This is a genomic window from Anaerovibrio sp. (assembly GCF_045637405.1).
GTDB lineage: Bacteria > Bacillota > Negativicutes > Selenomonadales > Selenomonadaceae > Anaerovibrio.
Genome location: NZ_JAZTZI010000165.1, coordinates 1 through 57671 on the forward strand (window position 1 = coordinate 1; position 57671 = coordinate 57671).

The 57671-nt window shown below is 42.9% G+C and carries 56 protein-coding genes, 5 tRNA genes, 2 pseudogenes and 1 other annotated feature (1 of these 64 running past the window's edge); of the genes and pseudogenes, 6 read left to right on the top strand and 57 right to left on the bottom strand.

The annotated features are described in order from the left end of the window. The 50 genes and pseudogenes from rplL to ACKI5G_RS11810 all read right to left on the bottom strand — a co-directional run. Window positions 1-198: pseudogene (gene rplL, locus ACKI5G_RS11565) on the bottom strand (50S ribosomal protein L7/L12); the annotation flags it as partial. Between the two features lie 60 nt (window positions 199-258). Then, complete coding sequence (gene rplJ, locus ACKI5G_RS11570) at window positions 259-807, bottom strand: 50S ribosomal protein L10 (RefSeq protein ID WP_407400520.1); 549 nt, start codon at window positions 805-807, stop codon at window positions 259-261. A 22-nt stretch (window positions 808-829) separates the two neighbouring features. Next, window positions 830-968, bottom strand: a sequence feature (ribosomal protein L10 leader region). 16 nt (window positions 969-984) lie between these two features. Then, window positions 985-1668 (bottom strand): 50S ribosomal protein L1, encoded by a 684-nt coding sequence (gene rplA, locus ACKI5G_RS11575; RefSeq protein ID WP_027398042.1) that lies wholly within the window; start codon window positions 1666-1668, stop codon window positions 985-987. Between the two features lie 61 nt (window positions 1669-1729). Beyond that, window positions 1730-2155 (bottom strand): 50S ribosomal protein L11, encoded by a 426-nt coding sequence (gene rplK, locus ACKI5G_RS11580; protein WP_027398041.1) that lies wholly within the window; start codon window positions 2153-2155, stop codon window positions 1730-1732. A 26-nt stretch (window positions 2156-2181) separates the two neighbouring features. Continuing rightward, a complete protein-coding gene (nusG, locus tag ACKI5G_RS11585; RefSeq protein ID WP_027398040.1) occupies window positions 2182-2730 on the bottom strand; it encodes a transcription termination/antitermination protein NusG in 549 nt (182 codons plus the stop codon). Window positions 2731-2764: 34 nt separating this feature from the next. After that, window positions 2765-2935, bottom strand: coding sequence for a preprotein translocase subunit SecE (gene secE / locus ACKI5G_RS11590; protein ID WP_071997220.1), 171 nt, complete (start codon window positions 2933-2935; stop codon window positions 2765-2767). A 102-nt stretch (window positions 2936-3037) separates the two neighbouring features. Further along, window positions 3038-3187 (bottom strand): 50S ribosomal protein L33, encoded by a 150-nt coding sequence (rpmG, locus tag ACKI5G_RS11595; protein ID WP_027398039.1) that lies wholly within the window; start codon window positions 3185-3187, stop codon window positions 3038-3040. Window positions 3188-3359: 172 nt separating this feature from the next. Continuing rightward, window positions 3360-3436, bottom strand: a tRNA-Met gene (locus ACKI5G_RS11600). A gap of 7 nt (window positions 3437-3443) precedes the next feature. After that, window positions 3444-3519, bottom strand: a tRNA-Thr gene (locus ACKI5G_RS11605). 12 nt (window positions 3520-3531) lie between these two features. After that, a tRNA-Met gene (locus tag ACKI5G_RS11610) sits at window positions 3532-3607 on the bottom strand. A gap of 19 nt (window positions 3608-3626) precedes the next feature. Continuing rightward, window positions 3627-3711 (bottom strand) — tRNA-Tyr (locus ACKI5G_RS11615). Window positions 3712-3840: 129 nt separating this feature from the next. Continuing rightward, window positions 3841-5133 carry a DEAD/DEAH box helicase gene (locus tag ACKI5G_RS11620; protein WP_407400524.1) on the bottom strand — a complete coding sequence of 431 codons (1293 nt, stop codon included), beginning with the start codon at window positions 5131-5133 and terminating at the stop codon, window positions 3841-3843. A 62-nt stretch (window positions 5134-5195) separates the two neighbouring features. Continuing rightward, window positions 5196-6818, bottom strand: a complete 1623-nt coding sequence (locus ACKI5G_RS11625) for an ABC-F family ATP-binding cassette domain-containing protein (RefSeq protein WP_276838067.1) — start codon at window positions 6816-6818, stop codon at window positions 5196-5198. Between the two features lie 49 nt (window positions 6819-6867). Continuing rightward, window positions 6868-7620, bottom strand: coding sequence for a glucosaminidase domain-containing protein (locus ACKI5G_RS11630; RefSeq protein WP_407400618.1), 753 nt, complete (start codon window positions 7618-7620; stop codon window positions 6868-6870). Window positions 7621-7691: 71 nt separating this feature from the next. Continuing rightward, on the bottom strand, window positions 7692-8861 hold the full coding sequence (locus tag ACKI5G_RS11635) for a hypothetical protein (protein WP_407400526.1): 1170 nt from the start codon (window positions 8859-8861) through the stop codon (window positions 7692-7694). Window positions 8862-8941: 80 nt separating this feature from the next. Beyond that, window positions 8942-9961 (bottom strand): YbhN family protein, encoded by a 1020-nt coding sequence (locus ACKI5G_RS11640; RefSeq protein WP_407400528.1) that lies wholly within the window; start codon window positions 9959-9961, stop codon window positions 8942-8944. 68 nt (window positions 9962-10029) lie between these two features. Further along, entirely contained in the window at window positions 10030-10818 is a 789-nt protein-coding gene (gene folE2 / locus ACKI5G_RS11645; RefSeq protein ID WP_407400530.1) for a GTP cyclohydrolase FolE2, read from the bottom strand. An 11-nt stretch (window positions 10819-10829) separates the two neighbouring features. Further along, window positions 10830-11513, bottom strand: coding sequence for a 7-cyano-7-deazaguanine synthase QueC (gene queC / locus ACKI5G_RS11650; protein ID WP_407400532.1), 684 nt, complete (start codon window positions 11511-11513; stop codon window positions 10830-10832). A gap of 15 nt (window positions 11514-11528) precedes the next feature. Then, window positions 11529-12179, bottom strand: coding sequence for a ribulose-phosphate 3-epimerase (rpe, locus tag ACKI5G_RS11655; protein WP_407400534.1), 651 nt, complete (start codon window positions 12177-12179; stop codon window positions 11529-11531). Further along, window positions 12179-13075, bottom strand: coding sequence for a ribosome small subunit-dependent GTPase A (gene rsgA / locus ACKI5G_RS11660; RefSeq protein WP_407400536.1), 897 nt, complete (start codon window positions 13073-13075; stop codon window positions 12179-12181). Before rsgA ends, rpe begins: the two co-directional genes overlap by 1 nt. 28 nt (window positions 13076-13103) lie before the next feature. Next, on the bottom strand, window positions 13104-14906 hold the full coding sequence (pknB, locus tag ACKI5G_RS11665; RefSeq protein WP_407400538.1) for a Stk1 family PASTA domain-containing Ser/Thr kinase: 1803 nt from the start codon (window positions 14904-14906) through the stop codon (window positions 13104-13106). A gap of 11 nt (window positions 14907-14917) precedes the next feature. Continuing rightward, window positions 14918-16315, bottom strand: a complete 1398-nt coding sequence (locus tag ACKI5G_RS11670) for a peptidoglycan D,D-transpeptidase FtsI family protein (protein WP_407400540.1) — start codon at window positions 16313-16315, stop codon at window positions 14918-14920. Further along, on the bottom strand, window positions 16305-17564 hold the full coding sequence (locus tag ACKI5G_RS11675) for an FtsW/RodA/SpoVE family cell cycle protein (protein ID WP_407400542.1): 1260 nt from the start codon (window positions 17562-17564) through the stop codon (window positions 16305-16307). Before ACKI5G_RS11675 ends, ACKI5G_RS11670 begins: the two co-directional genes overlap by 11 nt. Next, window positions 17554-18276, bottom strand: a complete 723-nt coding sequence (locus ACKI5G_RS11680; protein ID WP_407400544.1) for a Stp1/IreP family PP2C-type Ser/Thr phosphatase — start codon at window positions 18274-18276, stop codon at window positions 17554-17556. Before ACKI5G_RS11680 ends, ACKI5G_RS11675 begins: the two co-directional genes overlap by 11 nt. Further along, window positions 18273-18728 (bottom strand): FHA domain-containing protein, encoded by a 456-nt coding sequence (locus tag ACKI5G_RS11685; RefSeq protein ID WP_407400546.1) that lies wholly within the window; start codon window positions 18726-18728, stop codon window positions 18273-18275. Before ACKI5G_RS11685 ends, ACKI5G_RS11680 begins: the two co-directional genes overlap by 4 nt. Window position 18729: 1 nt before the next feature. Continuing rightward, window positions 18730-19485 carry an FhaA domain-containing protein gene (locus tag ACKI5G_RS11690; RefSeq protein WP_407400548.1) on the bottom strand — a complete coding sequence of 252 codons (756 nt, stop codon included), beginning with the start codon at window positions 19483-19485 and terminating at the stop codon, window positions 18730-18732. 212 nt (window positions 19486-19697) lie between these two features. Further along, entirely contained in the window at window positions 19698-20738 is a 1041-nt protein-coding gene (rlmN, locus tag ACKI5G_RS11695) for a 23S rRNA (adenine(2503)-C(2))-methyltransferase RlmN (RefSeq protein WP_407400550.1), read from the bottom strand. Window positions 20739-20744: 6 nt separating this feature from the next. Further along, window positions 20745-22073, bottom strand: coding sequence for a 16S rRNA (cytosine(967)-C(5))-methyltransferase RsmB (gene rsmB, locus ACKI5G_RS11700; protein ID WP_407400552.1), 1329 nt, complete (start codon window positions 22071-22073; stop codon window positions 20745-20747). Continuing rightward, window positions 22074-22874, bottom strand: a complete 801-nt coding sequence (locus ACKI5G_RS11705; RefSeq protein ID WP_407400554.1) for a DUF116 domain-containing protein — start codon at window positions 22872-22874, stop codon at window positions 22074-22076. Between the two features lie 24 nt (window positions 22875-22898). Next, a complete protein-coding gene (fmt, locus tag ACKI5G_RS11710) occupies window positions 22899-23831 on the bottom strand; it encodes a methionyl-tRNA formyltransferase (protein WP_407400556.1) in 933 nt (310 codons plus the stop codon). After that, window positions 23828-24295, bottom strand: coding sequence for a peptide deformylase (def, locus tag ACKI5G_RS11715; RefSeq protein WP_407400558.1), 468 nt, complete (start codon window positions 24293-24295; stop codon window positions 23828-23830). Before def ends, fmt begins: the two co-directional genes overlap by 4 nt. A gap of 181 nt (window positions 24296-24476) precedes the next feature. Further along, a complete protein-coding gene (gene nifJ, locus ACKI5G_RS11720) occupies window positions 24477-27998 on the bottom strand; it encodes a pyruvate:ferredoxin (flavodoxin) oxidoreductase (protein ID WP_407400560.1) in 3522 nt (1173 codons plus the stop codon). Between the two features lie 316 nt (window positions 27999-28314). Beyond that, window positions 28315-28391 (bottom strand) — tRNA-Pro (locus ACKI5G_RS11725). 83 nt (window positions 28392-28474) lie between these two features. Then, entirely contained in the window at window positions 28475-29875 is a 1401-nt protein-coding gene (locus tag ACKI5G_RS11730) for an alanine/glycine:cation symporter family protein (RefSeq protein ID WP_407400562.1), read from the bottom strand. A 45-nt stretch (window positions 29876-29920) separates the two neighbouring features. Continuing rightward, window positions 29921-31405 (bottom strand): sodium/pantothenate symporter, encoded by a 1485-nt coding sequence (panF, locus tag ACKI5G_RS11735; protein ID WP_407400564.1) that lies wholly within the window; start codon window positions 31403-31405, stop codon window positions 29921-29923. After that, window positions 31402-31674 carry a YhdT family protein gene (locus tag ACKI5G_RS11740; protein ID WP_407400566.1) on the bottom strand — a complete coding sequence of 91 codons (273 nt, stop codon included), beginning with the start codon at window positions 31672-31674 and terminating at the stop codon, window positions 31402-31404. Before ACKI5G_RS11740 ends, panF begins: the two co-directional genes overlap by 4 nt. 80 nt (window positions 31675-31754) lie before the next feature. Then, on the bottom strand, window positions 31755-34604 hold the full coding sequence (locus ACKI5G_RS11745; protein ID WP_407400568.1) for an AAA family ATPase: 2850 nt from the start codon (window positions 34602-34604) through the stop codon (window positions 31755-31757). A 41-nt stretch (window positions 34605-34645) separates the two neighbouring features. Continuing rightward, complete coding sequence (gene preA / locus ACKI5G_RS11750; protein ID WP_407400570.1) at window positions 34646-36142, bottom strand: NAD-dependent dihydropyrimidine dehydrogenase subunit PreA; 1497 nt, start codon at window positions 36140-36142, stop codon at window positions 34646-34648. An 11-nt stretch (window positions 36143-36153) separates the two neighbouring features. Then, the gene (locus ACKI5G_RS11755) at window positions 36154-37404 is read right to left on the bottom strand and encodes a L,D-transpeptidase (RefSeq protein ID WP_407400572.1); all 1251 of its coding nucleotides are present in this window, start codon (window positions 37402-37404) and stop codon (window positions 36154-36156) included. A 148-nt stretch (window positions 37405-37552) separates the two neighbouring features. After that, window positions 37553-39268, bottom strand: a complete 1716-nt coding sequence (locus ACKI5G_RS11760; RefSeq protein WP_407400574.1) for a methyl-accepting chemotaxis protein — start codon at window positions 39266-39268, stop codon at window positions 37553-37555. Between the two features lie 247 nt (window positions 39269-39515). Beyond that, entirely contained in the window at window positions 39516-41489 is a 1974-nt protein-coding gene (locus ACKI5G_RS11765; RefSeq protein WP_407400576.1) for a methyl-accepting chemotaxis protein, read from the bottom strand. A gap of 551 nt (window positions 41490-42040) precedes the next feature. Then, window positions 42041-42586 (bottom strand): XRE family transcriptional regulator, encoded by a 546-nt coding sequence (locus tag ACKI5G_RS11770; protein WP_407400578.1) that lies wholly within the window; start codon window positions 42584-42586, stop codon window positions 42041-42043. 10 nt (window positions 42587-42596) lie between these two features. Further along, the gene (locus tag ACKI5G_RS11775; protein WP_407400580.1) at window positions 42597-43001 is read right to left on the bottom strand and encodes a YkvA family protein; all 405 of its coding nucleotides are present in this window, start codon (window positions 42999-43001) and stop codon (window positions 42597-42599) included. Between the two features lie 111 nt (window positions 43002-43112). After that, window positions 43113-43811, bottom strand: a complete 699-nt coding sequence (locus ACKI5G_RS11780; RefSeq protein ID WP_407400582.1) for a hypothetical protein — start codon at window positions 43809-43811, stop codon at window positions 43113-43115. Between the two features lie 330 nt (window positions 43812-44141). After that, on the bottom strand, window positions 44142-44345 hold the full coding sequence (locus ACKI5G_RS11785) for a hypothetical protein (protein ID WP_407400584.1): 204 nt from the start codon (window positions 44343-44345) through the stop codon (window positions 44142-44144). A 129-nt stretch (window positions 44346-44474) separates the two neighbouring features. Further along, on the bottom strand, window positions 44475-46214 hold the full coding sequence (locus ACKI5G_RS11790; protein ID WP_407400586.1) for a GTPase: 1740 nt from the start codon (window positions 46212-46214) through the stop codon (window positions 44475-44477). A 29-nt stretch (window positions 46215-46243) separates the two neighbouring features. Further along, complete coding sequence (locus ACKI5G_RS11795) at window positions 46244-48037, bottom strand: hypothetical protein (protein ID WP_407400588.1); 1794 nt, start codon at window positions 48035-48037, stop codon at window positions 46244-46246. A gap of 12 nt (window positions 48038-48049) precedes the next feature. Further along, complete coding sequence (locus ACKI5G_RS11800) at window positions 48050-49993, bottom strand: GTPase (RefSeq protein WP_407400590.1); 1944 nt, start codon at window positions 49991-49993, stop codon at window positions 48050-48052. A 182-nt stretch (window positions 49994-50175) separates the two neighbouring features. Then, complete coding sequence (locus ACKI5G_RS11805) at window positions 50176-50445, bottom strand: helix-turn-helix domain-containing protein (protein ID WP_407400592.1); 270 nt, start codon at window positions 50443-50445, stop codon at window positions 50176-50178. A 556-nt stretch (window positions 50446-51001) separates the two neighbouring features. After that, a complete protein-coding gene (locus ACKI5G_RS11810; protein ID WP_407400594.1) occupies window positions 51002-51154 on the bottom strand; it encodes a hypothetical protein in 153 nt (50 codons plus the stop codon). 183 nt (window positions 51155-51337) lie between these two features. Between ACKI5G_RS11810 and ACKI5G_RS11815 the strand changes: the two genes are divergently transcribed. The 5 genes from ACKI5G_RS11815 (at window position 51338) to ACKI5G_RS11835 (ending at window position 52908) form a co-directional block, all read left to right on the top strand. After that, window positions 51338-51583 carry a type II toxin-antitoxin system RelE/ParE family toxin gene (locus tag ACKI5G_RS11815; protein ID WP_407400596.1) on the top strand — a complete coding sequence of 82 codons (246 nt, stop codon included), beginning with the start codon at window positions 51338-51340 and terminating at the stop codon, window positions 51581-51583. Between the two features lie 28 nt (window positions 51584-51611). Then, window positions 51612-51731 (top strand): hypothetical protein, encoded by a 120-nt coding sequence (locus ACKI5G_RS11820; protein ID WP_407400620.1) that lies wholly within the window; start codon window positions 51612-51614, stop codon window positions 51729-51731. Beyond that, complete coding sequence (locus ACKI5G_RS11825; RefSeq protein ID WP_407400598.1) at window positions 51697-51981, top strand: helix-turn-helix domain-containing protein; 285 nt, start codon at window positions 51697-51699, stop codon at window positions 51979-51981. The genes ACKI5G_RS11820 and ACKI5G_RS11825 overlap by 35 nt, the downstream gene beginning before the upstream one ends. A gap of 388 nt (window positions 51982-52369) precedes the next feature. Continuing rightward, window positions 52370-52642, top strand: a complete 273-nt coding sequence (locus ACKI5G_RS11830) for a type II toxin-antitoxin system RelB/DinJ family antitoxin (RefSeq protein ID WP_407400600.1) — start codon at window positions 52370-52372, stop codon at window positions 52640-52642. Beyond that, entirely contained in the window at window positions 52639-52908 is a 270-nt protein-coding gene (locus ACKI5G_RS11835) for a type II toxin-antitoxin system YafQ family toxin (RefSeq protein ID WP_407400602.1), read from the top strand. Before ACKI5G_RS11830 ends, ACKI5G_RS11835 begins: the two co-directional genes overlap by 4 nt. A 361-nt stretch (window positions 52909-53269) precedes the next feature. Here the strand turns inward: ACKI5G_RS11835 and ACKI5G_RS11840 are convergent, their stop codons facing one another. After that, entirely contained in the window at window positions 53270-54283 is a 1014-nt protein-coding gene (locus ACKI5G_RS11840) for a Fic family protein (protein WP_407400604.1), read from the bottom strand. Between the two features lie 234 nt (window positions 54284-54517). Here ACKI5G_RS11840 and ACKI5G_RS11845 point away from each other — a divergent pair. Continuing rightward, window positions 54518-54637: pseudogene (locus ACKI5G_RS11845) on the top strand (type II toxin-antitoxin system YafQ family toxin); the annotation flags it as partial. 299 nt (window positions 54638-54936) lie between these two features. Here ACKI5G_RS11845 and ACKI5G_RS11850 read toward each other — a convergent pair. The 6 genes from ACKI5G_RS11850 to ACKI5G_RS11875 all read right to left on the bottom strand — a co-directional run. Beyond that, on the bottom strand, window positions 54937-55413 hold the full coding sequence (locus ACKI5G_RS11850) for an NADAR family protein (RefSeq protein WP_407400606.1): 477 nt from the start codon (window positions 55411-55413) through the stop codon (window positions 54937-54939). Continuing rightward, window positions 55413-55829 (bottom strand): hypothetical protein, encoded by a 417-nt coding sequence (locus ACKI5G_RS11855; RefSeq protein WP_407400608.1) that lies wholly within the window; start codon window positions 55827-55829, stop codon window positions 55413-55415. Before ACKI5G_RS11855 ends, ACKI5G_RS11850 begins: the two co-directional genes overlap by 1 nt. A gap of 5 nt (window positions 55830-55834) precedes the next feature. Then, window positions 55835-56488 (bottom strand): DUF3990 domain-containing protein, encoded by a 654-nt coding sequence (locus ACKI5G_RS11860; protein WP_407400610.1) that lies wholly within the window; start codon window positions 56486-56488, stop codon window positions 55835-55837. A 184-nt stretch (window positions 56489-56672) separates the two neighbouring features. Continuing rightward, window positions 56673-56978, bottom strand: a complete 306-nt coding sequence (locus ACKI5G_RS11865) for a tyrosine-type recombinase/integrase (RefSeq protein WP_407400622.1) — start codon at window positions 56976-56978, stop codon at window positions 56673-56675. A 70-nt stretch (window positions 56979-57048) separates the two neighbouring features. Then, window positions 57049-57360, bottom strand: coding sequence for a hypothetical protein (locus ACKI5G_RS11870; protein WP_407400612.1), 312 nt, complete (start codon window positions 57358-57360; stop codon window positions 57049-57051). 268 nt (window positions 57361-57628) lie between these two features. Beyond that, on the bottom strand, window positions 57629-57671 hold the 3' end of the coding sequence (locus tag ACKI5G_RS11875; RefSeq protein WP_407400614.1) for a hypothetical protein. It continues 143 nt past the right edge of the window; only the last 43 of its 186 coding nucleotides appear in the window; its start codon lies off the right edge, out of view; it ends in the stop codon at window positions 57629-57631.

Consider the following 57671-nt stretch of genomic DNA (forward strand, 5'->3'; position numbering starts at 1 on the left):
AGCGCCAGCATCCTTCAGGATTACGTCAAACTCGGACTTCTCGCCACCAGCAGCGCCACCCTCAGCAGGAGCAGCAGCAGCTACAGCTACAGGAGCAGCAGCGGATACGCCGAACTTCTCCTCAGCAGCCTTTACGAGCTCGGAAAGCTCGAGAACAGTCAAGTTACCAATTGCCTCTAAAATTTCTTCGTTAGTCATTTTTATTTCCTCCAATTTTAACATTAATTTCTTTTTTAAATATTTTAAGCAGCGGTCAGATTAAGCGGATGCCTGCTCTTCCTTCTGCTTGCGAATAGCGTCAAGCACATTGACGATGCTGCGAACCATGTTGCCCATGATACCAACAGTGTTGGAAACTGGAGCCTGCATGCTGCCCAGCAGCTTGCCGATGAGGACCTCTCTGGAAGGCAGAGAAGCGATAGCCTTAACTTCGTCAGCACTTACTACCTTACCCTCAACGATACCACCCTTGACTACGAGCTTTTCCTCTTCAGCCAGGTTGTTCTTCTTAATGAACTCGCTGATAACCTTTGCAGGAGCAACTGCATCGTCAGCAGAATATGCCATAGCAGTAGTACCCTCGAGGAATGGAATCATATCATCGAGACCTGCCTCCTTGGCAGCAATACGAGTCATTGTGTTTTTGATTACATGGTAGGTAACACCAGCCTTACGGAGTTCTACACGCAGTGCAGTATCCTGAGCAACAGTCAGTCCCTTGTAAGAAGTGATGACAGCACCCTTGGAACTAGTGAGAATTTCTTTTAAGTTAGCAACAATTGCCTTCTTCTGTTCTGTAACAGCCATGAATACACCTCCTTTTTTATAATATAAAGAGCAAAAACGGCCTCCGGCTGATTTACCGGAAGCCGCATATTCATGCGTAAGCATCCGGCCTCGGCAGGCGTCTCCTTTAAATGAAGCCGAAGCTCCATACCTGCTGTCTACAGCCATAGACTATTTTATTATACAGCCCACAAAAAATCAAGCATGTACTACTGGAACACCAGGGCCCATGGTGGAGCTAATGGTGACAGAGCGGATATACTGACCCTTTGCAGCAGCCGGTTTTACTCTAATTAATGTATCCATCAAAGCATTGAGGTTCTCAACGAGCTTATTTGCATCGAAGGAAGCCTTGCCGATAGGGCAATGAACATTACCAGCCTTATCAGTACGGTATTCAACCTTACCAGCCTTGATTTCGCTGATTGCCTTGCCAAGATCCATAGTTACAGTACCGAGTTTAGGGTTTGGCATCAAGCCTCTAGGACCGAGGATTTTACCAAGACGACCAACAGTACCCATCATATCAGGAGTAGCTACAGCGACATCAAAGTCAGTCCAGCCACCCTGGATCTTAGTTACGATTTCGTCGGAGCCAACAAAGTCTGCACCTGCAGCCTCTGCCTCTTCAACCTTTGCGCCCTTAGCAAATACTAATACGCGCTTGGACTTACCAGTACCATGTGGCAGCACGATTGCGCCACGAACCTGCTGATCTGCATACTTAGGATCAACGCCTAAGCGTACATGAAGCTCAATAGTCTCGTCGAACTTTGCAGTTGCAGTCTTCTTTACGAGATCAACAGCTTCCTCAACAGTGTAAACCTTACCAGTCTCAAGAAGCTTTACAGCGTCCTGATACTTCTTACCTGCTTTTGCCATTTCAAAATTTCTCCCTTCGTGGTAATAACGGATTTTCCTCCCACGAGCACGAAATCAGTCATTAGTCAACGATTTCGATACCCATGCTGCGAGCGGTACCCTCGATCATACGAGTAGCAGCTTCAATGCTTGCAGCATTCAAATCTGCCATCTTGGACTCAGCAATCTCCTGAGCCTTTGCGCGAGGCAGCTTTGCAACCTTGTTCTTGTTTGGTTCACCAGAAGCCTTTGCCAGACCTGCAGCCTTCTTCAGAAGTACAGCAGCTGGAGGAGTCTTAGTGATAAAGGTAAAGGATCTATCCTCAAATACAGTAATCTCTACTGGAATGATAAGACCAGCCTGCTTGGCAGTTCTCTCGTTAAATTCCTTAACGAAAGCCATGATGTTAACACCAGCCTGACCAAGAGCAGGACCTACTGGAGGAGCCGGAGTAGCCTTAGCAGCCTCAACCTGCAACTTTACCATCTTTGCAACTTTCTTTGCCATCTTATATACACCTCCTTAAAAGGAAATCAGCTTTTTTCTACCTGATCAAAGTCAAGTTCAACAGGAGTCTCACGGCCAAACATGTCGATAAGAGCCTTAACCTTGCCCTTCTCGTTGTCCACGGAAACAACCTTTGCTGCGTAATTTTCAAATGAACCGGATTTGATTTTAATGACTTCGCCAACTTCAACATCAATATTGACAATAACCTTGGCTTCGCCCATTCCCATCTTGCTGAGGATGTTTTCCATCTCAGCCTCACCGATAGGTGTAGGATCTGTACCGGAACCAACAAATCCAGTAACGCCATCAGTATTTCTTACGTCGAACCATGTCTTTTCGTTGACAATCATCTCGACAAATACATAACCAGGGAAAAGCTTTCTCTTGATTACTTTTTCGACGCCGTTCTTCTTTTCGATCTCATCCTTTACAGGAACAAGCACATTGAAGATTTTGTCTTCCAATCCCAGGGAACTAACTTTTCTCTCAAGATTGGACTTAACCTTATTTTCGTATCCAGAATAGGTATGTACAGCATACCAATGTCTTTCAAGCTTCTTTTCAGATTCCATACACTTGGATGCCCAGCATCCCTACCCTCCAGTCTTAACGTAAAATCAGATTAAACAACCTTGTAAAGAACGTATCGCATATCCAAATCAGAGAGCATACAATGAAAACCGTTATGGATACCACAACAGTATATCTGCCCAGCTCCTCCTTAGTGGACCAGGATACCTTTTTCATTTCAGCCGAAACTTCACGCAAAAACTGCATAGGGTTAAAACCTGAAGACTTCGTCTGAACTGCTGACGCTTTCTCGTTCGTCAATGCATTCACATCCTGTCTAATATTGCAACCCTTACACTCTACTGCTAATTATTTGGTTTCCTTGTGCAGTGTGTGCTTCTTGCAGAACTTGCAATACTTGTTGAATTCGATTCTATCTGGATCGTTCTTCTTGTTTTTGTTGGTCTGATAGTTGCGACTCTTGCACTCAGTGCAGGCCAACGTAACCGCATTGCGCATCGTATGCACTCCTTACTATTGAAAATTATGTACACTTAACAAAATGTCACTAACATAATTTATCATAATATATTCTTAGTGTCAACAGACAAGCTTATTAAAATAAAAATGAAGGACATTTCATTTATGGCATAAATAAAACCCCTTTGGCTAAGGGGCTAAATTTAGTAGTTGGTGGCTGCGAAGAGATTTGAACTCCTGACACTCCGGGTATGAACCGAATGCTCTAGCCAACTGAGCTACGCAGCCATATATATGGAGCTGATAACCAGATTTGAACTGGTGACCTCATCCTTACCAAGGATGCGCTCTACCGACTGAGCTATATCAGCATACCAAGCTTTTGGTTGCGGGAAGAGGACTTGAACCTCTGACCTTCGGGTTATGAGCCCGACGAGCTACCGACTGCTCCATCCCGCGATATTCTGAAGATATAAAATGGTGGGCAGGGATGGATTCGAACCATCGTAGCCTACGGCGACGGATTTACAGTCCGTTCCCTTTAACCACTCGGGCACCTACCCAGTATCTTCACTTGGTGGCGGTTATCACTGAGATACACGCTTATCAGTGCGTCTTTTGTGTTTCCCGCTGACAGGTATATATACTATCATCTTATTTTGAGTTTGTAAAGCACTTTTTTAAAATTTTTATTATTTTTTTCTTTTTGCCCTGTCACGAAGTCTGCGAGACCTGTCATTACGGCCTTTGTGCCCACTTCCCTTTCTGTTGGCATACTTACTTTTTGCCTGTTTTGCCTGCTTTTTTTCCGTCTGCTGTTTTTTCAGTGCAAGCTCCTTTTCCCGTTTTTCTCTCTTTATGCGGGATGCTAAGCTTCTGCTGGAAATATCCTTGGTAATGTGATTTTTGATGCCGGCCTCGATTTTTCTCAGCATATTATACTGGCGGGCATTTACAAAGGTAATAGCTACGCCCTGCTGTCCTGCACGTCCCGTACGACCAATACGATGGATATAGCTTTCCGTATCCTGAGGAATATCGTAATTAAATACGTGAGTTACTCCCTCAATATCTAGGCCCCTGGCAGCTATATCAGTGGTAACCAAAATCTGGAGCTTGGCCTGACGGAATTTCTTCAACACGTTGGTACGCTGAAGCTGGCTAAGCTCACCATGCAATTCATCTGCCAAATAGCCCCGCTTGGCCAAGGTCATGGCCACCTGGGACACACGGGTGCGGGTAGAACAGAATACCATGGCCAAATATGGCTGCTCCTCATTAATAAGCTCACATAGCTTGTCCATTTTGGATGTTTCCATGGTATCCACCACACGCTGTTTAATGGTGTCCAATGTAATATGCTCTGCCTTTATCTCAATATGCTGAACCTGAACCATATAGCGATGGGCCAAAGATTTAATACGGTCCGGCATAGTGGCAGAAAACAGCATAATCTGTCTGTCCTTGGCCATGGTGGAAAGTATTGTTTCCACGTCCTCAATGAAGCCGCGGCGAAGCATTTCATCTGCTTCGTCAAGAACGATTTTATTTGTGGTGGAAAAATTCAGTGTGCGACGGCGAAGATGATCCAGGATTCTCCCCGGAGTACCGATAATAACATGGGGATCACGGCCCAGCTTATGCTTTTGGCGCTCAATATCCTGACCGCCGTAAATCGCCAGGGAACGTACACCAGTGGCCTTATCCAAAATTGCCGCCACCTTGGAAATCTGAATAGTAAGCTCACGGGTAGGGGTGATAATCAAGGTCTGTACATTATCCGCCTGGGTCTTAATCTTGTCATATAAAGGTAACAAAAAGGCCAAGGTCTTTCCAGTACCGGTCTGGGCCTGAACAATAGTGTCACGTCCATTTCTGAGAGCCGGAATGGCCTGCTCCTGAACAGGAGTAGCCTCTCTTATACCAATTTTCTTTAAAGCATCACAGAGGGGCTGTGACACACTTAATTCTTCAAATAATTTCATGATAATCCCTCATATACATATATGCAGATAGCTCCCCCAAATTGGGGGAGCCAATACAACGCTTATTTATTTTCGTACTGTGCAGCCAGACGCTTCTGGAGCTCCTCATCGGCAAGGAAGTCATCGTAAGTAGTAAACTTATCAAATACACCGCCTGGAGTGAGCTCTATAATACGATCAGCTATAGTCTGTACAAACTCATGGTCATGGGATGTAAAGAGCAAGGTTCCCTTAAAGGCAATAAGGCCATCATTAAGGGCAGTGATGGATTCCAGATCAAGATGGTTGGTAGGCTCATCCATCAAAAGAACGTTGGCACCACTGAGCATCATCTTTGACAGCATGCAACGAACCTTCTCACCACCGGAGATAACGGAGGCCTTCTTCAGGCTTTCCTCACCGCTAAAGAGCATACGGCCCAGGAAGCCACGAACAAAGGATTCATCCGGATCCTTGGAATACTGACGAAGCCAGTCGGTCAAGCTCAGTTCGCACCCCTCAAAATACTGGGTGTTATCATTTGGCAAATATGCCTGAGTGGTAGTCACACCCCACTTAAAGGTACCCTCATCCGGTTCCATTTCACCCATGAGAATCTGGAACAATGCAGTCTTGCCGGCACTGTTAGGACCAGTAAATGCTACCTTGTCCCCCTTCTTCAAGGTAAAGCTTACGTTATCAAGAACCTTCTCACCCTCAATGGTCTTGGAAATTCCCTCCACGATAAGGAGCTGGTCCCCGGCCTCGCGGTCAGGAGTGAAGGCAATATATGGATAACGGCGGGAGGATGGCTTAATGTCATCAAGGGTAATCTTCTCCAGTAATTTCTTACGGGAAGTAGCCTGCTTGGATTTGGAAGCGTTAGCTGCAAACCGGGCGATAAATGTCTGGAGCTCCTTAATCTTTTCTTCCTTCTTCTTGTTGGCATCCTTGGCCATCTGCAAAGCCAACTGGCTGGAATGATACCAGAAATCATAGTTACCAACATAAAGCTGAATCTTGCCAAAGTCCACATCTGCAATATGTGTACATACCTGATTCAGGAAATGACGGTCATGGGATACTACAATAACAGTATTTTCAAAATCTGCCAAAAAGTCCTCCAACCACTTGATGGACTCCAAATCCAAATGGTTGGTCGGCTCGTCAAGAAGAAGGATATCAGGATTGCCAAAAAGGGCCTGGGCCAGAAGTACGCGTACCTTCAAATCAGGGTCCATCTCGGACATCATCTTATTATGATGCTCCTCATGGATGCCAAGTCCGTTTAACAGCTTTGCCGCATCAGCCTCTGCATCCCAGCCGTTAAGCTCGGCGAATTCTGCTTCCAGTTCACCGGCACGAATACCATCTTCATCGGAGAAATCAGGCTTAGCATAAATTGCATCCTTTTCTTCCATAATATCTACCAGATGCTGGTTACCCATAATAACTGTACGGATAACATCATACTGATCAAAGGCAAAATGGTCCTGCTTCAGTACTGACATGCGCTCACCAGGAGTAATATCTATGGAACCCTTGGTAGGCTCAATATCGCCGGAAAGCAACTTAAGAAAGGTGGATTTACCGGCGCCGTTGGCACCGATAACGCCATAGCAGTTTCCCGGAGTAAACTTAATGGAAACATCCTTAAAGAGCACGCGCTTACCGAACTGGAGTGTAACACCACTTGTTGAAATCATTGTAAAAAAATCCTCTCTATACTGTTTTAAAAATTACTATATATATTAATCATGAATTTAAGATTGCATGATAATAATCTAAAATACTTTGGCCATAACCAACTCCTGGTACGGCCCAGCGACCATTAAGGTCCTGCCACTGATTAAGGGTATTGTCACCATAAACGCCCCTTACCAGAGAATAACGAGGATCCACCACTGGAGTAGCCGGATTCTTGGTGGAAACATAGGCCAGCAGATGCTGGATATGGGCCCTTACCCCCACCCGTGGGGACTCGAAGAAGGCCCCCTTTACTGTGGCACTGGTGGTTCCAAGACCGCAATAATTATTCTGGGCCGGTATAACCGTACCACCATAGCTGAAAAAGCCCGTTTCCTTTAATGCCTGGGCAAAGGCAATATCAGGACGTATACCCTCCCGGGAAGCCTCCTCATAATAAAAGTTTACCAGTTCCTCCGGAGTGGTATTAAGAAGCGGATTTGGATTGTTCTTCAAAAGGTATCTTACGCACTGCTCCTGAGTTGCCACAGGGCTGCCCATAATATTCATCTCGTTGGATGAGGTTGGCAACACTACCTCTGGCTGCTCCACAGGTGTAGGATGAAGTATCTCCTCTATTCTTTCTGCAAAGCTCTTTTTCTTCTCAGATGAACTGCTCTTGTCAGTAACTACCTTGGTTTTACCATTATTATATGATCTTTCAGTAGAAACTGTAGTTTTTTTAACAGGCTCTGCATTATTATCAGCAACAGTCTTCGCTTCTGTTGCACTACCGCAGCTTAACACTGCCAGCACACCCATGGCACATAAAAAACGGGCACAATTACCTTTAAAAAACACCCCAAAGACCTCCCAATTCCTTTTTAAAGCTCTCATTTTATTTTTCTAAAGCCATTTACTACCTTTAGAATACAGTACAGAATAAGCCCAAAGCATATTCCTGCTGTAAGGCTCCCCCAAAGAGGAACCAGCATCAGAGTAAAAACTCCTGCCAAGATTGATATATTATCATTAATTGGTAAAAATTTCAAATCTGACAGCAAATAGCAGCCTGCCCCAATTACAGAGGCGGCAAAAATGACCGGATAATCCTTCAGCTCCATCATCATAGGACCACAAAACAGTAACAATATCAACAGTATTACTGTAGCCCTCGAGATTTTTCCGGGATTATCACTGCCATAACCACCGGCAACAGACGCCTCAGCCACACTCATGGCGCCCCCTGATAACAGACCTCCCAATAGAGAGCCAAAGCCATTTATTCTCAGCAACTTCTCCTCAGCTTTCAGCATTGTCTTAGCTACAGCCAGACCATCAAAGAGCAAAACGAGGAAAACTACTGCCACCGAAGCTAACAGTTCAAAAAATCTGTCAAAATTAATCTGAAACGCCGTATCTATAAAGCCCTCTGGCACAGAAAAGATATATGCAGGTACTTCAACATAGCCATTTATATATGCCATTACCAGTGCCACCAATAAACCTACTGCCAATCCCTGTGATTTTTTTCTGCTCAAAAAAACCATTACTGCCAAAAAACTTACAATAGTAATTATAACCAAAGGATCGTTTAAGCTTCCCATAGCTGTTACTTGAAATGGATCTCCAATAACCAGACGTCCCATTACAAGTCCTCTGTAAATAAGCAGGATTCCCAACGAAGCAGGAATTGCTGTTTCCAAATATTGGGGCAAAATTGATATCAGCTTACGATGAAGATGAGCATAAACCAAAAATAATATAAGTACCCCAGCAAAAAATGGCACTGTCATGGCTTCCTGCCACGTATAGCCCTGGCATATAACCAAATCATAGCATAAAACACTGTTAATCACTATTCCGGGAGCCACCGCCACTGCAATCTTATAGTATGCAGCCACCACAGTTCCCAGAATTGAACTAAGCACCACTGCCGTATAAGCTCCGTTAAATGGCACACCGGCCCTCTGCCACATCATGGTGACCACCATGATATTTACCAATATCATGGCAAAATTTACGATGCCTGCAATTATTTCTTTAGATACATATTTCTCCATACACTTCACATCGCATAGCACCCATTAACATCATATAAATAAATCAGTCTATAACAAACATGGCTATAGACTGATATACATTACTTATCCATTACTTTGATGGAATTTGGATCATCCTCATCCAAATCCTTGTCCAGCACGTGCTTGCCAAATACTGTAATGGTATAATACAGCCCCACAAAAAATGGCAAATATTCTGCAATAAAACGCCATGATAGAGCAAGAATACCTACTGTACCAGATGGTACGCTTTCACTGAAGAGGTATACAAAACCACCCTCCGCAATACCGGAACCTCCCGGAGTAGGAGAAAAATACAGCAATATGTTCAAAAACATCATGCGCCCCATTACCGTAAGCCAATCCACAGTAACGCCCAAGCCCAGCATAAGAAAAGGGACCACCATGTAAATAAATATCAGGCTTAAACCAGATTCAAAGAAAACCCGGATCATGGATTTAGGCGATGATGCCAGCAAAATTATGGCAGACTTGCTATCTCTGTACATATCCACAAATTTTCTGCTCCACTTTTTGGATAGCTTTCTGGCAATTTTCACTGCTAAATAATCAAATGCATTTTTGCGAATACCATAGGCTGCCACCAACATTAAAATTGTTACAGTACCGGCAACATAAACCATTACCGCATTGGAAACACCCGGCAATATTCCCTCATCGTGAAGGAATATAAATGGCAAGCAGCAGGCCAGAAAAAAAATTGACACCACCGTACGGACCAATGCCAATACAGCGGCCTTTCCACCAGGAACTCCTGCCCTACGCAGAAACATCACCTGTGCTATGGCACCGGCAGCAGCTCCAGGGCCCAGCATGGCCAGAAAATAGTTACCAAAAACCACTTGCACAGCCTGTTTCAAGGTAATATTTTCCCCGGATATTTTTACCATGTGCATTAATCTGGTTCCATCCAATACAAGACCGATGGCCATGGCCAATATTGCCAAGCCAACGGACCAGGGCTGGAACATATATAAATTGGTAATGGTATTAATGTCCACCGTAAAATAAATTACGGCACTGGATATTACCAAAACCAATAGGAATAAGCCTAGTATACGCCCATAAACCTTATTCATTCAGCAACTCCTTAAAAAGAAATCAGCACTATTATACCATTTGCTTTATTTCGTGCCAAATTCTACCTCTATTCCACAAACTCCTCATGACTGGCATAAGCGCTGTGGTTGTGAATGCTTTCAAAATTATCGCAGTCCAGAGCGAACCATTTGATGCCTTCAAGCTGACGAAGGGCAATCACGCCATCTCTTAAAATATCCTCAACAAATTTTGGATTATCGTAGGCCTTTTCCGTTACAAATTTCTCATCCTCACGCTTTAGCAGAGGATAGACCTGACATGATCCCTGCTGCTCCATAAGGGCTACCAAATCCTCAATGAGAATACATTCATGCTCATCATCGAAGGAAACCCTTACATCCATAATACCACGCTGATTATGGGCTCCGTATTCAGAAATTTCCTTGCTGCAAGGGCAAAGAGAAGTATATGGAACCTTCACTCCCAAAGTAAACTGCAAGGGCTGTTCTCTTTTCATAACACCATCAAAGAAGCAGTCCACATCCAAAACTGATTTTCTCTTGCTAACCGGCGCAAAGCGATCCACAAAATATTTAAACTCAATGTGAATAGCCGCTGTTTCCGCCTGTAATTTATCCATGGCCTCTTTCAAAATATCAGCCATTTCCACCTCTGCAATAGGCAGGCGGGTCCATTTGTTCAGAATCTCCTGGAATCGGCTCATGTGGGTACCCTTATATTCCATTGGCAGAGAAACGGTAAAGCTAATATTTGCCAAAACCTGCTGATAATCCCCCTCCTTTGTTTTTATCAAAAGAGGAAGATGTGCATCCCTGATACCCACCTTCTGAATGGCAATACCGCGGGTATCTGTACTATTTTGTACGTCCTTCATAAATACACCTATTACATATTCTCATATTCAACGGGGTCAACTACACCGGCCTCTTCAAACCCACGAAGTCTCAGCTTACAGCTGTCGCAGACACCACAGGCCTTCTCGCCGCCTTTGTAACAGCTATGGGTAAACTGCAATGGGGCCCCCAGCTTACTTCCCAGCTGAACTATTTCCTTCTTGGAAAGATCCTGCAAAGGAGTTTCTATCTTAATATTACGTCCATCGGCAGTCCCGGCTTTAGTAGCCAGATTAGAAGTCTTTTGGAAGCTGGCAATAAATTCCGGGCGGCAGTCCGGATAGCCGGAATAATCCACTGCATTCACACCGATATATACATGGTCTGCACCAATAACCTCAGCATAAGCCATGGCATAGCTGAGAAAAATCAAATTACGGGCAGGTACATAAGTGACCGGTATATCATTTGCCCCATGCTGAAAGTCCCCGTCCGGAACCTCAATTTTACTGTCTGTAAGGGCAGAACCTCCGATTTCCTCCATATTAGTTTCTATAATAAGGTGCTTTTTCACGCCGTAGAATTTGGCAACCTTCTTGGCACCCTCCAATTCAATGTTATGTCTCTGATGGTAATTGAAGCTGATGGGATAAACCTCCATGCCCTTTGATTTGGCCACTGCCATACATACGGTAGAATCAAGACCACCAGAAAGTAAAACAACTGCTTTTTCCATTAACAAACGCCCTCCTTACCCGACGCAATGCAGCTTACGAATAGCCTCAGTTATATCCTGTGCCTTATATACCGCTGAACCAGCCACCAATACATCGGCCCCGGCCTCCGCCAGTGCCTTGCAGTTGTCCACGGTAACACCACCGTCCACCTCGATCTCGGCCTTGCTTCCAGCCTTGACTAGCATCGCCTTTAAGCGGGCAATTTTATCCAATGAATTAGGAATAAACCTCTGTCCACCATAGCCTGGATTTACGGACATAATAACAATCATATCAAGATCAGCCAACAGCTCCTCCACCATTGAAAGAGGAGTCCCCGGATTAAGGCATATACCAGCCTTACAGCCAGCAGCCTTAATGGCCTGTAATACTCTATGAGGATGTTTTGCGGCCTCCACATGGAAGGTTATAATATCCGCCCCTGCTTTGGCAAAGGACTCAATCTGAGTATCCGGATACTCTACCATGAGATGTACATCAAATACAGCATCAGTCACAGGGCGAATAGCCTTCACAATCAAGGCACCCAAGGTAATCTCCGGTACGAAGGTACCATCCATAACATCTATATGTACATAATCAGCACCTGCTGTAATAACCTTTTCAACCTCCTGAGCCAAATTGGCAAAATCAGCAGATAAAATTGATGGCGCAACTTTAGTCATCAATATGCCTTCTTTCTCTCTAAAATACTTTGCAATATATTCAAATACGCATCATAACGCTCCTGACTGATAATTCCCTCTGCCAGGGCATTTTTTATACCGCAGTCAGGCTCATGGCTATGGGTACATGTATTATAATAGCACTTTTCTATTAATGGTCTGAACTCCGGGAAATAACCAGCCAAAAGACTTTTGTCAAGATGCTCCATCTCAGCCGCACTAAAGCCCGGAGTATCCACTACGATACCGCCGCTGGCAACTGGCAACAGACAGGCCGCTCTGGTGGTGTGCTTACCCCGCTTTATTTTTTCAGAGATAACCCCAGTAGCAAGGGACAAATTGCTGTCAATAGCATTGAGGAGAGAGGACTTTCCCACCCCTGAAGGTCCTGCAAAGGCAGTAACCTTCCCCTTCAGCAAGCTCCTGATTTCCTCGATTCCCTGCTTTTCATGAGCTGACGCAAAAATAACTTTGTAACCGGCAGCCACATAAGGCTTAACGAACTCCTCAGCAGAAACAGGCAATAAATCAGTTTTATTAAGACAAATTACAATTTCCGGAATATCCGACCACTCTGCCAGCACCAAAAAACGGTTTAACAGCAGCGAATTAATATCCGGCTCCTTAACCGCAAAGGTTATGATCACCTGATCAATATTGGCAACAGAAGGCCTATGGAGAAGCGTTTTTCTGGGCAGCCTTTTTTCAATAACGCCGGTACCATCATCCAAAAGCTCGTACTCCACCATATCACCGGTCACCACGGAGCCCTTTATTCTTTTTATCCTGCCACGAAGACGACAGGACAAAAGCTCTTGATTCTGAGTAAGCTCCCTGCCATCTTCAAGCACATAATAAAATCCGTTATATGTTTTTATAACCTGACCTGTTGGCATTTATATATCCTTTACAATTTAAATATAACTACGGTTTTACAACTTCTTCCGGAGATGTTTTCTGAGTTTTCTTCTCCGGATCTGTTGGCTTGGTTGTAGTTGGGGCGGCCTGTCCGCTGGAAACAATAATATTTACAGCACCGCCTTCCTTTACCTCGGAGCCTGCTGCCGGTGACTGGCCAATAACAGTGCCCCTTGACTGGGAACTTGACTTTTCCGTAACAGTGCCAAGCTTCAGCTTATTTGCTGCCAGATTGGATTTTACACTGTCCACAGACATACCAGTATAATCCGGAATGGTCACTCCAGTCTTCTTAGGCCCCTTGCTGACAGTAAAGTCTACGGACTGGCCCTTGGTAACCTTGGAACCATTAACAGGGTCCTGCTTCAAAACCGTTCCTGCCGGTTCATCGGATTCTTCCTCATAGACCGCACCGATTTTCAGTCCCATCTTGTTTAGCTTGGCTTCCGCATTGGACCTTGACATGCCCTTCAAATCTGGCATAGTAAGCTCCTCACCGCCCTTGCTAATGGTAATCGTAACCTGGCGCTGCTCCTTTACCATCATCCCTGCCTCAGGATACTGGGACACCACCTGTCCTGCCGGAACATTGGCATCATAAGTCTCTGCTACCTTAACCCGCAGATTCTTTTCCTCCAGCATCTCACGGGCAATCTCCACCTGACGTCCTACCACATCTGGAACTTCCACCTCTACGGAGCTCCAGAAATTTCCAAAGGACAGGAAGGACCCTGCAAAGAATCCTAATACCAAAATCAAGACCAAGCCAAAAATAAACTTTTTGGACTTAAGCATTTTCTTGAAGGAACCCTCATCCTCCTCACCATCATCCTCGTACTCCCCATCATAATCGTAATCATAATCATGAGAGCTGTACTGCTGAGGCTGATTCTGCTGAAGCATATCAGGGGTAACACGAGGAATAACCTGGGTTGCAAAAGGATCATTTGATGGCTGCGGTGCATTCACAACTACCCCAGTGGATTTGCCCTGAATCATGGACAGTGCCTGCTCCAGATCCATGTACATATCTGTGCTGGTAGGCCGCAGCATAGGATCCTTGTTCATTGCCTTCTGTACAATGGCCTCTAAAACTGCCGGTACAGATGGTTTAATCTGACGAATAGGTACCGGCTCCTCCTGCAAATGCTTCAATGCAATGCTGACAGAGGTTTCGCCGTTGTATGGCAATGTGCCGGTAAGCATCTCATACAGCACCACGCCAAGAGAATATACATCTGACTTAGTAGTAATAGCGGTGCCCTTTGCCTGTTCAGGAGAAAAATAATGGACAGAGCCCATAACATTTCCTCCATAGGTCATCGTAGATGAAGAAACTGCTCTGGCAATACCAAAATCTGTAACCTTGATGTGACCATCACCCATAATCAAAATATTATGGGGTTTAATGTCACAATGTACCAAATCATTCTTATGGGCAGCCTCAAGAGCACACGCCAATTCCTTGGCTATGCGGGCAGCTTCCTCAGGCTCCAGACATCCCTTTTCCTGAATATATTCCTTAAGGGTCTTGCCAGCCACATATTCCATAACAATAAAATGACTGCCTTCATCTTCCCCCACATCATATATATTAACGATATTCTGATGGGTCAGCTTGGCTGCACCCTTGGCCTCACGATGGAATTTCTCTATAAATTCGGCATCATTAGCAAACTGCGCATGAAGGATTTTTACAGCAACAGCACGATCCAACAGCTTATCATGAGCTCTGTATACATCAGCCATGCCGCCGCCACCGATATGTTCCTGAATTTCATATCGTCTTGCTAAAACGCGTTCTATCATGCCATATCCTCCTACCTGTCTTTCAAAGCTGTAATTATCTGACGGGCGATAGGAGCCGCTACAGTTCCACCGCCACCACTATTTTCAACAATTATGCAAAAGGCTATTTTCCCCTTCGGAAGCTCAGCTGCACCAATAAACCAGCCGTGATCTGCCCCCTGGGAATTCTCTGCAGTACCGGTTTTGCCAATAACCCGGACACCGGACACTGCCGCTGCCCCTCCAGTACCGTTGGTTACAACATTTTCCATAAAGCCACCAATTATGCTGGCGCGCTTATCAGAAGTAACCTCTATCCATTTTGACGGAGAGGCTTTTCTTATTACCAGCCCTACAGGAGAAATCACTTCCTCCACAAGATATGGAACCATAATCTTACCCTGATTAACATAAGCACTGGCCAACATTGCCATCCGCAGAGGTGTCACCAATGTCTCTCCCTGACCGATACCAACCTGGGCTGTATCACCATCCCCAAGAGATGAAAATTTTGGCAAATGACATTTGCTTTCATTAAATTCACTGTTAATCGGAGTGGTAAAACCAAATCTGTCAAAGGCACTCTCCAACCCTTTTCCATGCATCCGCATAGCCAGGGTACCAAAGGTAACATTACAGGATTCTGTAAGAGCATCCTTCAAGGTAAGATTATTACCATGAACTGCTCCGTGGCTTTCGCCAATATATTCATTGCCAATCTGCAATTTACCATTGCAGTTGAACTTCTCATTTAAGTCAGTAACTTTTTCGTCAAGGGCTGCATCAGCTATAAGCACCTTAATGGTGGAGCCTGGTGGATAAAGTCCCTGGGTAGCTCTGTTTAGAAGCGGGCTGTCCTCCCTTGCCGTGAGGCTCTTCCAGTTGCTCTCAACATCTGTAGGATCTACAGCGGGTTTGCTCACCATGGCTATTATGGCTCCAGTCTCTGCATTCATAACCAGCACAGCACCCTTATGGCTGCCCAATGCCTCATAAGCCAATTGCTGAATATCTGCATCCACCGTAAGCTTCACATTATTGCCCTGGGAGGACTGCATGGCCTGGCCTATTGGCCCCAGCATCTGTAATTGCTGGGACTGACCTGTAAGATCGTTTCCTGCCACAGACTCAATGCCGTCACTGCCGATGGCCTCTCCAAGATACCCTGTTACCGGTGCCATTATTGCACCATAAGGGTAGCTTCTTTCTCCCGGCTGAGAGCTTTTTGCCAGCTCCCGGCCATTTATATCAAGGATTGCTCCCCTTGTTATATCTAATGCTGCATTGCCACGACGGTTCATAGGATTGGCCGCCAGTGATGGTGCCGCGATAACCTGCAGATAAACAATATATCCAAAAAGACACATGAAGCATGCCATCATAAAAACACTGCAATGCAGAATATATTTTTTTATATCTTTATGCCCCATGAACCTTTTCCTTCTTTGATAATGACAATAAAAGACCTATCATAATAAAGCCTGATACCATGGAACTGCCGCCATAGCTAATAAATGGCAGAGTGATGCCCGTAAGAGGCAAAAATTTGGTTACGCCGGCAATAATTATAAAAGCCTGGGTAAAGAGGGCTATGGAAAAGCCCGCAGCCGCCAGTGTATGAAGCTCTTTTTTGCAATTCATGGCAATCATAATACCGCGATAAAAAAGCATCGCATACACCATCATAATGACGGTACAGCCCAAAAGCCCCAACTCCTCAGCCACAGCTGAGAAAATAAAATCCGTATGGACCTCGGGTATAAGTCCCGGATGGCCATGCGTAAAGCCCGTTCCCCAAACGCCACCAGCAGCAAAAGCAAACAGTGACTGAACCACCTGATATGCCTGTCCTGCCGGATCTGCCCAAGGATCAAGCCAAATATTAAAGCGGACCTGTACATGGGAGAAAAAAGCGTAGCTTATTGCAGCTCCCAGCCCAAAAAACAGCATAGCTATAAACACATAGGATTTACTGCCGGTCCCCATATAGGTCATAAACACTGCCATACAGAAGAACAGCAGGGCTGAGCCCAAATCACGCTGGACTACGAACATAAGAATAGCGATGCCCCAAATAACCAAAAGAGGAGCAATAAATCTTATTGGAGGCAAATCGAGAAAGAGAAATTTCCGTTTTGCTGCATTCAGCATTTCCCCATGGTCAGACAGAAAAGCTGCCAAAAACAGCACCAGCAGTATTTTACCAAACTCTGAAGGCTGGACAGAAATAGGTCCAAGTACCAGCCAGTTCTTGCTGCCACCGATTTCCACACCGAAAATCAGTGAAAGACACAATACCACCAACGTACATATTCCCAAAATGTACTGATACTGCATCATGTTTTTCAGCTGGCGGGAGAAATACAGGACTCCCAGCATTACAACCATACCAATCATCAGCCATCTTAGCTGAGGTACACACAGTATAGGCTTCAGTCTGGCCAACATAATTATGCCCAGGCTTGAAAAAAACAGCACCATGGGAAAGACCCATATATCGCTGCTATACCTTCCCTTAACAAGAAACAGCTGAATGACGAACCCCATAACAGCCGCCCCCAATGCCCAGGGAACAGGTGAATAATCTACATTGGGATACTGGTTCAGCATTATAATTCCCAAACCAGCAAACATAATCAAAAAATCAACTGCCACCAAAAGCAGGCTTTTAGTTTTCATTGTATTCCACCACTATTGCTGAGATATTGTCCAAACCACCGCCAGCCTTGGCCTGCTCCACCAGTGCGGCTGCCTTGTCCGGGCAATCCCCTTTATCAAGAGTCGCCTGAATAGCAGGCAATGTCACCATATTGGTAAGACCATCGGAGCACAAAAGAAATACATCGCCGTCCTGCAGCCCCAATTCACCGGTATCCACCTTTACCACAGGGTCTACTCCCACTGCTCTTAAAAGCATATTCTTGTTTGGGTGATCCTTGGCCTCTTCAGCAGAAATGCTGCCATTGGCCAAAAGCTCCGCCACATAGGTATGGTCGCTGGTTATCTGCTTAAGCTCACCATTTCTGAGACGATATAGTCTGCTATCCCCCACATGGGCCCAAAAGGCTGATTTTTCTTCAAGGTGAAGTATGGTTGCAGTGGTTCCCATTCCGCTTCTTTCAGGATTTTTTTGGGTACATTCAAAGATGGCATCATTTCCATCAATAACCAGATAGCGAAGGCCATCCTGGTCAAGGGTGGTATCCTCAGATGACAGTTTGTTTTCCACAGTTGCCGTAAAAATATGGCTGGCTATTTCACCGGCCACATGACCACCCATTCCATCAGCCACCACAAATACATCTTTAGGGCCGACTAAAATACTATCCTCATTTAGCTCTCTCACTAAGCCGATATCAGTAGCCTGACTAACCTTTAACAAATCTATCACCTCCCGAACTCAAATGTAGCCGAACCAACAGAAATCAAATCACCGGACTGCAAATACTGTCGCCCGGTGATGGGCTCGTTATTCACAAATGTTTTGTTGACACTGCCCATATCCTCTATTACATACAGATTGTTCAAAAGGGCTATTTCCGCATGATGATGGGAAGCAAAGCTATCATTCAAAACGATGTCGTTATCGTTCCCCCGACCAATACTGATATGATTGGAAAAGGCAAATCGCTGACCTACCATACTCTGATCAGAGCATTCCAGCACTGTCAGCACCGCTTCCACATTAGAAATTTCTGTAACTGCATATATATCTTCCACTACAGGCTGACTGTCTTTTTTCATAAACTTCATCAGCTTATAGACAAAATACAGCAATAATAGAAGCAACCCATATTGAAGGGCAATGCCCAACGTCTTAATTATTATTGCAGTTCCCTGCATATCAAATCACCTCATACACCAGCACCGTCTCACCAATTCGTATTTCATCCCCGGTATGAAGGAGCTGTGGTGACACTACCATTTGTCCGTTTACGAAGGTACCATTAAGACTTTCGGCGTCATACAATATATGGCGATGCCTTTCATAGGTTATAAAAGCATGGACCCTGGAAGCATTGGTATCAGTGAGGATGAAATCGTTATTCACCCTTCTGCCGATATATATCTGCTTTTCTCCAAACTCCAAATAGGAATCTATATCAGGTCCCTCTATTGCCAGCAGGCTCACTGTCTTATGCTCCACCGGCAGGTTAAGAGGCGGCTTGAATTCTGATTTGTTCAGCACAATGGTATGGCACTCCGGCACCTCCACTGGATGCTCCATTTCTCCGTAACTGTCATCCACAAAGGTTCCCTTCACCTCGCAGGTGCCCTTTTTGAACTCCTCATTGGCATTCAAGGTAATTTCCAGCTGTCCATCCATAAAACAGTCATTGGAAATAATCATCTTTTCCACCATAACATAAAGCTCATCAAGAAAGCGACGGGCGCAGAGACGCTGATAATCATCAGGGGCCATTTCCACATAATAAAAATTAGGCACAATCAGACCTGTCTGACTTTTGCGCCTTTTTCTGATTATTTCTCGCTCCAGCTGCTTTATGACCTCAGTTGGTTCCAGGACAGAGCTCAGCTTGCGATTAAAAAATCCCTCTATCTTTTTTTCCAGAAAAGACTCCAGATTGCCTATAGACATAATAGTCCCTCCTAAGCCTTACCCTACACTAACGGGCGCTAAGGCTCCCATCCTCTTAGTTGGGAGTTAAGCGCCCATAAGCTCAGGATTTACTCGACTAAAATTCAGTTGGAGTTTAAAGCTCCAACTGGATAAGTCTCGTTTTACTAGTCTTAATTTTACATCTTAAATCTATACAAGTAAATAAGATAATCCGCTTAAAATCAGCTATCTCAGCCATTTTTTAGGTGTCTGTTTCTCAGCTGGCCGCAGGCAGCCTGAATATCATTGCCCATTTCCCGGCGGACTGTTACCGTAATATGGTGCTTGGCCAAGTACTTCTCAAAGAAATCTATTCTCTCCGGGGACGGACGGTTCCAATTCCGCTCCACCACGGGATTTATAGGTATCAAATTTACCGAAGCCAGCTGTCCCTTCAGCAGCTCCACCAATTCCTTGGCCTGCTTGGCATTATCATTAACCCCATCAATAAGAATATACTCGTAGGTAACCCGGCGATGGGTCTTTTCACCATAATCCCCGCCAGCCTTTATCACATCGGCCATAGGATACTTGCGGTTAATGGGCATAAGCTCCGAGCGAAGGTTGTCCTCCGGTGCGTGGAGTGAAATGGAGAGATTAACGGGTATCTCCTCCTGGGCCAAACGATAAATATTGGGAACAATCCCAGAGGTGGATAAGGTTACACTGCGGTAACTCATTCCAAGACAATAATCCTCATGAAGCAATCTTATATATTTTAGAACATTATCATAATTAGTCAGTGGCTCGCCAGAACCCATAATAACGATGGTATCCACCTTTTCCCCGTTTTTTGACAGCATATCATTTATGTAATAGGTCTGAGCCAGCATCTCTCCCGCAGTAAGATTACGAACCATACCGTGAAGAGTTGAAGCGCAAAAAGCACAGCCCATATTACATCCCGCCTGGGAGGAAACGCATATACTGTTTCCGTAGGGCTGGCGCATAAGCACCGTTTCCACTCCTACCCCATCAGAGAAATTAAGGAGAAACTTGGAGGTTCTGCCGTCGGCAGAATCCAGCTGATCAACACGGGCAGCCCGGTCAATTACGCACTCCCCAGCCAGCTTTTCCCTCATACTCTTGGGAAGATTTTGCATATCGTTAAAATCAGTAACACTTTTCTTGTACATCCAATCCGCCAGCTGCTTGCCGCGGAACTTTGGCAAGCCCCATTCCGTAAGAAGTTCTGTCAGTTCCTCCAATGTTTTGCCGAAAATATTAACCATGATGAATTATTTTCTCCTCATACATGCAATAAAGAATCCGTCTGTACCGTCACGCTGAGGATACAGCTGAACCATTTCATCATCTCTTGGCACAGGCAGTCGCTCCCCGGCATTTTCCAGAGTAAATTCCTTGGCCTTTTCCAAAAAAGCCTTAACTACATCCTGATTCTCCTCATGGGCTATAGTACATGTACTATACACCAAAAGCCCCCCTGGTTTTACCGCTGCCGCTGCACTTCTGAGAATTTCCAGCTGCAGCTTAGGCAGCTCCTTTATAAGCTCAGGCGATTTACGCCATCTGGAATCAGGCTTTCTTCTGAGAACCCCAAGACCAGAGCATGGTGCATCAACCAAAACCCTGTCTGCCTCTTGTGGGAATTCCTGCCAAATTTCCCTGGCATCAATAAGCATTGGATCAATAATGGTAATTCCAAGGCGCTCAGCATTGTTTCTGACCCTTTCCAGCTTATGCTCGTAGATATCGCAGGCCACAATGCGTCCACGATTTTCCATCATAGCTGCCATGTGGGTTGTTTTTCCTCCCGGGGCACTGCAAACATCCAATACCAGCTCCCCTGGCTGAGGATCCACCACATGGGCCACCAGCATGGAGCTTTCATCCTGGACCTGGCAATAACCATCCTGAAGCACCTGCAAATCATCAAGGGAACCATGGGACTTGATAATAACCCCTTCAGGCGTGAATACAGACTGCTGACAATCCACACCCACTGAAATAAGCTGAAGCATAAGCTCAGAACGGTTTGTTTTCAAGGTGTTGGCCCGTACAGAAAGAGGTGGCTGCTTGTTGTTAAATGCACACAGCTTTGCTGCCTCATCATAGCCAAATTCTTTAATCCAACGACGAACCAACCACTCCGGGTGCTGCTCCGTAAGGGCCAGCTGAACAGTGGCATTCCCCTTTCCCTCCGGAAATGCCCCCTTCTCCGGCTCTCTTACCATAGTACGCATTACACCATTGACAAATTTGGCAACCCCTGCATGGCCAAAACGCTTGGCCAGCTCCACAGACTCATTGCAAGCGGCGGAATCAGGCACCTTGTCCATATACTTAAGCTGGTAAACACCCATGCGTAAAATATCTCTTATAATCGGGCTAACCTTGCTTATAGGGCGATTAATATACTTTCTGATAATCCAGTCCAGAGTTTCCCCTGCCTTTACGGTACCATAAACAAGCTCAGTAACAAAACGACGGTCCATATCACTAAGACCGCCCTTACGTAGCTCCTTTGCCAGAGCTACGTTTGCATAAGCCTCCTGTTCATGGACCGCATTTATAATTTTCAAAGCCGTTTCACGTGCTTTATCCATTTAATTCTCCTCTTCCTGACTGACAGCATCAGATGCAGGCAAATCTATAATATCCATAATGGCTCTTTTGAACTCCTCAACATCAACCTTGGTGTTGAAGCATGGACCATTAGGGCGAATATTCATAACTCCTACTGAAGGTATAGGGTATACATCCTGGATACCACTGGCCAAATCACGCTCGCAGGCCACTGCCACAACCGCCTGTGGCCTTATTTCCATAACCTTTTGGCGGGCCAAGGTCCCCCCTGTTACCACGAAGAAATGAAAGCCGATTTCCTCAGCCAAGGTTACCAAATCTCCAATATTACAGCCACCACAACGCTTACAATTATTGGGATCCGTAGTTATCTTATGGGGACAAGTGCTAAGCTGCAAACAGTGAGGTGTCACCACTAAAAGTCTGTCAGCCGGCACCTTCAAATGACGATTGCCTACAATGGTATTACTCACTGCCACATAGGATGCCTCAATACGCCGACGATCAATCCCAACAATTTTCCCAGCAGAAATAACAATGTAATAAAGGACATTCAAAAGGGTATAGGTCTGCTTTTTGAAAATAGCAGGCAACGGCCAACCTTTTATGCCAAACACCATCCCCAAAATCCCAAACCCAATGAGGAACAGGATTCCTATCATAGCCGCCGCGAAGGCAGGGGCCAGATGGGGATTTATATTATTAAGACCAGGAAGGGTTATAAACCAGACTCCTGCACATATTATCAGCATTATGATATAGGTTATGCACAAAAGACTGATAAAAAGTCGCTTCTTAGCCTTTTTTACCGTATATTTCATAACGTATCCTCTTGGAAAACAGCATCAATTAAAAATGAACCCAACTTTTACGCCATTGCCCCGAACAAAATCACCTGCTGCCATGCGTTTTTTGCTAGGTGGCTGAATCTCTGTGATTTCTACAGCGCCCTTGCCAGCAGCAACAATAAAGCTCTTTTTGGTAAGCTCCAACACCTCACCTGGATTACCGGACTTATCCTCTCTTACCTTTGTGCCCCAGACCTTGTAGTTTTTGCCATCCAGCATGGTCCAGGCCACTGGCCATGAATTAAGTCCACGTACAAGATTATGAACCTCCTGAGCCGACTTGGTCCAGTCAATATGACCAGTTTCCTTGGTAAGCATAGAAGCATAATTGGTAAGGCTGTCATCCTGTTTTTCTGGAGTGATAGTCCCAGCCACAAGCCCATCAACAGTATCTGCCAACAATTTGCTGCCCATAACCGCCAGCTTATCGTGAAGTTCCTCTGTAGTCATATCCGGTGTAATTTCAATTTTGCTCTTAAGAAGCATATCTCCGGTATCAAGGCCCGCATCCATCATCATGGTGGTTACGCCGGTTTCGGTTTCCCCGTTAATGATGGACCAATGAATAGGTGCCGCCCCACGATATCTAGGCAGTAAGGAAGCGTGAACATTTACACAGCCAAGGCGAGGAATATCCAAAACCTCCTGAGAAAGGATCTGACCGAAGGCTACAACCACAATAAGATCAGGCTTCAACTCCTTTAGCCTTGCTACACACTCAGCTGTCTTTATTTTCTCCGGCTGCCAAATAGGCAGGCCGTATTCCAATGCCTTAACCTTTACTGGAGAAGGCGTCATTTTCTGACCTCTCCCCTTTGGACGATCAGGCTGTGTAATAACGGTAAGCACTTCCGTCTTTTCTTGCATTACATCCAGACAACCAACGGCAAAATCCGGTGTTCCCATAAAAACAGTTCTTAATTTGCTCATTTGTTTTCTCCCTGCTTAATGGTCTTAGCCACATCAATAAACAATGTACCCTCCAAATGGTCCAGCTCATGCTGAATGCAACGGGCCATAAGGCCCTTTGCTGTAAGGTGCTTTTTCTTGCCCCAGCGGTTAAGGTAATCAACACTGACCTTCTCCGCACGTTCCACATCGCCAAATACATTTGGCACACTAAGGCATCCCTCCTGGCCAATCTCGGTACCCTCACGACGTGTAATCACAGGATTCACCATTTCCAGCAAGCCATTGTCGTCACCAACATCAATTACCACCAAACGGATGGACTGCCCCACCTGTGGCGCGGCCAAACCGACGCCATCAGCCTTATACATGGTCTCAGCCATATTTTCCATCAGCTTTCTAATTTTGCTGTCAACCTTCTCTATGGGAGCGGCAACCTGTTTCAAAACAGGGTCACCAGCTTTTACTATATCTAACAGTGCCAACTATAACACCCTCCTATTTCTCTATATCCGTCTAATTTTATCATATTATGGAAGGAAAGTCCAAACTATACCATCTCAGCAAAAAACGCAAAAAAATGGAGCACTGTCAACGTATCTGATCAGTGCTCCAAAATATTTCTAGGGGTTAGTATAGCAAATTAGCAAATTAGCAAATTGGTTATTACTCTTTGCCAGCCAGTCTCTTGTAATTAGCGAGTCTGGTTTCAGCATCCTTCTGAGTCTTCTCGAAGAGAGCCTCAGCAGCCTCTGGGAATGCACGCTTCAAGCTGTTGTAGCGAACCTCGCCCATGAGGTAATCCTGGAACTTGCCGAAGTCTGGCTCCTTGGAATCAAGGCTGAATGGGTTCTTGTCAGTGCCAACCAGCTCTGGGTTGTAACGGTAATTAGCCCAGTAACCGCATTCAACAGCACGGGCTGCTTCCATCTGGGATTTACCCATACCAATCTTGATACCATGGTTGATACAAGGAGCATAACCGATGATAAGAGATGGTCCTGGATAAGCCTCAGCCTCTGTAATAGCCTTCAGAACCTGATTCTTGTCTGCACCCATGTTAACCTGTGCTACATATACATAGCCATAGGACATAGCCATCATGCCCAGATCCTTTTTCTTGGTCTTTTTACCAGTTGCAGCAAACTGTGCAATGGCAGCAGTAGGAGTAGCCTTGGAAGCCTGACCACCGGTGTTGGAATATACCTCAGTATCGAATACGAATACATTTACATCCTCGCCGGAAGCCAATACATGATCCAGACCGCCGTAGCCAATATCATAAGCCCAGCCGTCGCCGCCGAAGATCCACTGGGACCGCTTAACCATGAAGTCGCGGTTATCATAAATCTTGTTGAGAAGTGGATCGTCACCCTTCTCAGCTTCAAGAGCACCAATCAGATTCAGTGAACGCTCACGGGTACCCTCGCCACAATTCATGTTGTCCTTCCAGTCAACCATTGCATTCTTAAGAGCATCGGAAATCTTTCCGGATTCCAGGGCTGCAGTAACATCAGCTGCCAAGGCCTCACGAACAGCCTTAACGCCCAGGAACATTCCAAGACCATACTCTGCGTTGTCCTCGAAGAGGGAGTTAGCCCAAGCCGGACCATGGCCCCAAGCATTCTTGGTGTATGGCATTGCAGGAGCAGATGCACCCCAAATGGAGGAACAGCCTGTAGCATTAGCTACCATCATGCGGCCACCGAAGAGCTGGGTGATGAGTTTAGCATAAGGAGTCTCACCGCAGCCTGCGCAAGCACCGGAGAATTCAAGACAAGGAGTCTCAAACTGGGAACCCTTAACAGTAGTCTTCTTCATAGGGTTAGTCTTAGGGCTAACCTTCACGCCATAATCGAATACAGCCTGCTTGTCAAGCTGAGTAGCGATAGGCTTCATAACAAGAGCCTTCTCCTTGGCAGGGCAAACAATAGCGCAGTTGCCGCAACCGGAGCAATCCAAGGTGGAGATTGCCATGGTGAAATTCAGGCCCTTGGTACCAAGAGCTGGCTTGGAGGTAAAGCCCTCTGGTGCAGCATCCTTTTCCTCATCATTGGTGAGAACCGGACGAATTGCAGCATGTGGGCAAACAAATGCGCACTGATTACACTCAATACACTTAGTAACATCCCATTCAGGAACATTAATTGCAATACCGCGCTTCTCGTAAGCAGCAGTGCCGGATGGGAAGGTACCATCTGCATGGGCAGCCATCTGCTTAACAGTAATCTTGTTACCCTCCTGACGGTTAACTGGCTCCAGAATTTCCTTAACGTAAGCTGGAACATCGGCTTTGCATTCTTCCTTGGCATCCTTTGCATCAGCCCAGTCAGCAGGAACATTTACGAGATGCAGTGCGTCAATACCGGCATCAACAGCACCATTGTTCATATCTACAATATTCTGGCCCTTCTTGCCGTAAGAAGTTACGATAGCGTCCTTCAGATAGCCAACAGCCTTCTGAAGCGGAATAATATCAGCCAGCTTGAAGAATGCAGACTGCATTACCATATTGAAACGTCCGCCAAGGCCCAGATCCTGAGCGATCTTAACAGCGTTTACAGTGTAGAACTTAATGTTGTTCTTGGCAATATAGCGCTTCATGGAAGCAGGCAGCTTCTCAGACAGCTCCTCATCAGACCACAGAGTATTCAGCAGGAAGGTACCGCCTGGCTGTAAGCCTGCCAAAAGGTCATACTTATTTACATAAGACTGCTGGGAGCAAGAAATAAAGTTTGCATTATCGATAAGATATGGAGAAGCAATTGGAGACTTACCAAAACGCAGGTGGGACATGGTAATACCACCGGACTTCTTGGAGTCATAAGCAAAGTATGCCTGAGCATACAAATCAGTCTTATCACCGATAATCTTAATAGCGGACTTATTGGCACCTACAGTACCATCGGAACCGAGACCCCAGAACTTACAAGCAGTGGTTCCTTCAGGGGTGAGGTTAACATGCTCTGGGTATGGAGCAAGAGAGGTATTGGAAAGGTCATCAACGATACCGATGGTGAAGCCGTTCTTAGGGGCATCCTTCTTAAGCTCTTCAAACACGCCCAAAACCTGGGTAGGAGTTACATCCTTACCACCTAAGCCATAACGACCGCCAACGATCAGTGGATGACGATGGCTTGCATAGAATGCAGTACGAACATCCTGATACAGTGGCTCACCAAGAGCACCAGGCTCCTTGGTACGATCAAGAACCGCAATCTTTTCTACAGTAGATGGAATAGCCTTCAGGAAATGATCTACGGAGAATGGACGGAAGAGATGAACTGCAACCGCACCAACCTTCTCACCCTTGGCATTGAGGAAATCAACACACTCCTGAAGTGTCTGGTTAATAGAACCAATAGCGATTACTACGCGCTCAGCATCCTTGGCACCATAGTAATCAAAAATATGATGCTCACGGCCGGTAATCTTGGCCATCTGGCCCATAGCCTCTTCCACAAGCTCTGGCAAAGCGTCATAGGCTTTATTTACTGCCTCACGGCCCTGGAAATAAATATCATCATTCTGAGCAGTACCACGAATTACAGGATGGTCAGGATTCAAAGCGTTGCGACGGAAAGCATTTACTGCATCCCAGTCAAGAATCTTGGCCAGATCATCATAATCAACCAACTCAATCTTCTGAATCTCGTGGGAAGTGCGGAAACCATCAAAGAAGTTCAGGAAAGGAATCCTGCCCTTGATAGCAACCAAATGTGCTACAGCAGCCAAATCCATTACTTCCTGTACAGAGGATTCTGCCAACATAGCCACACCAGTCTGACGCGCGGCCATAACATCCTGATGATCACCGAAAATATTCAGTGAAGAAGTAGCCAGTGCACGAGCAGATACATGGAATACACCTGGGAGCATCTCGCCGGAAATCTTATACATATTTGGAATCATCAGCAGCATACCCTGAGAAGCAGTGTATGTGGTGGTCAAGGCACCGGCCTGCAAGGAACCATGAACTGCACCTGCAGCACCAGCCTCGGATTGCAACTCAACAATGCGTACCTTCTGACCAAAAAGGTTTTTCTGCCCCTTTGCAGCCATCTCATCAACGTGCTCTGCCATTGGTGAAGATGGGGTGATAGGATAGATAGCAGCCACATCTGTAAATGCGTAAGACACATAAGCCGCAGCTGTATTACCATCCATAGTCTTCATTTTCTTGCCCATACTTGATTAACTCTCCTCTCATAACACGAAATTTACCCGAATACCAATCAAGTAACAATAACATCTATAACAATTTCCTTATAAATGTTTTACAAATTCATTATACATCTAACCTATTCTTTTGTAAAATAAAACGCTTTTTTCTTTTTATTTTCGCACAAATGAAAAGAAACCAAAATTATTTTGAACATAATTTCAGTTTCTCGCCAATAATCGTCAGACAAATATATCTCATTTATGCTTTTATACATAAATTTAATTCCGTAAAAATAAGAAAAAGAAAAAGCCGGATTCGAAAATCCAGCTTTAAATGCAATGGTCGGAGCAGCAGGATTCGAACCTGCGACCCCCTGGTCCCAAGCCAGGTGCTCTACCAAACTGAGCCATGCCCCGTTGTTGACCCTTGTCGCGTCAACATTGATAATAATACTACAATCTCCATTGCTTGTCAACAAAATTTATTACTTTTTATTCCATTACTTCTGCCAGTAATCAAGGCTATCAGTAATTCCAATATCATTGGCATAGAATACCGGATCCTTGCCTGCAGCTCTCTGGCTTTCGTAATCTCTAAGACAGGCCATTGCCTGACGGCCCAGGATAACGATTACCGGCAAGTTGATAATAGCCATGCAGCCCATAAGAACATCTGCCAAATTCCACAGAAGGTCCATGCTGAGGCCGGCACCTACAAAAATAACCAGGGCAGCAAATACACGATAAATGGTCATAAACAGCTTGCCTGGCACCTTGCCGTTTACATAAGCCAGACAGTTATCTACATAATAAAGATTACCCAACAAGGTAGTAAACGCAAAGAGCAGCATGGAAACAGTCAAGAACACTCCAGCCCCGGAGCCAAGGGTTGCATCGAGGGATGCCTGAACGAATGGAGCACCAGCCAATTCCTTGGTAGGAGCAACACCGGAGCTCATGCAAAGGAAGGCAGTAGCAGTACAGAGAATCATAGTATCAATAAATACTGAGAACATCTGAACAAGGCCCTGCTTTACCGGATGAGAAACATCTGCTGCAGCTGCGGCATTTGGTGCAGAACCTACACCTGCCTCATTTGAGAACAAACCACGCTTGATACCGAACATAACGCAGGAACCGGTAAAACCACCAAAAATTGCCTCAAAATCAAAGGCCTGAGTGAAGATGATATCAAAAACACTTGGCAAAAGCCTGATATTCATGATTACCACGATTACGGCAACCAGAACATATATAAGTCCCATAAGCGGAACCAACGCGGAGGTAGCCTTAATAATTCTGCGGCCACCGCCAAAGATACACCATCCTACAAGAACTGCCAAAACGCCACCAATGACCCATGGTGTGCTGGCTGGATTGTAAAATGTGAATCCAGAGAATGTGGACTGGAGGTTATATGCACACAGCATATTAAAACCAATACCATAAGTACAAATCAGTGCCAAAGCAAAGATAATTGCCACAAATCTGTTATGAAGGGCACTCTCAATATAGTAGGCCGGTCCACCGTAGCTGGCATGTTCACCGCGTTTTTTGTACACCTGAGCCAAAGTGCTCTCCACGAATGCAGCACCGCCGCCCAAAAATGCAGCCAGCCACATCCAAAACATGGAACCAAAACCGCCAAGGCACAGTGCTGTGGAAACACCAATGATGTTACCAGTACCAACTCTGGAAGCAGTGGAAACCATCAACGCCTGGAAGGATGATACCTTCTGTCCCTCTTTCTTCTCCATGATAACCTTCAACGTCTCACCAAAAAGGCGAATCTGGACAAATCTGGTCCGCAGAGTGTAATAAAAGCCTACGCCCAGAATCATGACAATCAACAGCTTGCCATACATGAAGTTAGAGATTTCCCCAATTAGCGCATCCAACATTTTCTTATCTACCCCTTTTCCTTTTAAAAATAAATTAAAACTCCCTTATTCAGGGAAAAAATCCCCCAAAGTTTCTTTATCCTCAGGTTTACCCATGTAAGAGCCTATCAGGAACAAAATCAAAGAAACAGTAATACCGATGGTTATCTGGTGAAGCCCCATAATCTTATATCCCATGCCCTGGGCAAAACAATAAAGCACTGTCCCCCCAACCATAGAAAGCATTGCTCCGGTCTTATTTGCCCTTGGCCAATAAAGCCCCAGCAAAAGCGTCCAGAAGAAAGCCGTTTCCAGACCTCCAAAGGCAAACATATTAATAAGCCAAATGAGGCTTGGTGGCGTCATGGCTATAAAAAATACTATGGCACCAATAACTGCAGTGGTCAACATGGACAAGAGCCGCAGCTTGCCATCTGTCGGTTTTTTCCCCTTTCTCTCCTGACGATGGAGATAAATATCCTTAATAATAGCTGACGAGCCTACCAACAGCAAACTGCTGATGGTGGAAATACTGGCAGAAAGGGGACCAATTATCGCAATGCTTGCCAAGGTTGCCGGCATTGCCGTTACCACGATACGTGGAATAATGCTGTCTGTCCCGCCATAATCAGCAGGAGCCCCCGTCATCACTCCCTGCCCCAGAATACCAGTAAGATTTACACCAATATTCATAAATCCTACCACGAAAGTACCAATAAGCATGGCTCTAACCAAACTCTTATTGTTCTTGAAGGCCAATCCCCTTACCACTGACTGAGGCAAAGCAATGGTACAGATACCAACCAAAATCCACTGGGTAAGATACAAGCCATAAGGCATCTTGCCCCCGGAAAGTGGCTCCAGCATGTCTGGACGGTTTGTTTCCAGATGAGCCACAATGCTGTCATAGCCACCACCGGCCTGAAGGACAAAATATACCAGCATCATAATGCCGATCATCATCATCACAGCACAACAGGTATCCGTAATGGCCACAGCCCTGAAACCGCCAATGGTGGTATATACGACTACCATGGCTCCAAAGAGAATCAATCCCGTCACATAGCTGTACCCGGTCACCGCTTCAAACAGCTTGGCACCGCCCACAAACTGGGCTACCATAGTAGCACAAAAGAACAAAACTATAATAAATGCAGAAATCTCTGCCAATAAATCCGACTTATATCGATGGCGAATAATATCAACCACCGTTACCGCGTTAAACTTGCTGGCCAGCAATGCCACCCGCTTGCCGAATATACCCAGCACCAAAAATACCGCAGTTACCTGAACTACAGCCATATAGACCCAGCCAAAGCCCACATTCCAGGCCACACCAGGCCCCCCAACGAAGGAGCTTACGGAGCTGTAGGTGGCAACAGTGGTCATGGCGAGAACAAAGCCTCCCAAGTCCCGGTTGCCAATAAAGTAGGTCTTGACGAAATTATTCATCAACCCTGACTGCTGCTGATGACGCACGTAGAAGCTGATACCAATCATAAAGGCCATATACCCCAAAAGAGGTAACAGCTGACTCAGATCACCATTCATGGCTGTCCCCCCTTTCTGGAAGGATTACCATCTGTTTCCAGATCAATGTCCTTGAAAACAAAGGTAGTAAGAAGCTTTACCAAAACCATGGCGAAAATCCACACGCCGAAGGTTCCGGCAACAGCCCAAAGGGGCAGTCCAAAGACTTTAATTTCCACATCAGCCAAACCGAATCCGGCCAACATCCAAAAGATGATCAAAACCAATAGGGTTATGCCGGTCCACATGGCTTCCCTGCGAATCTGGAGATATTTTTCTTTTTCTGACATACAAAACACCTTTCTGTAGAACCTGATCCTAAAATTAGACAATACTTGCCCAACCAGTGTCCTCAACATCTGTAATTATACTATGCCTTCTTGAACTTGGCAAAAATTTCATCTATTTCAGGGCCAGTAAGCTGGTATTTCTCCACCAGCTTGTCTGCCAGTGCCTTAATAGCCTTCTTGCCTTTTTTTACAATCCGCAGGGTGTTTTCGTATTCCTGCTGTATAATTTCATTTGCCTCCTCATAAACCTTTACTGCCGCCGGACTTACAGAAAGGGTTTCCAACGGTATATAGGCCCGAAGCTGTTTGCCCATACCAAGATTATTAACCATCAAAACGGCATGAACAGTAGCATTTTCCAAATCACCGCTGATACCAGCATTGACCCCTTCCTTTTCCCCGAAGAAAACCACCTCAGCAGCACGTCCTGCCAAGCTTACACGTATCTTGTCCACATACCACTGACGGTTGTAGTTCTTGGAGATTTTTTCATTCACCTTCGGCTTGGTGTAGCCACCATATTCCTCACGGCCCACAATAGTTACAAACGAGGACTGTTCACCTGTAAGCCACAAAAGATAAGCATGCCCTGCCTCGTGAACTGCAGTGGCAAAATAGTTAATCTCCTCCCAGTCATGCTTTTGACCAAATGTCAGCTCGTCAAGGGCATCGGAAAGAATATCACTGTCCACCTCTTTTTGCTGCTTTAAGGCCATACGGGTAGCCAAGGAAATAAAATCATTAATATCCGCAATGCTATGTCCAAAGACACGATCTGCAATATTATTAATGATGGTATCAGGAATTGTTGTTATTCCTTTATTAGTAAGGGCCTTTTTGATTCCGGCAATACGTTCATCCCGGTCAGGCAAACGGACATAAATCTTGTGCTCCAAAAGGTGCAGCAGCTCAGGGTCCAATTCAGAATTTTCATCAGAAACAGTTGAATGGGACCAGTTCATCGTTCCCACAAACAGTACCGGGGAACCGCAATTTTTAATGTCCTTGATACCATTAATAAATGTTCTGACAGCCCCAAGTCCACAGGCCTTTATCAATAAGTCAAACTTCTCTATCAGAATTACTGCCGGAGCCTCGCGAATAGCCTTTTCAAAAAGGTCCTTTAATAACTGGCAGGCCCCTTCAGGAGTAAGGTCAGCCAACCTTGATGGGGTTATCATCAAAAGACTGGCCTCTGCTTCAGTAGCCAGTGCCCTGGCCAGGGAAACCTTACCTGCATCAGCGGAGCCAAAGAGCAGAACGCCTCCTGGCACACTGTGATATTTCATCACAAAAGCCTCAGGATTAACCAGATACTCCTTCAGATATTTCAAATCCTCTTTGGCACTGGTACCCCCTACTATATCATCAAAATACCGTGGTTCCTTCTCCTCCTCAAGATATTCATCCACCGGATCCGGTCCCTTTAGGGTTTCAAAATCAAAATCGTAGAATATTACTTCAGCTGTCTTGCCATCATCAGAAAGCTGCTGAGCCGTGTTATATTTTACGATTAAGTCCTCCCGTTGAAGGGCGTCATAATTCTTCTGAATAAGGGTATCCCGTGCAACCAGCAGCATCTCCGCCTGAGCGTGTTCACGGTCCACGGAAAGATCCACCGTCCCCCTGGCTCCCTTCTGCATAAAGGTAAAGTAATCAGCCATGGTAATGTTGTCGTGCTTAATAAGATAAACCGGCAAGGTTGGAAGATTCTCACGAACAATTTCAAAAACGCCAAGGCCTACCGACACCTCATCGTCCAAGCTAAGCACATTAAATCCCCTGTCCTCCACTCCTTCCATAAGATCCACCACCACAAAGGAAAGAATGGTATTGGACAGGGTTTTCACCGCTTCATCAATACTGGTGACAAAAATGTAATCTATAAATTCATTTTCCAGCAGGCAATTATATTTTTCCTTGTCTGCCACCAGCAGCACCTGAGGCTTTTCCTTATAATTGAACAAATTGGCCATGGGGCTCTCCACCTCAGGGCGCTCCACTGTAAAAATTATCTTCTGAATTTTGGTAAGAGCATCTGGTGCCAAATGGCGGCTTAACTCATAAAACTCATTTTTAAGAAAAGCCCTGCTGAGAGGCAATACAGAATTGGCGTCTATCATATCACACTGATTAAACAAACACAGATTCAGCATATCCGGGTCAAGATTCATGTCATAGCCATATTCATTTTTTATCTCATTGGCAAAATCAAAAAAGCTCTGCTCCATGAGCTCCAGCAAGTGGTTGACCGCCATATCCTTGAAGAAAATGATATTTTCATTATTAAAATATTCATAAAAGAAAATAATAGGAAAATCAGATTCTTCAAGCTCCTTGGCAAAGGAACCCAAAATCACGGATTTAGGCAGCATGGAGCCAAGATTGTCATTCAAATATAGCTCCGCCCCTACATGGGTCGTAAAAATAATGATACTTTCCCCAAAGGATATTGCCTTGCCTGTGGAGGCATCCACCACCTGCCCTGTTTCAATAATCTGACTTATGGCAGAAACCACCTTTGGACTGGCCTTTTCTATATTTTTCAGAAGCAAAATACCACTGGGATTTTCCTCCACGAATTTGGTGATCCTGCCAGCCTTTTTGCTGCCACTTACGGTATTCACCAAATCCTTGGCAAAGGTTTCCGCCGCGTTCATGTCCAGATTAATTTCCAAAATACTGCGCTTCAATACATCTGCCGTAATGTGGGCTAAACGGGACTTACCAATGCCAGGAGGCCCCGATAACAGAAAAATATTATGAAGTGTCTGGCCCGACGATTCAGGAATAAACTGACCCTTAAATATTCCCTGAACGAAATAATGTATGGCCGCATCCTGCCCCTTAATATTGGCACATAACGTCTGATAAAGGGTCTTTGTATTCTTGGAAAGCTCCACCAGCTCTTTTTTCTTGTTCCGCTTCATAATAATCCCCCCTTGGGCACAATATACTAAAGCAGTTGATTTTATTTCTTTATCCGTTTTTCGGAGGAAACTATTGCTCCCGCTGGGCACACCAGCAAGCACAAGTGGCATCCTATACACCGCTTAGGATCCAAAATAGGCTTTCTTTCCTTCATTATTATGGCCTGATGTCCACCATCAGCACAGGATATACGGCAACGACCACATCCAATGCACTTGTTTCGCAGGAACTTTGGATAAACAACTGTATCCCGCTCCAGGGAATCCGTGGTATTGCTGACATGCTCCAAGGCCAGCCCCACTATATCCCTTACACTGCTATCGCCTATCACCCTTAAATAATAATTAAGCCCCGCCTTTAAATCCTTAATTATCCTATAGCCATACTGCATTACGGCAGTGGTCACCTGTACTGAGCCTGCCCCCAACAGCATAAATTCCGTCGCATCCTGCCACGTCTCAATACCGCCCATGCCACTGATATGAAGGTCAGAGAGATGTGGATTTTTTCCCAGCTCCGTAATATATCTTAATGCTATAGGCTTTATGGCCTTGCCGCTATATCCTCCCACCGCCGAATCTCTGCCTACCGCCGGGCTGGAGACATAAGTATCCAAATTTATACGCATAATACTTTTAATGGTATTGATCGCTGAAAGTCCCTTAGCGCCACCCCTTTTGGCCGCCTCCGCAGCTTCACTCATAGAAGCCACATTGGGGGTCAGCTTTGCCAAAACCGGAACAGTTACTCCACGGCAGGCTGCTCTGGTAAACCGTTCCACAAAGGCAGGATTTTGTCCAATATCAGAACCAAGACCTCCCTCCATCATGTTGGGACAGGAAAAGTTAAGTTCTATGGCATCCGCCCCATTTGCCTCGCAAAGACGTGCCAAGCTCTCCCATTCTTCATCATCTCGCCCCATGATAGAGGCCATAAGGAATTTATTAGGATAATCCCGTTTCAAGTCCTTTAAAATCTTCATATTTTCTACCACACTGTGGTCAGAAAGCTGCTCAATATTCTTAAAGCCTATAATGCTGCTTGTGCCACCGGTTATGGCTGAATACCTTGGAGATGCCTCACGGATCTCAAAATTGCATATCGTTTTGAAGGAAGCTCCAGCCCATCCTGCCTCAAAAGCTCTGGCACACATATCATAATTGCTGCCTACAACAGAGGAAGAAAGCAAAAATGGATTTTCCAAAGGTATGCCACAAATATCCGTCTGCAAAATGCTTTCATCAGCCAGCTGCTCTTTTGTTATCACTGGCTTTACTTCATTTCTAAGACGTGTAATCAGCCCTTTTACAGGTATCAGGCCTGGGCGAACACAAGCCTTTTCACATGGGGCATCACAATCTGCACAAGCGTCCGCTTCCGGCAAAAAGGACACCGCATGGTGTTCACCTCCCAACCATATCTCTCTTAATTTTTCACCTGGGTTAATCTTGGACGGACACGCTTCATCGCAGGGTGCATTATCACATAAGGCACAATTTATCATGTCCCGTCTTTTTATATTGGGCTGCAAAAACATCGTACTCACTCCTACTTACACACTAAATGAGCTTTAGAGGCTACCCCCAGCTTTTCCAAATCATTAATCACTACCACACAATCCGGACGGACATGCTTCATTACAAATTCCATTTTGTCCAACGGAATAGCTACACACCCACCAGTATATGGCTTTTGCGGTCCAAAGGAATGGAGGAATATAGCCGATCCTGCACCTGGCAGTCCTTCAGCATTATAGCTGATATTCAGGCAGTAAATATATTGAGGATTATAATCCACAATGCGTTCACTGTTCTCCTTATCCAACCCCGGCAAGCTACGGATATCCACCATTTCATTATATTTCATGCCCGGACGAACATCTCCGGACCAATATATATTTTCATCCGCCTGACGATACGGAATAGCACAACCAGGATCAGGGGCGATGCCAAAGGCTGCATTGAAGCCGAATGTTCCCACCGGTGTCATGCCATCCCCTTCCTTATTTTTACCCAAGCCATTTTTTCCTATAATGCCGGGAGTTGTCATTACCTCTTTCCAGTTACCATTCCAGTCCCTTTCGTGCATAGAAACCCAGGCAGTGGTATGCCCTATACCAGCCACCACAAAAAGCTGATTTGCCTCTTGTGCCTCTGGAAGCCGCTGTACCCAAGCCGGGGATGTCTCATAATTTCCTTCACTGTATCCTTTATATGCTGTCATGGCACTGCGCCAACTATCCATAACCTCATCATTATTAAATGTTACAGACACTAATCCAGGGTTATTTTTAACGAATTCATCCCTTACATCTTTATAGCCCCACTGTACCAATTCAGTCCACTTGGCCTGGTCCTCTTTCATTTCCTCTATAGTAGACCGATGATAACGCACATCCGTCGGATGTCTGTACACATAGTACATGCCAGATATATCCTTGGCAAAAATTTCCACACCGGACATATCATAGCAAAGCATTTCATTTAATTGATTTTCATTAACCTTGCCTATACTGAATAACCAGCCCATCCCGTCATAGTTCATACCAGCTGCCCTGCTCTCCTCTACAGACTTCTTTTCTGATACGGAGAACAGAACACCTTCGTATTTATCATAAATGGTAGTTGTCAACAAAGCGTCCTTATACTTGTTGGGTACCTCAAGCCGATACCCTTCACAGGTGTAAAAGGTACTGTCATTTGCCAATGCTTCTTCTGATGACAATGTCACCAGCATAACCGCCAATATCATTGCAGTCATTGTCATCCTTAACACGCGTCCTAAAAAAGTAAACATCATAGCACCTCCATTTTAATCTTATCATGTTGATATATTCGACCTTCATCTTCAAATACCTTTTAGCAAACTAATAACCCCAAAGCCAATGTTATTTGACTCTGGGGTTATGATAGTTTATTTTTTTAGCCTTATTCCAGGCTGCAATGAATTAGAATTTAAACTTACGCAACGAATGCTGCAGGTCCTCAGCCAATCTTGACAGGGATTCACTGGCAGTGGCAATTTCACTGGCGGAAGCGGACTGCTCCTCTGTAGCAGCCGAAACTGTCTGCATTTCGTCAGAAACTGCACGGCCCTGCGTATCGATGTTAGCCACCTGGGTAGTGATATTCTCAGTATCGGAAGTAGCTGAATGAACCGCCTGACTCATCTGCTTAACTTCCTGGGTAACCTCATTTACCAATGACTCTATCTCTATAAAATTCTGCCGCAGGTTAGCCACAGACTCGGCACCGGCATCCACTGTAGCTCTGCCCTTCTGCATAGAGGTAACCGCCTGCTGGGTTTCCTGCTGAATTCCCGTAATGAGCTGGGTAATCTTCTGGGCTGCCTCACCGGACTGCTCGGCCAACTTACGGACCTCCTCAGCTACTACAGCAAATCCACGACCATGTTCACCTGCGCGGGCAGCCTCAATAGCCGCATTGAGAGCCAGCAAATTGGTCTGCTCAGCTATACCGGAAATAGTTTCTACGATAGTACCAATCTCCTGAGAGCTTTCACCCAATCTATCCACGATTTCCGAGGAATCCTGTACGCCAACTGCACCATTATGAATCTGCTGAATGGTCTCCTCAATGGATTTTAAGCCCTGAGCTGCAGACTTTGCCGCTGACTCTGCTCTGGAGGCCACATTATTTGACTGACTGTCAATGGCAGATACGGAATCATTAATATTGCTAACTGCCCGTGTGCTGGATTCAATAGCTCCCTGCTGTATCTGCACTGCACCGGCAGCATCGGTTACGGACTGAGCCACCTGAGTGGAAGCCTGGGCCGACTGCTGGGCACTGGCGGTTAATTCCTCACCGGCAGCAGCAATCTGCTCAGCACTGGCGCTTGTCTGACGCATGAGTTTATTAAGGTTTTCACGCATGATACTTACAGTATCTGCCAGCTGACCAATTTCATCAGTAGTGGTAACAGTACGAGGAGTTATACGGAAGTCACCATCACCCATACGGCGACAAGTTCCCACCATTCTGTCCAATGGGCCGGTAATTGCTTTAATGATTAGCATAGAGAAGGCAAACAGAGCAATTAAAGCAGCAACACTGAATAAAACCATCATTCTGCTGGCTGAAGCCGCATCGCTTTCCATCTTCTCAAAAAGAGCCTGAGAATTTTCCTGGGCCTGCTTTTGCTGAGCCTCCAGCAATAAACGCAGCTGCTTGGTGGCATCACCAGCATTCTTGCTGAGGTATGTTGCACCTTCATCCTTGTTATTTGCCTCTGCCAAAGCAATTACATTATCTATAGCAGAACCAAAAACCTTCCATTTATCCAGTATAGCGGCATTAGCTTTCTCTGCCTCGGTGCCGGCAGTGGCCTGCTCATACAGTTTCCAGTTGGACTCAAAGTTTTCCCTTATTTCCTTTTGATCATTTTTCAAATCATCAATTCGCTTTTGGTCCTTGGCAGACAAGGAAAGTGCTCCTCTGGACTGCATATCCCGGAGCATATACTTTATCTCGCCTATGCAGTACAGCTGCTGCATATTTTTCTGATAAATAATCTCCAAGGAATCACGGGACTCAGATATGGTGGAATAGCCGCGATAGCCAATCAAAGCCATACCAATGGCGGCAATAACCACAAGAGTCAATATTTTATACACCATTTTTAAATTGTAGAAAAAATTCATATATAACCCCCTCTTTCTTGCTGTATTCACTCAATGAGTAATTCTACCTATATAAGTAAAATCCTTTTTAAAAAAATTATTTAATCAAAAGTAATATCAAATTATGAGATTATTTTCAAATGACAAAACAAATAGTACCAAATTCTTAGATGATTTTCAAATAAAAAAATAAAATCCTCCTGGTCGTGTGTGATCAAGAGGATTTTAAATATAGCCTTATTTACATTTTTTTACATCATGAAGACATTTATACCTGGAATTCGCCTACCATAGAACTCATGTCTGTTGCCATCTTAGCAAGGGCATGAGATGCTGCGGCAATCTCTTCATTGGACGCAGATTGCTGCTCGGTAGTTCCGGCGATCATGTTCATGTGCTCAGCAGTCTGCTTGCTAACAGAATCAATAGCATCTACAGCCTGGACAATCTGAGTAGCACCAGCGGAAACTGTTTTTACAGAATTGTTGATTTCCCTCATGGAATCGCCAATGCCATTTACCTTATTCATGATTTCAGTGAACTGGGTACCAACCTCACGGATGGCCTTAGTCCCCTGTTCAACCTCTCTGGTTCCCTGTTCCATAGAAGCCACTGCTCTGTCAGTATTTTCCTGAATTGACGAAATCCTTGCTTTAATCTGTTCAGCGGATTCCTTGGACTCGGTAGCCAGTTTTCTTACTTCTTCAGCTACTACTGCAAAGCCACGGCCCTGTTCACCGGCACGGGCTGCCTCAATAGCTGCGTTAAGAGACAGCAGATTGGTTTGTTCTGCAATGGAAGAAATAGCTTCTACAATCTGGCCAATTTGCTTGGAGTTCTCTCCCAATTCCTTTACAACCTCAGCGGACTGAAGAACACTGCCCTCCAAGGAACCAATCTTCTCCATTGCAGCCCTCATAAGTGCTGCGCCATCTTCAGCTGCCTGTGCTGCATCTCTGGAGGCATCCGATGCTTCGTTGGTCTTATTTGTCATGAGCTTAATATCATCATATACGCTATCTACGCTGACTTTAGCCGTATTAACATCAGAGATCTGCTGATCCATATTAGTGCTTACCTGAGAAACGGTTTCTGCAGTATGAACAGAGGACTCTGCACTCTGTTGAGCATTGGCAGTAAGCTCCTCAGAGGATGCTGCAACCTGTTCAGCAGTGGTAGCCATAGAACTGATGAGCTTGGCAAGATGTGCCCTCATGGTGTTAAAGGCCGTTACCAAAGAGCCAATTTCATCGTTGGAAGTATTTACGATATCCCTAAGTCTAAGATTACCATGAGCCAACTGGTCAGCATGGTCTTTCAAAGCAACAATTGGAGTTGTTATAGTATCAGCAAACTTCAAGCACATTGCAACAACAATCAGGAATCCAACAACTGTAAGAATACCAAAGGCAATCTTCAAGTTAGTTATTGGTGCATATACATAATCATAAGGAACGGATAAGCCAAATACCCAATCATTACATGGCATTTTATTATAACCAAATACCTGCTTACCTTCATCATTTTCGTAAATGAAGAAACCAGTGTCATTTTTCAGCATTTCATCAAAATGTTCACCGATGCCTTTTACCTTGCGGATATCAGACATAATCTCTTCGTTGCCTGCAGTACCAAGGATATTACCGGCAGTATCGATAACGATACCCTGTCCTGCCTCACCACGGTACTTGGCTGACTTGGCGCGTTCACTAACAATATCCAATGCTATATCAGTACAAAGAGCACCATAGAAGCCACTGGCACCATTAAATGGAGAAACAACGGAAACTACCAGCTTACCGGTGTTTTTATCCACATAAGGCTCAGTAAATACTGTCTTACCGGCATTCTTGGCATCATTATACCAAGGACGCTGCTTTGGTATTAGCTTTCCGGTCATGTTACCGCCATAAAAAGATGCAAAGTAATCATCTTCCGTACCAATGTTTAAATCAAGAATATCCTTATCAGAAGAAATCAGGGACAAGGAATCAACGGATTCAATACGAGCTTTATCTCCCTTAAAGGATGACATAAGGTTTGCCGCGTAGGTAGCGGAGGTTGCCTTTTCCTTGAACCAGCCATCAAGTTCAGCAGATTCATTGCTTACTACTGCAGTAAGCTCTGCCTCTACACTCGATTGAAGATTGGAATCAGAAATCATAAAACCTATCATAGACACTACGGCAAGCAAGATGCCGACACCCATGGCCAAAAGTTGAAACTTCTTTTTAATGCCCATACAATAACCTCCTTTAGAATGTGTATAATGGTTAATTCTCCATTAACGGCTAAAACCCTTTATTTAATTTATTTTTTTTTACCATTGCGCTTCATATACTATTTCAAAATCCCAGTAACAAATTTATCCTTTATTTTCTCAGCAAATAAAAAATCCCCAAAGCCTTGATTTACAAGACTTTGAGGTTGTTTTCTGATACGCAGTCTGTCGGCGTTTTTCATATGTTTTTTATTCTCTCTAGTTTGGCATGCTACTAACTACTCCGCGCCCACCAACATAACATCAATATGTATATTCATTGTCTTGCAAAGGAATAACCACATCTGCAGTTTTTAGCAATGTTTCGGTTCTAGCCCGCCAGGCAACCTCCGTAAACTTTATAACGAGCTTTAAGATGTCCCCCACCTCTTTAGGTGGGGGAAAACAAACTACAACAGCTGGTGAGCATATCTCCCTGCTCGTTGCGACGCGAAGCTAGCCCTGAAAGGGAAACGCTAATTGGAAGATTTTTCTTCTAAAGAAGAAAAATTTGAACAATGGCGTTATAACGTTTATTTGTTTGTAAGAGGGTCAAATCCATAATCTATCAATTTCCCATTAATATCATTTACGTTGTAGGTTCTGGCTTCAATATAGCACCGCACTATAAGATCCTGTTTTATACTGTTGGACAAGGCATAGCCAGCCCGTCCTATAAGGTCTTGCGTTTCTTCCACGCTCAGATGAAGTGCTATTGCAAATGCCAGTGCCGTTCCCTTGGTGGGGTGATAATTTTTATTGCCCTTAATCTTTGAAAAAAGCGCCTTGTCAATCTCTGCCTTTTTGTAGATATCAGAAGGCTTCTTTCCCTTCTCTTTAATAAGCTCGACAAGCTTTTCAGAAAAGCTCAACTCAACCTTATTTCTGATTTTATCCAGCAAATATTGTAAGGTATCACCTGGGACATTGGAGCCGGCAAATCCCCTTCTCCCATCAGGATATTTTCTGGGACCCTTTAAGATTTCAAAAAAACCTTTATCATCAGCGCCAGCATCAGGCTCATAATGGAGCCTGATATATTCATCAATTTCCTTTTTGCTTAAAACGTTTTCAGCCATGGCAATACCCTTAGTCTTCGTCCAGCTTTTCCAGAGCCTTCGCACCAAATATATCCTTTATTTTCCCTTTGGCCTGAGCCTTAATATCATCATTGATATACATCTGAGCCAAAAGCAAGGCAATACCAACGGCCGCAGCATCATCAGTATAACCAGCTATTGGTGTAATATCTGGAATAAAGTCAAATGGGGAAATCAAATACCCCAAGGCGCCGTAAATTCCAGCCTTGACCTTCATAGGACACGTTGGCGACTGGGCTACATAATAAAGCTGCAAAGCCTTGTAAATCAAGCTAATACCGATAGAGGTAACATTCTCCTTTATCTTTTTCCAAAGTCCTTCCTCAGAATACTCATCCGTATACTTCTCCACTTCAATCTCGCTGAACTCAGCGTCAATAATTTCATTTTTCATGACAAGTCCTCCCTCGTTAGCTACATTTCTACAACATAGTATAACTTTCCTGCTTAATAAACAGTATACAGGAGCCAGAAGCAAAAAGGTTGCCCGCCAGGCAACCTAAAACTATTTACAATGACATATGCCTTTCTCGCGGTTAGGACAACGCCACTTGATATTCAAAGCTCCGGATTCATCCAGATAACCTTTTTGAAATGGATTATCATCTATTCCATAAGCCGAGTAGTCTATTGGCACCTTACATTCATCTAACCGCCATGGAACAGCGAATTGCAAATATTTCTTCGGATATTCAGTGTTGATAAGCCCCTCATAAGGTTCTTTTTTCTCAAACCATTCCCAATAATCACTGTCATAGACAAATTTAATATATACAACATCTTGGGCTGCAATATTTCGCTCAAAAAGTGTAAGGACATACTCTTTCGTTTTTGCATTATAAACATCCGAATGCCCTATACTAAATCTATCCCACTCATCAGCATCAGGAGATATTCTTATGGTTGTGCCTGCCCAGACACTACATTTTAACACATTTTCCTTTTCAGAATTGCTCTGAACGCCTTTTAATTCCTCTTCAATCTTCCATTTTGGATAGTGCAGTTCAATGGATAATATATCTTCTGGATAATAGTTTTGAGTCATATAATTTTCAGTGACAAAAATTATGGCTGACAAATCTTTCATTGGATTCTTTAGCTTGGAAATAATTTCTTCTTTATCAGCAAAACCGTTGATTGTGCCATCACAATTTGGCCAAACAATGCTATCAATAGCTGTATCAGGATGCCAAATGATGTCCATGATTCTCTCCTCCGTTGAATATTAAATTAATATGTTTCTTCAGTGATTTAAGTATAAATCATGGAAAATATAAAAAGGTTGCCACTCAGGCAACCTTTCCATATCCTTCGCAGAATTGCCTCCTAATTACTCCAACAAAATAAATCATATTTGCGAAATGCTTTTCTGTAAGCCCTATTGCCATTGATATTCCATTGGATGACAAACATAAAAAAGGAACTTTTTTTCAAATTATGGTCAGGATAAATTTACCCTAAGGGTAGAGGTTCTTTCACAGCCTCACCAACGTTTATTCCGTTTCTCCCATTCCTCATTAAAAGATTTCTCAATTTACTTCATTCGACTCGATCCTCTTTTGTATTCAATAGATGCCATCGGTAAAATATGCTCTATCATAAAGTTAACGAAGGGACTCAAGCTCTTACCCCCATTTTTCTTAATATCTGTCTCAATAGCATCATCGGTTACCTCAATTGCTCGTTCCAAACTCATCCCATGCTCTACAAGTTTATCTATAGCTTCCTGTCTATTCATGTTTAGCACCTCCATAATTTTGTTATATGTTGGTCATATAAGTAGTTGTTTTAATATACTTTGACTCCAATACTATAAAAATCCCCCCCTCCTTTTGATCTACGATCCTTAATCATTATTAAAGAAAACTCATTTCTGAGATAATCTTTCATCTACAGAATCCAGCTCATTATAGATTACGCCTAATTCATTACAAGCCCACAAAACGCTATCATTCCTATTCTGAAGCTCCTCAATATTATCCTTGAGGGGGGCAAAGATTTTGGCAAATGTTTCAGAAATCAACTGGTTAATCTCCCCCATTAAAGTATCAGCTAAATCGTCTGCCATATACACACATTTTTGATGTAGCTCGTGCTTGGCATGTGCTTCTGCCTCTGCCTGTCTGCGACGCAATTCATTTTGTTGCTCATCTGCGCGACGCTGTTTGGCCTCCTTGCTGCTCCCTGCTGTCATCAATGACTTTATTATTGATATACCAGTTACTAACCAACCAGCGGGACCTAAAATAGGTGCTATAAGGCTTACATACGGAATAATTGCTTTTCCTGCTACGGTTTTACCTACTTCAAGAAGAACCTTTTTCCCAAAATCACTTACTAGAAATTCACCAGCCATAGCAGCAGCACTACTTATAGCTGTTAACGTTCCTATCATTTGCCCATTTTGTTCACCCATTTCTTGTACACTGACATCATTTAAGTGCATTTTATCAACATTAATCTGTTTTTCCACACGTGGACCGATTTTGCCTAAATGACTAAGCAATGCCTCTATATCGTCCTGCAAATCATCCGTTATTTCCTTCATCTTTAGTTGATACTCATCTTGTACTTCACCACATATACCTGAAACCTTATTCATTGTGATTTCATTTATTGCTTTCTGTATATATTCCTCGTTTTTCCCCTGTGATGCTTTAATAACGTGCCATATCTCATCTGGCAATTCCCTGGCAAGTCGACTGGATTTTCTGTAAACGAACTCAGACATTCCTTCTCTTATTTCTTTTTCCTGCACACGTAGACAATCAAGTATCTTTTGTATGCTATTAACATCCTCCGTGCCTTCATCCTTTATTAAATTAATTATTTTTTCCAGAATCTTTTCGATTTCCAATATGCTATTATGCATTACCATGAAAGAGTCTGTTTTTCTTAATTCGCTGAGAATGACCCTTTCAAGTTCCTCAATGTTGCTACTTGAATAGAGTCCCTGTTTATTTTCCGTTCTTCCTTTATGGGCTCTTTTAGCATTGACCGGAACAATGTAATACTGATTATCTTCCGCAGGAATTCCTACTAAATGCATGTTTTCTACTACCTGGGATTTCAACGTAGAAATCGTATCATCATCCGGCTTTCCTAATACTCCATCCTTATCATTAAGCACAATAATCACTTTTTTACCAGCAGAAATAATATCCTTCATTCTGTCATAATTTTGTTTACGCTCGGTGGAGCCGTTTGTGCTCATAACAAAAAGAACTACATCAGCTTTTTTTAAATGGTTTTGGGTAATCTCTTCATGCTTTATTGGTGCTCCAACACCTGGAGTATCAGCCATCAGGTAACCATTCCATTCAAAATAATCGACTTTATCTGTCATAGGCCGGTCTGCCACTGCTGCTCTATCTTCTTTAATAAGCTCATTTATAATGCTGCTCTTACCCGCATTATAAATGCCATAAATCATAATCTGAGGCTTTATCTCTTCTAATTTGGAATTATATATTTCGCCTATTTCATCAACACATTTCCTTATATCACCGTTAGTATCACTAAAAGGCTTCGTTATCTCCTTTATTTTATCAAAGTGAGAAAATAATATTTTTCTATAATCTACCAAAATACTCTCAGTACAATCCAATTGTGTAACCCCCTTTTAAATGTATTGTCTTATAAAGCATACTTGAAAGACTCTAACTTATCTCTCAAGTTCTGTAATTGAACCTGCATACTCTCTACATACTGTTCCTGTGGGGCAAAATATGTATCCTTAATCCTATCAATATTTTCATCAATATGACTTTCTAGTACATTTTTTATGGTTGGCAGGACTTTTTCTACAAATTCATTTATATTAGAACCCATATCAATAGTCTCTGAAACCTTTTCCTGTTTTACTCTTCTAGCATAATATGTTTTACCAAAGAAACTTGCCACATGCTCAAAGAAACCATCTGGATCACGCTCTTCGTAATAAACATTATCATAGGTATGCTCTATTTTTTTAACTTTCTTTTGAAGACCTCCGCCGGAAATTTCCAAAGCCATTGGCATTATGGTTTGTTCCCTATAGCTTTCTATAACATTTCCTATCGCCTCATTTAAGGACTGTGATAATACTGGCATTACCAACTTAATAATTCTCTTGGATATTTCAGTATCAGTCAATTTGGTACGATTTTCCTCAACTTCTTTGCCCCACAGGCGTAGATTTTTCTTGATTATTAATTCAACTTCTCGCTCCACATTACGTTTGATAGATGATCTTTTCTTTTCCAGTTTTGCTTTGCATCCATCAATATTTTTTTTAATGCCATTAAATTTTTCTACAAGCGTATCGACGCATATCTCATTATCAGAACCATGAAGAATGCCCGTAATAAATGCATTAATATTAATTTTCGGTTTTCGTTCTTTAAAGGCAATAACATCTTCACTTGCTTTATCACCTATAATCTGCATCAATTTATCCAAATTACTGGATTTATAAGCTTCTTCATCATTATAATTTATCCCCTGTTGCGCCAGATATGTTGATATAGGGAGAACAGCATATTTATTCGCCGATACCTCAGGACAAGTTTCTTTTATCTGAGATAAAACATATTCTTCCTGATCTTTACGAGCATCAGCCGTTTTAGCTCGCCAACAAGTAATAATGTTGCCATCTTCATCTTCGTCTTCATCAGGCTCATCTGATTTAGAAATAACCACTAATGCCGTTTGATTTTCCTTATCGAGTAATTTTATAAATTGCATATCCTCCTGCAAGCCTGGCTCCCCCGAATTCTGAAGAAAAATACACATATCTGTATATGGTATATATTCTTTAACCATCTGATCCATGGTTCTACCATCCTGCTTATCGGTATCTTTGGCAATAGCACCTGTACCTGGAGAATCAATCCATCTCATGCCCGCTAATGTAAAAAATTGAATGTTACCAGTTGTGTCAAGCACCCCTTCACTAAACCATTGGTTTCCTTTATCATCTGTTTGTAAACCACCTGTAGACCTTTTAACATCTATTGTGCCAAATTTAGTAGGTTCCAAATGCTTATAAGCGTTGTCAAAATTAGCCTCCAAAAAAATCTTGCCAGCAATAAAGTTACCCAAAGAGCTTTTCCCTGACTTTACGGCCCCAAAAATCATAATCATCAGGCTTTTTTCATGCTCTTTCATGAATTTAGTCCCTTTTTTATTTAATTCTACGTGTTTATTCCACACATCAATCGAATCGTTTAATTCATCAACTGCTGCTAACATAGCTTTTTGAATGTTACTTTGGTCACCTTCTATTTGGGGAATAACTTTTTTGCTAGCATTGGCAAAATTGTTCAGTGCCATAAAGACTTCATCTCTACGAGTGTCAGTTTCGCCTGAAAACGCACTTAGCTGATCCTTCATGCGATTTAATTTATCAATGAACTCTTTTGCAGTCCCTGCAATATATCCATTATCCATAATTTATCTTCCTTATTCTGTAACTTTAATGCCAACTAATTCACCAATTACTTTAACAGATCTAAGTCCATTGGTAAGCTTTCTTAATTTTTCCTGTAATTCATTAACATTCTCTTCATACAACCCATCTGCATATTTATCTATATACTCTTCAATAGTGTTATTAAAAAATTTATCTACTTCATTAAGCACACCACATTTTCTGAAATATTGAGTTGCTTTATCCATCATTGCAGTTCTTTCTTCAAGTAATCGTCTGTATTCATTACTGCGCTGACCATACAACGCATTTAAGCGCTCAAATCCATCAAAATCACCATTTTTCACTGCTATATCCATCTTATTTTTTATTTCGCCATTTTCCTTCCAAAAGGCATCTTCATCGATAACAGCATGTATTTTTTGGATTCTCTCATCAGCTTCTTGCATGTAACCAGCAATGACTTTATCAATTTTTCCTATTTCTCTAGATATGGCACCTCGAAGGTCACTCGTGATGTTATATATCCTTCTATAAGCATTGTTCAAGCTATCCTGCAATTCTTCATCATTTGAAACGCTTCCATCACTTTGCTGAATTTTACTTAATATTATTACTTCATCCTTTTTAATATCATCATCGCCTGATAATTCAGCAGCTACTCCCAATATCCGCAAATGCTTGCTCATCTCTCCATTTTTAACTAACAACAAGAGATTATCTGATTTGCTTATCCTATCTAGTTCATTGCAAAAATCGCGAACATAATCCAGCTTATTTCCATCATTTTTCATTTGACTGGAAATTTTATCAATATTATCCATAACAAGCTTGTAACTAAAAGCCAATTCTTCATCCAGTATCCCTAATTTGACACAAGTAAGCTGTGCTTCGTCCTCTTTATCATATTTTCCATTCTCTAAGCGTTCCTGCTCCCCGTCTATTTTTTCTTGTTCGGCCATTAACCTATCAATTTCTCTACTATTTCTATCATATTCATCTTGCTTATCATACCATGCACAAATTGCAATATTTCTATCATTAAGCTTACTTATTTTATCCTGAACAGAACGCCATCTATCCTGCTTTTCCCAATACTTTTTATCCAAATCATCTATCTCAAGTTTAAATGTTTTAACTATTTCTCTTAATTCATCAACACTTTTTCCACCACCTGGCACATTTTTATTGATAGTTTCGCTGTTTTTTTGCTCTTGAAGTATACTATTAGCTTCTTTGCATATTTTCAGCAAGTTATCTCTTAACACATCTTCATTTTTATCAATGCTCTCTCTGTACCACGCATCAATCTGAGTATCAATATAATCCAACAAGTCTAAAATGCCACTGTGATTTATTAACCCCTTCTTATTTTCAGCCACCCCTTTAAGATATCTGCTATTGGAAATAGCAAATACTGCAAATTCATCTGCGTTGCACGCTTTATTAATTGCATTAACAGATTCCTGTGTGATCTTTTCCAAGCTGTCCGTATCCACAGATTCCTTGAAACTAAGGACAAGACAAAAATGCTTCCAGAAGTAGTCCTTAGTGAAATTTTTAGAAATTTTCTTAATTGCTTCGATTTCGCTATCATGCAATTCACCTGTTCTAACAGTGTGCACGAAAAATATAAGATCTGCATTATAATATGCTTCATAAGCCTTGCTGGTATCTTCATCAACAGCATCCAAACCCGGAGTATCTACAAGTATAATATTATCCTTCCACTTAACCTCCTTATTTTTAACTGTTGTCCGCACATCTTTTGCTTGAAATTCTTCTCGTCCCAATAAAGAATTAAATAAACTGCTTTTGCCGTGATTCATGCGACCAGCATTAACAATGTAAACCGCATTTTTATCAGATGACATACCTAAATTAGCAATGACATCATTCTTATAAATCTCTAGTTCCCTTTCAAAAGACTCCTTATCAAGTGATTCATGTTCTTTGTACCATTCAACAAAACTCATTTTTAGTCCCCCTTTATTTTTACCTAAGATTCTAATAGTAAAACAAAAGCTTCAAGCAGTCTTCTACGATGTAGCTCTCTTTTTCCAACACTTTTTAATCACTGCACTATTATTATCTTACACATTAGCCCCTAAAAGGTTGCCTCCAAGGCAACCTTTGACAGCAAAAAAAGCCAGAGATACTACTCCGGCTCACTAACTACCCACATATCCCGTTCCATCGAGTTAAATTCAAGCAATACCGTAAAGTCAATCTTTAGTGCATTTGCTATATCGATAACGTGACTTAGGCTGATATTATCATTATAACTACCGCATTCCAGCTTGGAAATGGTGGTTTGGGACAGCTTTGTTACACTGGCAAGCTGTGCTTGTGTAAGTCCCTTTATTGTCCGCCAATAGGCAATCTTGGCCCCAACCTGAAGCAATACAACTCTCTTATCGACGCTCACCAACCATTCACCACCCAATACAGTTCATATAATTAATATTATCATAAATGGTATTTATATAATAATGATTTATAGTGCAAGTTTTAGCATAAATAATGCTATATTATGCAATATGTAGAATATACTAAAATCACCGCTCCATAATAGCTGTTATATAATGAAAATTCAGCCAAATATATTGCTTAACTGTTCAGTATAAAACCGCCGATAAGCTGCTGACCTGCAGCCTATCGGCGTTTTTCATATGATTTTTAATCTCTCTATTTTAGCATGCTACTAACTACTCCGCGCCCATCAACATAACATCAATGCTACGCCCCATGCTGTTGTTTGGATATTCTTGTCTGCGGAAACCGTGTGTCCGGGCTGGAGGAAACCGCCAGTCCGGACAACGGAAACCGCAAATTAATTACTCTCGCAAGTTCTTATCGATCCCATAAACTTCCCGTATTGAAATATCCTTATTAGGATCAATGCTTGTTCTTGATCGTTGGCGTATGGCGTTATTAAGCTCATACAATGAGAAGAATCGTTCATTTCTAAGGGCTGCAATTATTCAGGTGGATATATTGCCTACAATGCCTTCCGCATTTGGTTTATCCTTTGGAGTTCTCACTCTTGCAGGAATAATAGCAGTGCCATAGTGTTCTGCCATTTCTTGATATGATGGGTTAATACGTTGCTCATCCCAACTGCCAGTATGCAACACTGCAGATGACATCCCCTAAATTTAATTTGCGCTTCTTTTACTGCTCATTTATTTATATTATTTTGTTATTAACTCAATATGATTATATAATACAATCTATGATGGCATTTAACATTATTTTATTAGAATATATTGTATTATATTATCTTATATGATAACATAATTTTAGAGGGGACAGCTCATATGGACTGGAAATTAGAGTACTACGTCAAAGAAAACGGCGACATTCCTGTATTAAACTATTTGTTAGCCATGGAACCAAAGGCAAGAGCAAAAGCCAGAAACATGATTAATCTTCTGCAGGAATGTGGAACCAGTCTAAAGGAGCCCTATGCTGCTCCTATAAAAAATGCCAAATACAAAGGGTTATGGGAATTGAGAGTTAAATTTGCCTCTAACATAACACGGATTTTTTTATTTCATCCATAGGGGTGACACGTTCATCTTACTGCATGGTATAAAAAAGAAAACTCAAAAGACCCCACATAACGAACTAAACCGTGCATTACACTACATGCAGGATTTTGAAAGGAGGTCCAGACATGGGAAAAGCAAGCATCAGCGCAACAGAAATTGATAAAATTCTGAGCTCAGACCCTGAATATCAAAAAGAATACGAACGTTTAGCACCACGTTATGAAATCATTGCACAAATCGTTAAGGCCAGACAAGAACAGAAAATTACTCAGGCTGAAATGGCTGAACGAATGGGAACTAAAAAATCAAATATCAGCCGCTTTGAAAGTGGTTCATATAATCCTTCCCTTGATTTTTTAATCAAAGCGGTTACCGCATTGGGCAAAAAAATAGAATTCTCTATACATTGATACAAACTCAAAACTTTACCTCTAAGGAACTCTTTGACAGTAATAAAAATAGCTGTTATATAATAAAAATTCAGTCAAATATATAGCTTAACTATTCCGTATAGAACCGCCGATAAGCCGCTGACCTGCAGCCTATCGGCGATTTTAATAACCACAGCTTACCATAGGTTTTACAGTAACCAACAGCTATTTCTTTATACTCAAGCCTGCCGTTGGAACAGATTCAGAAACTAAAGGAACAAATTTGACTTGTGAGCTGTAGTTTACATTTTAACTGTAGACTACAGCTTTTCCTATACAGCATAATATCTTTGATTTTTATTTACTTGTTTTCTTCGTTTTATTGGTATACAATGTAAATACAAAGAAGCGAAAAGGAGGGGTTCAAATGCCAACTGTTCCTACCCAAATCAGGATAAACCAGGATGTGAAACGTGACGTATCAATCTTATTTGATGAATTGGGACTTGATATGTCCTCAGCAATCAATCTCTTTTTGAGACAGTGCTTAATCCATCAAGGATTGCCCTTTAAAGTACAAAAACCAAGATTTAGTGACAAAACTCTTGCCGCCATGCAGGAAGCATTGGAAATCGAAAATAGCAACTCCGTTCCAAGCTATGATAATATGGATGAGCTCAAGAAAGCGTTGATGTCATGAAATACGTTGTAAAGCACACTACGGCCTTTAAAAAGGCCTACAAGCGATGCATAAAGCAACATCTTGATATTTCTTTGCTTGATGATATAATTGAAAAGCTTGCTAACGGTGAAGCTCTTGAAGAAAAGCACCATGACCATGCTTTATCCGGAAGCTTCGCTGGTTTCAGAGAGTGTCATATAAAACCAGATTGGCTACTCATCTACAGAGTTAATAATGGCACATTGGTTTTAACACTCATCGAACCGGCAGCCATACATTTTTAGTTCCTTTAGGATGATTTAATTATAAAATAGGAAAAAACAGAAATGGTTGCCCGCCAGGCAACCTATATTTTTTACATAAAAAAAACCAAAGCCTTGCCATACAAGACTTTGAGGTTAAATTCAAATGGTGCGACAGGATGGATTCGAACCCCCGACCCACGGCTTAGAAGAAGCTCGGTCCCCATTTTATAAGGTATTTCAAACCTTTTGTCCACCATAGGCACTACTTTTTTACTTATTCTCAGCCCTTTGTCTACTATTTGACCATTGTTTATTTTGCTGTTGGGGTACAAATTGGGGTACAGAGCTTCTAGATTCCCTCCAAAATAATTTTGCATATTCATAAGTCAGCTCTGTATAATCACCTTGCATTTTTCCTTCGATACTTTTGATTCCGACTATTAGGCTTATCAGGAATTGTACGCTCAATAAGGTTGCTTTCTAAGGCAGGATTGAGATAATTTTTACGGAAAGTCGGTCTATGAGACAGGCCAAGACGAATCATAAGCTCTTTAGCCGCGAGAGTATCATCACCCATTACTTCCAGTAATCGCTCTGTCGGAGTTTTATCTTGGTCGGTAACTTGGTCGTTATCTTGATCGCTACCACGACCAACAACAGTAATTTCCTTTAGGCTATCCCTTATAATCTTAAGCATGAGTTCAACAAACACCGAACTATCTGCCTGCTTATCCGCTATACCAAGAGCCTCATAATACTCTTGTTGTCTGGATTGGATTAATTCCTCTATGGGCAGCCAAAAGAATAATTCTTTCCATGTCCCCAACAACAGACTATGCCACATACGGCCCATTCGCCCATTGCCATCTGCAAAGGGATGAATAAACTCAAACTCATAATGGAAAATAGCGCTCTTGACCAGTGGGTGAAGCTCAGATACACGGTACCATTCAAAAAGATTATTAATATGCTCTGGAACAAATTCCGCTGGTGGAGCCATATGAACGACCCTTTTACCCTCAAACACCCCAACACCACTGGAGCGAAATCTGCCATTCTCTGGCACCAAACCTTGCATCATTAACTTATGTGCTTTAAGCAAATCCTTCACAGAGTACGGATTTAGACGCATCATCAGATCATACGCTTCATAAGCATTTTGGACCTCCCTGATTTCATTAGGATTGCCAAGAACACGTTTACCATCCAAAATGGCTGTAACCTGCTCCAGCGACAGAGAATTATGCTCTATGGCCAAGGAAGAATGAATGGTTCGTATTCTGTTACCTCTGCGCAGCTGCGGGCTAATTGAACCTGACTGCAAAACTGTAATTCTACCAACTTGTTCACTAATCTCTGCTATCAAACATGTAATTATATCCGTCATGTGAAACGGCGGTTTATATTCGCTCATAAAAAGTCACCTTCATCCTTTTTAATATTATCTTATAGCATAATATATTGTGTCAATAATCAAAAAAAGCTCTGGATTTTATACCAGAGCATTTGCTTCGCCCCTTAGCGGGCTACAACTTTAATCTTTCATATATTCTTCTAATGCAGCAACAGCCTTGTCCTGCTGGTGATCTATGACATGAGCATAGAGTTATACTATTACTATTAGTAAGCCAACTACTGTCAAAAACTTCCCGAAAAATATCATGACCATCCACTTTCAGGTAATTATGCCAAATATAGAGAATGCCATATACAGATTGGGGTACAAAACCGATTTATGAACATTTTCTCAAAATATTTTAGGAAATAAAAATCCCCAAAGCCTTGCCATACAAGACTTTGAGGTAAAATTCAAATGGTGCGACAGGAGGGATTCGAACCCCCGATCCACGGCTTAGAAGAAGCTCGGTGGGCTTTATCCTGCGTTTTTCCTGCCATTTGTCCACTATATACACTACTTTTTTTACATTCTTTCAGCCCAATGTCTACATTTTACACATTGTTTATTTTGCTGTTGGGGTACAAATTGGGGTACAAAGCTTCTAGGCTCACTCTAAAAAAGCTATGTATATTTATGGGAAGGTTCTGTATATGTTACTCGTAAGGCTTTTACTTTAGCTTCTCCCGTACCATCATCAAAGCATACCCCAGAAGATTGTGGCCTTTCCATTTCCCCACATCAAATCTGGCTGGATCATTCATGGACAGCCCTATTCCCCATATTCTATCTTTTACTGCACATTCGGCAAGTATTGCCTCTCCTGTTCCCAACAAGCTATCCTTTAAATCCTTATTCTGGGAAAACTTGGCTATCAGGCCCTCATATACAACAATCTGCCTAATACCGCTCCAAACACTATCATCATAACCAGCCACTTGCCGCCCTAGATTCTTTATTTCAGCTACATCATCTGTTGCAAGTATCTTGCTGGCGATTTCACCATCGTGGAAGCAGATTGATTTCCTATACATCATATACTGTTCCATAGAAGAGAATGATATATCCCCAACGGTGAAATTTACCATGTACCAATTACTTAAATACCCATTTACCTCATCAGGATTATGAAAGCCGATTACCTTCATCAGCTCTCACCCACTTTTTGGACCGCCAGTTCAAGCTCCAAATCATGTAATCCACTGTAAGCATTGATAAGAAAATCAATAGGTATTTTTTCCAGAACCTCCGCACTAGGAATATTGAAGTACCACTGATAATAAGCATAAAACTCACCCAACCAATCGGGCATAAACCCTTCCATGGCCTTACCAGATTTAAGCTCATATTTATCATTAGCCTGAAAATACTCCCAAAGGCTCTCGGCATCCATGGTATTCACATAAGCTTGTGCTTCATCAATACTTTTTCTGGTCTTGCTCAACATATAGGCACGAATGAAATCCTTCGTATCTTTGTCTGGGTAAGACTGCGCTACCAAATCAAACAGCTTTCCTTGATTTTCTACCACATCGTTTAAATAATCTATAGCATACGCCTGCATACCTGTCACCTCTCAAACAAGGTACTGAAAACCTTTATAACCTTATTGGCATCTGAATCAACCAGCTCCCGCATTTTCTGTCTAGCGACAGCATCCCTCAAATTATATTTCTCATTAAATTCATTATATTCCACAATGCTAAGATCTGAATGAATCTCCTTTAATTGGGAATAAGCCTTCTCTGTCTTAACACAATATTGGATACCTAAACCTCCCAAGGACAGCAATTCCTCCAATATATCCATATCAATATTATCTCTGACGAATTCCTTAGCTATGTAAAAATAGGACGCATTAGCTCGCCATCCCTTGATAACATCATAAGATGATGTGTCAACGCCATACTTCTCAATGAACTTGGCTGACAGCATACGATAACGTTTAGTATCAGAAGCGTCCCGATGCTTCATCAGCTCTGCCAGCCAGGCCAGAATATCTTTTGTCTGAAAATCGAGAATCTTTAATCCATCAGTATCCAGTTCAAATTTATGAACCCAGCCATTTTTCTCATTCGGCCGACATACCGCCCATTCCGTGGCTAGTTCATGGTCCTCCGTCAAGTAAAAACCACGCCCGTAATCATGCTTATCATTTCCCAAACCATAAGCTGGCTTTATTTCCTTATCCGATGTTCCGTGATATAAAATAATCTTTCCCATTTTCTATATACCTTTAATTGCCTATATCAAACACCAAAACTCATAAATATCATTATCGAATCCTATATTTTCCTTATTATAGCATATTATTTAGCATATCCGTTTCACTTTCTTAACAATATAATCTAAAAAAGCCCTGGCGTATCGCCAGAGCTTGTGCCATGCCTCCAATGGGCATGACACATTAATCTTTCATATATTCTTCTAATGCAGCGACAGCCTTGTCCTGCTGGTGATCTATTACAGGGGCGTATACATCAAGGGTCATCTTGGCAGAAGCATGACCTAGCCTTTCGCTTACTACCTTGACTGGTACTCCAGCCTCAAGAAGTACGCTTGCATGATAATGTCGCAACTGATGGAAGGTAAAGCTGTCAGAGATGCCAGCTTCCCGTAGCAACGGTCTAAACCATCTACGGCTAAAGTTGGTTGGACTTAGCGGATAACCATACTGTGTGGTAAAAATCAGGTTATAGTGCCACTCGTAAATTTCACTTAGCTCATCAGCATATTCACATAAATCACACTACAAGGGGACAATCAGAACGAGTATCTTTCCTCTACTTCTTCTCATTTTTATCCCTATACTGTCTGCTACTTTCTGCCCATTTATGAAATGCCTCTATTTCTTCTTTATACTCTTCCAATAATTCTTTTGGTGGTTGCCAATCTCCATAATGCACAACCTCTTTAGGTGGTATTATTACTATATCTTTAGGCTCCAATATGCACTGTTTAGGAAGGTTTCTAAAATTCATGTATTTGGCAAAGGGGCCTATTTCTTCTTCTGTATATTTTTTTCTCTCTTTTTCCAGTAATTCTATTCTTTTCTCATATTCTTTTTCGTACTCTTCGTATTCTTCCTTAGTCATATTATCCGTTTCCTAAAATCCTGTCCAATGTCCATATGTCCAGCCAAAATAGTGTGTCAGTAGCCATTATTTCCCGCATACACACCCTTTTTCCCATGGACATACAGACATTGGACATATAAATTATCATACTATCAGTCATCGATTATAACTACCTGCAAATAGGTATTGGCTCTGGAACAGCCCACATACATAAATTTTTGCTACAACGGATAGAATATCGGTAAACCAATAATATCAACACTTTTTGTCATAGTATTATCCTTCCTCATAATCCTTTAGAACTATCTAACTTATTTCTGGCCTGTAAT

Excerpts from the sequence above, each read along its gene's own strand:
- ACKI5G_RS11780 (WP_407400582.1), bottom strand. The coding sequence starts at position 43,811 with ATGGACATCATTTGGCATCCTGATACAGCTATTGATAGCATTGTTTGG.
- ACKI5G_RS11630 (WP_407400618.1), bottom strand. The coding sequence starts at position 7,620 with ATGGGTGTGCTGGCAGTGTTAAGCTGCGGTAGTGCAACAGAAGCGAAG.
- rplK (WP_027398041.1), bottom strand. The coding sequence starts at position 2,155 with ATGGCAAAGAAAGTTGCAAAGATGGTAAAGTTGCAGGTTGAGGCTGCT.
- nifJ (WP_407400560.1), bottom strand. The coding sequence starts at position 27,998 with ATGGGCAAGAAAATGAAGACTATGGATGGTAATACAGCTGCGGCTTAT.
- ACKI5G_RS11850 (WP_407400606.1), bottom strand. The coding sequence starts at position 55,413 with ATGAAGGTAATCGGCTTTCATAATCCTGATGAGGTAAATGGGTATTTA.
- ACKI5G_RS11825 (WP_407400598.1), top strand. The coding sequence starts at position 51,697 with ATGGGAAAAGCAAGCATCAGCGCAACAGAAATTGATAAAATTCTGAGC.
- ACKI5G_RS11640 (WP_407400528.1), bottom strand. The coding sequence starts at position 9,961 with ATGAATAAGGTTTATGGGCGTATACTAGGCTTATTCCTATTGGTTTTG.
- ACKI5G_RS11690 (WP_407400548.1), bottom strand. The coding sequence starts at position 19,485 with ATGTCTATAGGCAATCTGGAGTCTTTTCTGGAAAAAAAGATAGAGGGA.
- ACKI5G_RS11795 (WP_407400588.1), bottom strand. The coding sequence starts at position 48,037 with ATGGATAATGGATATATTGCAGGGACTGCAAAAGAGTTCATTGATAAA.
- ACKI5G_RS11675 (WP_407400542.1), bottom strand. The coding sequence starts at position 17,564 with ATGAAAACTAAAAGCCTGCTTTTGGTGGCAGTTGATTTTTTGATTATG.
- ACKI5G_RS11740 (WP_407400566.1), bottom strand. The coding sequence starts at position 31,674 with ATGTCAGAAAAAGAAAAATATCTCCAGATTCGCAGGGAAGCCATGTGG.
- ACKI5G_RS11730 (WP_407400562.1), bottom strand. The coding sequence starts at position 29,875 with ATGTTGGATGCGCTAATTGGGGAAATCTCTAACTTCATGTATGGCAAG.
- rlmN (WP_407400550.1), bottom strand. The coding sequence starts at position 20,738 with ATGGTTAATATTTTCGGCAAAACATTGGAGGAACTGACAGAACTTCTT.
- preA (WP_407400570.1), bottom strand. The coding sequence starts at position 36,142 with ATGTTTTTGCAGCCCAATATAAAAAGACGGGACATGATAAATTGTGCC.
- ACKI5G_RS11815 (WP_407400596.1), top strand. The coding sequence starts at position 51,338 with ATGGACTGGAAATTAGAGTACTACGTCAAAGAAAACGGCGACATTCCT.
- nusG (WP_027398040.1), bottom strand. The coding sequence starts at position 2,730 with ATGGAATCTGAAAAGAAGCTTGAAAGACATTGGTATGCTGTACATACC.
- ACKI5G_RS11635 (WP_407400526.1), bottom strand. The coding sequence starts at position 8,861 with ATGGAGAAATATGTATCTAAAGAAATAATTGCAGGCATCGTAAATTTT.
- rpe (WP_407400534.1), bottom strand. The coding sequence starts at position 12,179 with ATGACTAAAGTTGCGCCATCAATTTTATCTGCTGATTTTGCCAATTTG.
- ACKI5G_RS11870 (WP_407400612.1), bottom strand. The coding sequence starts at position 57,360 with ATGACTAAGGAAGAATACGAAGAGTACGAAAAAGAATATGAGAAAAGA.
- ACKI5G_RS11835 (WP_407400602.1), top strand. The coding sequence starts at position 52,639 with ATGAAATACGTTGTAAAGCACACTACGGCCTTTAAAAAGGCCTACAAG.
- folE2 (WP_407400530.1), bottom strand. The coding sequence starts at position 10,818 with ATGAAGGACGTACAAAATAGTACAGATACCCGCGGTATTGCCATTCAG.
- ACKI5G_RS11760 (WP_407400574.1), bottom strand. The coding sequence starts at position 39,268 with ATGAATTTTTTCTACAATTTAAAAATGGTGTATAAAATATTGACTCTT.
- rplJ (WP_407400520.1), bottom strand. The coding sequence starts at position 807 with ATGGCTGTTACAGAACAGAAGAAGGCAATTGTTGCTAACTTAAAAGAA.
- ACKI5G_RS11785 (WP_407400584.1), bottom strand. The coding sequence starts at position 44,345 with ATGAATAGACAGGAAGCTATAGATAAACTTGTAGAGCATGGGATGAGT.
- rpmG (WP_027398039.1), bottom strand. The coding sequence starts at position 3,187 with ATGCGCAATGCGGTTACGTTGGCCTGCACTGAGTGCAAGAGTCGCAAC.
- ACKI5G_RS11755 (WP_407400572.1), bottom strand. The coding sequence starts at position 37,404 with ATGATGTTTACTTTTTTAGGACGCGTGTTAAGGATGACAATGACTGCA.
- ACKI5G_RS11620 (WP_407400524.1), bottom strand. The coding sequence starts at position 5,133 with ATGAAATTATTTGAAGAATTAAGTGTGTCACAGCCCCTCTGTGATGCT.
- pknB (WP_407400538.1), bottom strand. The coding sequence starts at position 14,906 with ATGATAGAACGCGTTTTAGCAAGACGATATGAAATTCAGGAACATATC.
- ACKI5G_RS11770 (WP_407400578.1), bottom strand. The coding sequence starts at position 42,586 with ATGGCTGAAAACGTTTTAAGCAAAAAGGAAATTGATGAATATATCAGG.
- ACKI5G_RS11685 (WP_407400546.1), bottom strand. The coding sequence starts at position 18,728 with ATGCAGGGAACTGCAATAATAATTAAGACGTTGGGCATTGCCCTTCAA.
- rsgA (WP_407400536.1), bottom strand. The coding sequence starts at position 13,075 with ATGCCAACAGGTCAGGTTATAAAAACATATAACGGATTTTATTATGTG.
- ACKI5G_RS11705 (WP_407400554.1), bottom strand. The coding sequence starts at position 22,874 with ATGAAATATACGGTAAAAAAGGCTAAGAAGCGACTTTTTATCAGTCTT.
- ACKI5G_RS11800 (WP_407400590.1), bottom strand. The coding sequence starts at position 49,993 with ATGAGTTTTGTTGAATGGTACAAAGAACATGAATCACTTGATAAGGAG.
- ACKI5G_RS11830 (WP_407400600.1), top strand. The coding sequence starts at position 52,370 with ATGCCAACTGTTCCTACCCAAATCAGGATAAACCAGGATGTGAAACGT.
- rplA (WP_027398042.1), bottom strand. The coding sequence starts at position 1,668 with ATGGCAAAAGCAGGTAAGAAGTATCAGGACGCTGTAAAGCTTCTTGAG.
- ACKI5G_RS11765 (WP_407400576.1), bottom strand. The coding sequence starts at position 41,489 with ATGGGCATTAAAAAGAAGTTTCAACTTTTGGCCATGGGTGTCGGCATC.
- rsmB (WP_407400552.1), bottom strand. The coding sequence starts at position 22,073 with ATGGATAAAGCACGTGAAACGGCTTTGAAAATTATAAATGCGGTCCAT.
- ACKI5G_RS11745 (WP_407400568.1), bottom strand. The coding sequence starts at position 34,604 with ATGAAGCGGAACAAGAAAAAAGAGCTGGTGGAGCTTTCCAAGAATACA.
- fmt (WP_407400556.1), bottom strand. The coding sequence starts at position 23,831 with ATGAGCAAATTAAGAACTGTTTTTATGGGAACACCGGATTTTGCCGTT.
- ACKI5G_RS11670 (WP_407400540.1), bottom strand. The coding sequence starts at position 16,315 with ATGGGGCATAAAGATATAAAAAAATATATTCTGCATTGCAGTGTTTTT.
- ACKI5G_RS11625 (WP_276838067.1), bottom strand. The coding sequence starts at position 6,818 with ATGATTTCAACAAGTGGTGTTACACTCCAGTTCGGTAAGCGCGTGCTC.
- panF (WP_407400564.1), bottom strand. The coding sequence starts at position 31,405 with ATGAATGGTGATCTGAGTCAGCTGTTACCTCTTTTGGGGTATATGGCC.
- secE (WP_071997220.1), bottom strand. The coding sequence starts at position 2,935 with ATGCAGTTTTTGCGTGAAGTTTCGGCTGAAATGAAAAAGGTATCCTGG.
- queC (WP_407400532.1), bottom strand. The coding sequence starts at position 11,513 with ATGGAAAAAGCAGTTGTTTTACTTTCTGGTGGTCTTGATTCTACCGTA.
- ACKI5G_RS11860 (WP_407400610.1), bottom strand. The coding sequence starts at position 56,488 with ATGGGAAAGATTATTTTATATCACGGAACATCGGATAAGGAAATAAAG.
- ACKI5G_RS11855 (WP_407400608.1), bottom strand. The coding sequence starts at position 55,829 with ATGCAGGCGTATGCTATAGATTATTTAAACGATGTGGTAGAAAATCAA.
- ACKI5G_RS11775 (WP_407400580.1), bottom strand. The coding sequence starts at position 43,001 with ATGAAAAATGAAATTATTGACGCTGAGTTCAGCGAGATTGAAGTGGAG.
- ACKI5G_RS11840 (WP_407400604.1), bottom strand. The coding sequence starts at position 54,283 with ATGAGCGAATATAAACCGCCGTTTCACATGACGGATATAATTACATGT.